This is a genomic window from Paenibacillus aquistagni (assembly GCF_900177815.1).
In the GTDB taxonomy this organism is placed as follows: domain Bacteria; phylum Bacillota; class Bacilli; order Paenibacillales; family Paenibacillaceae; genus Paenibacillus_B; species Paenibacillus_B aquistagni.
The window spans coordinates 518535-576205 of the sequence record NZ_FXAZ01000002.1 but is presented as its reverse complement, the minus strand read 5'-3'; the positions used below and the strand labels follow the sequence as shown (position 1 = coordinate 576205).

Genomic DNA, 57671 nt, shown 5'->3' with positions numbered 1-57671 from the left:
ATCAGGCTTGTCCCAGCCAACCCTGCCGGTGATAAAGATATGCTCTGTCGAGATAAGCTCCTCCAAAGCCAAGGCTTGAATTTTATTTTGCTGATGGGCTTCGGCCCCATTGGTAATGATGCCGACAAGACAGCCCTTCTCGTTAAGCTGCTGAATTGTTTCTTTTGCCCCTTCAAATAATGCGATATCATATTGTCGGCTCAAATAATCCTGCTGCAGTCGTTCTGCAACCTGCATGGTGATGGAAATGTCGAATTCCTTCAGCATACGGATGTATCGTTCTGTCCTCATGCGATGCTGCCCTTCCACATTATGCGCTGCAAAGGCGTCCTTTTGAATCGCGGCGAGGTGGTCGCTATAATAACGGAAGCGTTGATAAGCCGCTTCATAATTGAAAGTGTCAGGCAGATTCAGTTGGCTCTGCAGGGTGTTTCGTAGAGGGGTTAAGTGGTCATACAGCGTATCATCTAGGTCAAAAAACACGCCGGAAAGAGTGTTCATCCCCGCCATATCGCTCTCCTCATTTCTATGGGTCTGGATTGTATTTATCACTTTACAGCTATGACTGTGCTTTATTTACTAGGCAAAGAATAGCCGCTGTTATTAACGTTACTGTATGGGAACGTTATCAAGCAAGCGCCAGATGATGAGAGTTATCATGATATTATCCTTGCTGCAAAGATTTTCTTTAGTCATTTCCTGTGGGCATTCGCCACAAATCCTGCTTCTGAATCAGTCTATTCGTGACGGAGGCTTGCGAGAGTTTGGATAACGGGATCACGACCTGACATTACCTGTCGAGCGTTCACGAATAGACGACGAGCACGATGATGAATTCGACCCCATAACTAGACAGTCTTCTTCTTTTAGGTATGATACGATAACGATCACCACATTAGCGGTACTTGTCCATAACCGGAGGTGATCAAGGATGAAGCATGTTAACCAACCGGAACCCTATCCTGTCTCAAGGCCACGGTTTCGTTCGCCATTGTCTCGTCGCAAGACGATGCGGATGAATCGTAAACGGGTCAGAGGATTAATGATGCGCTGGATGCTTGCTGTTGCAATATGCAGTGTAGCGATGACCCAGGCCGTTCATTGGTCAACAGCAGAAGCGGAGTCTTCTAAGCAAACGTTTCAGAACCAAGATCGAATGAGACAATATGTTACGGAGCAGATGGCGAAGCGAGAGAGTATGTTTACTTTTCAATATGAAGGCAATACTGCCGCCTTGACGAAGCTGCTCGGAGAAGTGATGGATCAATCACTCCGTTCAGATCCCTTCATCCGATATAACGTCAGTCGCTATTCCTTCCATTGGAAGGGGACTGAGACAGCGGCTTTGATCACGGTATATGTGAACTACAGAGAAACGCTTGAACAGAGTCAATTCGTCCGCAATGAAGCAAAACGGATTGTTAAAGCCATCATCCACGATCAGCAATCAGACTATGAAAAGATTAAGCGTCTTCATGATTATGTTGTGACGCATGTATCCTATGACGAAAGCATGAAGCATTTGACGGCGTATGAGGCGCTTACTGTCAAACAGACGGTCTGCCAAGGTTATGCTCTTCTCTTGCAGGCCTTGTTGGAGGAGGCCGGCATTCCATCCATGATCGTGGAAGGCGAGGCTGGTGGCACGCTTCATGCATGGAATATGGTGAAGCTTGAAGGCAACTGGTATCATGTAGACGCCACGTGGGATGATCCTGTTCCAGACAAGAAGGATCAAGTGAGATACACGTATTTCTTGCTCTCCGATAAGGAGATGGCAGAGGATCACACCTGGGATGAACTGAAGGCCCCGATTGCCGATCATGTGTATCTTAGCACGCATCAATGAATGACACCTGCCTCTAAACGTGCTCTCTTATCTTTGAATGGCCTCTTTAGAGATTGTCTCACTAGAGTTAAGCGCTATATGAGCAAGTATTTATAGGCATACATTGATCTTAGGCATCTCCAGAGGGCTTTAAAGCGAAGTGAGAGCAAGGAGATGCTCTTGGTATGAACAGGCTGGCCAGAATCTTTTGGCTGGCTTTTTTGCGGTCATTTTATGAAATGATAGTCGGGGAAAAAAATTTCCTTTTTCTATGAAATAGGTGTTGTACTTTTGCCCCGCTTCAAGTACGATGGGGGTAATTGAAAGCTGCTATGCTCAAAGAAGTTGTGTAAGCGTTAACTTGAAGCTGCCTGCAGCCGAATTTAAAGGAGCCTGCGCTTCTTATAAGCATGCCTTGCATGCTTGTTGATTGTGAATGACAGGCTGCATGATAAGATGGAGGACTTCGGTTTAGAGAGGTTTAAAAGGCACTACTGTAAAGAAAGTTAGCGATAACATCTTTTTTAGAGAAACCTAATCCTATGCTAAGGAGTGTTGGCCATGACCACATCTACAACGTCCATTAAACCAACAGCAAGACAGCTTGAGTATCAAGACTGGGAGTTCGGTTTGTTTCTTCATTTCGGCTTGCGTACGTTTTATGAGGGATATCGTGATTTTGATGAGCGTGCGATGGATCCAGCAAACTTCAACCCCAAGAATCTAGACTGCGAGCAGTGGATTCGCACGGCCAAGGAAGCAGGGATGACATACGCGGTGCTCACAGCTAAGCATCATGACGGCTTCTCCAATTGGCCCACTCATTATTCCCGCTTCTCGGTCAGCGCTTCTTCCTGGAAAGATGGCCAAGGCGATGTCGTGCGTGAATTTACCGACGCTTGCCGCAAGTACGGGCTGAAGGCAGGACTGTACTATTCTCCATTTGATGGTTCAGCTGACTTCTATACGCAGGATGAAAAGGCTTATGATGATTATTTTGTGAATCAAATTACGGAACTACTAGGCAATTATGGCGATATCGATATCTTGTGGTTTGACGGCTGCGGGTCAGAGGGGCATGAATATGATTGGCCTCGCATTATTCGCGAGATTCGCAAGCTTCAGCCGAATATTTTGATTTTTAATATGGGAGATCCGAATTTCCGCTGGGTGGGCAATGAGGACGGCATCGCCCCAATTCCGTGCTGGAATGTGGTAGATTCCACGGACTTTTCGATACTGACGGATGAAAAGGATGAGCTGGGGGAAAACATGTGGCTGCCGGCAGAATGCGATGTCCAGCTTCGCGCAAATTGGTTCTACAGCGAGCAGGATGACGCGATCAAGAGTGTGGATCAGCTCATGGGCTTGTATTATTTGTCTGTTGGACGCGGCGCGAACCTTTTGCTTAATATTGGACCGGATCGCGAAGGGCTATTGCCAGCTGAGGATGCAGACCGCCTGTTGGCATTCGGTGAGGAGATCGCACGCCGCTTCGAATCACCGCTTGAGACCATATCTTCTTGCAAGATCGAAGAGGGGCGTTTCGTTCACAGCATGTCTACTGCCAAGCTGATAGATCACATCATCCTTGAAGAGGATCTGACGGATGGGGAAGCCGTACGCCGCTTCTCCATTACGGTTGTAACGGAGAAATCCCATCAGCGTGTGCGTCTCTATGAAGGCCTCAACATTGGGCATAAATCGATTATTCGTCTTCCTGCTGTAAAGGTGAGAGGCATTGAAATTGAATTTTTGGAGACAGAAGGGGAGCCGAAGCTGAGCAAAATGTCCCTGCACTATGCAGGCTAAGCACCTCACTAATCTTTAACTTGTTTGAAGTGGGAATGCATGATGATCATCCATGTCTACTGGACCTTATCAAGATCTGCAAAGAGCTGACGGCTTGTAAGCTGATGGAGAGAGGATGTTGACTTTGGAATTTGAACATAAGCTTTGGTACGCACAGCCGGCAGGGCGATGGGCGGAAGCTCTCCCTGTCGGCAACGGCCGCTTCGGAGGCATGGTGTTCGGAGGGGTGCAGGAGGAGCGTCTGCAATTAAATGAGGACTCTCTATGGTACGGCGGGAAGAAATCCCGTGAAAGCCAAGATGCGCTGTCTTCGCTTGCTGCGATTCGCGAGCTGCTGGCTGAAGGCAAGCCTGCAGAAGCAGAGCGGCTTGCGATGTTGACGATGACCTCCTCGCCCCAGCATTTTAATACCTATCAGCCGCTTGGAGATGTTATGATTCGTTGCCATGGGCTGTCAGGCGAGGCGCAGGGTTACATGCGAGAGCTGGATCTATCGACGGGTGTTCACGCTACCGTATTCCAGCATCATGATATCGGTTACCGGCGCGAATGCTTTGTCAGCGCTGTGGATCAAGTGATGGTGCTGCGCATGACGGCTTCACATCCCGCTTCAATCTGCGCGGATCTGACATGGAGCAGACGGCCTTTCGAAGAGAAGCTGGAAGCGATTCATGGCGATACGCTGATCATGAGCGGCCAGTGTGGGGCAGATGGCGTCCACTATGCGGCTGTGCTGCACGCCATAGTGGACGGCGGTCAGGTTCGCACAGCTGGCAGCTTCGTGTCCATCGACAAGGCGGATGCGGTCACGATTATGGTGGCAGCAGCTACAAGCTTTCGCTGCGCTGATCCTCGTGAAGCCTGCTTATACGCGATAAAGAAGGCCGCAGCTTCGTCCTATGAAGCGCTGCTCCATTCTCATGCGGAGGAGCATTATGAACGGTATCAGCAGGTCAGTCTTAAGCTGTCTGGCTTGAATCCTGGGCAAGCTAAGCGGGATTCTAGCCTAGCGGCGGAGGCGGACCTTCGTGTCAACGCAGCCGTTCCCGCTCCTACGGATGAGCGCCTGCGCCGACTGCGCGAGGGCAAGGAAGATCCCGGCTTGCTGGCGCTGTTCTTCCAGTATGGCCGATATCTGCTTATGGCAAGCTCTAGGCCGGGCTCCTTACCTGCGAATTTGCAGGGCATATGGAATGAGAGCTTCACACCGCCTTGGCAGTCGGACTATCACTTGAACATTAACCTGCAAATGAACTATTGGCCAGCAGAAGTATGCGGCTTGGCAGACTGCCATGAGCCGCTGTTCGATTATCTTGAGCGGCTGGTGGAGAATGGCCGCAAAACGGCAGCTTCGATGTATGGAGCTCGCGGCTTTGTCGCTCATCATGCTTCAGACCTGTGGGCCGACACGGCTGTGCAGGGCGTGTACGCCTCGGCAGTATTCTGGCCGACAGGAGGGGCTTGGCTTGCCCTTCATGCATGGGAGCATTACCGCTTTGGATTAGATAAGGCGTTCTTGCATGAGCGCGCGTATCCGATCATGAAGGAAGCAGCGCAGTTCTTCTTGGACTTCCTTGTGGAGGATGGCGAAGGAAGGCTTGTCACGACACCTTCTTTGTCGCCTGAGAATAAGTACCGCCTGCCAAACGGCAATAGCGGTGTGCTCGCGATCGGTCCGTCTATGGATTCGCAGATTCTATACGAGCTGTTTACGGGCTGTATGGAAGCGTGCGATGTGCTGCAGGTGGATAAGGCCTTCAAGGAGCAGGTTGAGGAAGCGAGGGAGAGGCTGCCGAAGCCTAAGATCGGGCGGTACGGCCAGATTATGGAGTGGGCTGTCGATTATGAGGAGCCGGAGCCGGGACATCGGCATATCTCCCATCTGTTTGCGCTTCATCCAGGCTCCCAGATTACGAAGCGGCGCACGCCGGAGCTTGCTGATGCAGCGAGAAAGACGCTGGAGCGCAGGCTCAGTCATGGCGGCGGACACACGGGCTGGAGCCGCGCATGGATCATCAACTTCTGGGCTAGGCTGGAAGAGGGAGAGCTTGCATACGAGAATATATTGGCTCTTTTGAAAAAGGCAGTTCATCCGAATCTGTTCGGCGATCATCCGCCGTTCCAAATTGATGCGAACTTTGGAGGTACGGCAGGCATTGCGGAGATGCTGCTGCAGTCCCACGAAGGCATGCTTCATTTGCTTCCAGCTCTGCCAAAGGCATGGCCATCTGGCGAGGTGAAGGGTCTTCGGGCTAGAGGCGGCTTCACCGTCGATATGGCTTGGGAAGAAGGACAATTAACCTCAGCCCTCATCCGATCAGATGCAGGACATCCTTGCGTTGTTCGCAGTGCTGTGCCATTGGAATGCGTTATAGAGAGAGCACAGCAGGAGAATGAAAACGTTGCTTCTACTTCACAAGAAGAGGTGCTGCGGTTAGTGGAGCACGCATCAGCGTCAGCAGATGATCAGTCGGGAGAGGGAGTTGAAGCGAAGTCGAAGGACAGCGCAGCTCATTTCTTGCTGAATATCGTTGCGAAGGCAGGGGAATGCATGCTCCTTCGTCCACTATCTCGTGTACATCGTTAGTGGAGCATGCCTTGCCTATCACTCACCTCTATACTTGGTACATGGCGCGCGTATTGAATCTACTTCTGTAAAATGATGAACAAAAAACCGCAAGTCTCTAGCATGATAGCATGGAGACTTGCGGTTTATTTTTATTTCAGGTTGTTACGACTCCTGATCATCATCACTTAGTCGAATTTGCACTCATCAAGCGGGATGACCTTTGTCCGGTGCTTGATCTTATAGCCGAGCCATACTGCGAGGAATATAGGCACGCCCAAGTACGGCATTAAGAAGTTCGCAAGCTGCGGCGCCTCTGCGTTAAGCTCCGGCAGCCATTGTCCAAGGACGACAATCAAGCAGAGCACAAAGGCAAAGATCGGCCCGAATGGGAACCAGCGCGCACGATAGGGCAGCTCCTCAATCTTATGGCCCTGCTTCACATAGGCTTTGCGGAAGCGATAATGGCTGATCGCGATGCCAAGCCAAGCAATGAAGCCGCACATGCCGGATGCATTCAGGAGCCAGAAGTATACGACGCCATCTCCGAAGAAGGATGCCAAGAAGGCGAGCATGCCGATGGCGCTTGTTAGGATAAGCGCGTTGATTGGCACGCCTCTCTTGCTGAGCTTAGCTAGGAAGCGCGGTGCTTTGCCTTCCTTCGCCAGCACCCACAGGATACGCGTGGAAGCGTACATGCCGGAGTTCCCCGCGGACAGCACAGAGCTAAGAATAACGGCATTCATAACTGAGGCGGCGAACGCAATGCCTGCTTTTTCAAAGACAAGGGTAAATGGACTGACACTAATATCCGTTACATCACCTTTCAATAGGTTCGGATCGGTGTATGGGATGAGCATCGCAATGACAAAGATGGCAAAGATGTAGAACAACAGGATGCGCCAGAAGATCTGGCGAATGGCCTTCGGCACGCTCTCGCGCGGATTGTCGCTCTCACCTGCGGCGACCCCGATCAGCTCCGTGCCTTGGAACGAGTAGCCGGCGGCCATGAATACACCAAGCAGGGCAAAGAAGCCGCTATGGAATGGCGCATCGCCAATCGTAAAGTTGTCAAATCCAATAAAGTCCGTATGCTCGCTGCCCCCAAGGATGCCGAAGATCATCATAACCCCGATCACCAAGAAGATGATGACGGTCGTGATCTTAATTAAGGCAAACCAATATTCCGACTCCCCATATCCTTTAACGGAGAGGTAATTCAAGAAGAAAATGATGCCTAGGAACAGCACGCTCCATATGAAGGAGTTGCTGTCTGGGTACCAGTACTTAATGATAAGCGTTGCAGCAACAAGCTCAGATGCGATTGTAATGGCCCAGTTGAACCAGAAGTTCCATCCAAGGGCAAAGCCTAGGGCAGGGTCCACAAATCGTGTGGCGTAGGTGCTAAAGGAACCCGATTCCGGCATATAGGTAGCCAGTTCTCCAAGGCTTGTCATTAAGAAATAAACCATAATGCCAACGGCTGCGTAAGCGAGCAGAGCCCCGCCAGGACCTGCTTGTGCAATCGCACCTCCACTGGCTAGAAAGAGACCTGTTCCGATGGAACCGCCTAGGGCGATCATCGTCAAGTGTCTCGTTTTGAGATTGCGTTGAAGCTGAGGTTGATTCTCTTGACTCATGATGTCCAGTTCACTCCTTAGTTGTATGAATCTAGTATGAGCTGGAAAGGGAAAGGTTAACAACAAAAAAACCGAACATGCAATAGCTGCGTGAACGGTTCTCTATGCCGTCCCCATCATACCCTCCCAAAAAAGATAGCGCATCATGCATAGGACGGGTAATCCTTGCATGACAGTGCTGCGCCTTTCGGCAACAGCCCCAACCCGTCTATCGGAAGCGATAGCGCGGACTTCGGCGGTCGTTCCTTTCTTGCCCCATCTTAGGCTCTTCCAGCCTCCGGAGCATTACTCTTAACGATCGCAACCTCTACCTCATCATGGAAATATGAATGAGGATTTATTTGCACTATATCGATGCCTAGCATCGTTGTCTTATTACCTCCCCTAGTATATAGAACAGGTGGAAGGGGTGCAATGTTCATTTTTTGACAAAAAAATGGTGAGGGCAGCATGCTGATCATTTTGTTCGCGAATATGCAGCAAGATGAAATTACAGCAAGATGGTATCCATTTATGCAGGAGATCAATAAGCTATCGTCGCCATTAATCCAATTGTTTGGTGGCAAGAAATGCAGATAAACAGACTCAAGATATAGAAGAATGGCAGAGTATTATCAGATATCAGAAATAAAAGATGGTAAAAATAGGTCTTATGGTTCATATTACCACGGAATAAAAAGGTTATATGATTCAAAATTCTCATGATCCTGCCGATAATGGAACTGTCTAATGAGACAAAAGACCCATTTTAATCAATGAGAAGAAGGAAGGAGCCGAACATGACATTACTACGCAATTGGAGAACGTGGCGTGATTCTTTAAACGTGAAAATGATCACATTATTATTGGTGATCATTATGCTGCCAGCGTGGGGAATCATTTCATTTTTTTCTCATATTGCCGCAACTCAGACCAAGGATCTCCTTCAAGACCGAGCACAGATGATGACGGACACCGTGAATCAACTGATGAATGAGACCTACAGCGAAGCTGCCTATATGCTGAACAGCCTCAGTAACAGCATAGAAGGCATGCAGGATCTAACACCGCTTCAAGAGCGCTTGAAGCACACCCGCTTCGATGCAGCAAACGTATTGGCAGCTTTTGCAGTTATCGATAGCAGGATTTATTATAGCGACGATGTGGACATAGATGTGGATGCCACTTCGAGGGAGTGGTACAAACAAGCTATGCTTGCTCCGACAGAAGTGGCGGTGTCCTTGCCGTACAAGGATTATGTTACGGACAGCATGGTCGTGACTTTCTCGATGAAGCTTCCCAACCATCATGGCGTGGTGGGACTTGATCTGGCTATGGACAAGATTATGGATACGATCAGCAAGCATCATGTTGGCGAAGATGGTTACATGAGCTTGATCGATAGCGCGAATACGGTGGTGTCGCACCCTGTACTGGAAGCAGGAACCTCTTTGGATGGACGCTTGTATGGGGAGCTATTCAATCATGAACGCGGTGATTTCTATACCACACATCAGAAGAAGGAATGGTTTGTCAGCTACAACAAAGGCAATCCAATGCATTTGTGTGTCATGGCTGTCATTCCTAAAGAGGAGATGACAGGGATTGCTTCTAGCATGTACAAGCAAGGGCTCATCTTCAGCTTCATCTTGCTGGCATGCATCGGAGTATGCGGCTGGATGTTCTCGAAGCATGTGATTGCACCTATCGTACAGGTTCAGCGTGTAAGCGAGAAGATCGCAATCGGAGACTTGACCAGTAAGCTGTCCATGAATGCTAAGCGTAGGGATGAGATTGCTCAGATGACAGCGCATATCAATACCATGGCGGAGCAGATGAGGCGCATGATGCTTCAGCTTCAGCATTCATCAGCCAGCCTTGCAGCTTCTTCACAGGAGCTCTCGGCGAATGCGGACGAGAATGCCGCTTCCATTCAACAGATGGCGGTTTCCGTAGGAGAAGTAAACACGCAAGCCCAAGCAACTGGACAGCGATTGACCGAAGTTCATCAACTGGCGGAAGAGGAGAGCGGAACCCTTCATGATGTAACCGGGTATGTACAGAAGACGACAGAGGAAGCTCATCGCATGCAGGAGTGGGCGGAGCAAGGCGAGAGATCGGTTATGCTCGTCAACGAACAAATGGAACAGATACGCATGCATACAGATGAGGCTGTTCAGGAAACGCTGCGCCTGAATCAAGAGATGTCCCGCGTGCGGGAGATGACGGCCTTTATTCAGCATCTGGCCAAGCAAACGCACGTGCTGTCCATGAACGCATCCATCGAAGCTGCACATGCTGGAGAGCATGGTAAAGGCTTTGCAGTTGTAGCGGAGGAGGTGCGCAAGCTGGCTCAAGAGACGCAAGCAGCAGCTGGAGACATTGCAAATGTCGTAGAGAAGATCGAGCATTGCTCCTCATCCGTGTCACAGGTGATGGTGAAGAGCAGTGAATCTGTAGCCAGTGGACAGAATCTAACGGAGCATACGGCAGATCAGCTGCAAGCCATCTTTGGCGCGATATCGCGCGTACATGAGCAGCTTGAAGAGATGCATACCAGCAGCCGGCGAATGCTTGAGAGAAATGAGCTTATGATGGGCGCCTTCGCTGCCTCTATTGCGGAATCTTCTCAGATTACGTCAGAGATGGAGACGCTGGCAGCCATAAGTGAACAACAGAGTGCTGGCATGCAGGAAATAGCTGCTTCTACGAATCATCTGGCATCTGTTGCTGAGGACTTACAGGCGATGACCGCTAACTACAAGCTTGATTAACCATGAGTGTCTCGCTTCAGTGCAGCTTATCGCATGTGTTCATACCCTTAATCGATGACAAGCATTAACTGCAACAGCATCAATATTATGTTGTTAGGAAGCGGTGGTTATAGATTAATAAGCAGCAACCGCAATATTATTGTAAAGGATGATTGTCCTGTTACGCTAAAAGAAACACAAAAAAGACTGTGCATGAAGGGAAGTCCTTATAGTCCCCTTTTGCGCACAGTCTTTTTCTTATATGCTTAAGCTGTTCAATCTAGCATAGATAGCTCCGTGCGGAGAATACTGTGCTATCGTTAATCCGCTTGGCGGGAACGGGCCATCTGCTGCCACACCGTTCCAGCGGCTTCCTCGCCTGATTGGATTCGTTCAAGCGCCATTCTTGCTTGCAGCGCAACTTCGAATTCCGGGTCCTGAAGAGCTGTCGTAAGCGCCGATATGGCACTTTCATCGCCAACTTCATAAATGAAGCGGGCTGCTCTCCAACGAACAAGCTTGTTCGTGTCGCGCAGTGCTTGGATCATCGGCTCGAGTGCAGCTGGCTCCCCGATATCAGACAGTGTATCGCCGGCTGTGCGGCGCACGCTGACAGAGGAATCCTTCAGTGCTTGAATGAGCAGCGGCAGCACTTCAGCCGTACCGATCGCGCCTAGATCGACAACAACTTGTCTGCGAATCTGGCTTTGCGGGTCTTGAAGCAGCTCCTGATAGAGCGGCAGCCTTGTTGAGTCTGGCGTGATTTGCTCTAATGCCGCATATCGCTTGCGCCAATCCGCCTCCTGAAGCATTGCCTTAAGCGTTGCTTCATCCCATATAACGCGCTCCTCCACAAACGGCTGGTCCTTGCTCTTAGCCGCAATAGCCTGCTCAACGAGCGAGCGAAGACGCTGATCATCATAGGTGGCCTCAAGCTCAGCTTCGACCTCGCGAGCGATGTCCTTCAGCTCCCCATAACGGATGCCGTAATCTCCTAGCTTGCGCTCCTTGATAAGGGTTGCGCTCGCGACTTCATGAACGGCAGTTGTGAAGCGCTCAGACAAGCTAATCCGTTCCTCCATGCCATCCGCCTGAACCCTTATTTGCATCGGAATGCCTCGGAAGTACTGCACATATACTCGAGCTTCGCCGAAGCTGTAAGTTGGAACGTCCTCATCTGAAGCCGCAGCATCCTTCGACCAGCCGAAGGCTTCCTGTACTTTAGATAGAATCTTGGCCCAATCAGCGTTAGGCTTGCGATCTAATGCAATGAAGTCAGCAGTATGGAAGATGCTCTTGACACCTTCGATATCAAGCAGCTGCTGAATCAGCGCAGGAGCATTCGATATATGTTCACGGGTATAGGTCCGTCTTACCCCATCAGGAAGCATCGTATCAAGGTGGAGCTTCATCGAATTCGGACTTGGTGTTGGTTCAATACGCAATAATTGCAAAGTTGGTCCCCCCTAATCATGCCGTTATCAGATATTCCCATTCTACCTCAATCCGTGATGGGACTCAATGAATACCCTCTATTCCTATCCTTCATGAAGGAGTAAGCGAAGTCAAGCTCCTATATAGGAGGGGAGGGACAGACTGCTTCATTTGACAGCGCTTCTCTCCCTGCAAGTGTACCCTATCTTTGATCGATATTCAGATGCATATGCAGATATCGGGGATGATGCTTAACGGGTACTGCTTCATCCAATATGATGCGATTAGGTGTAATAAAGTTCCAATCACTTGATCAAAATAAATCTATATGGCTTCGAGAGTCCGAATCCCTTTTTTCTGATAAATCCTGTGACCTCGAACAGAGCGTGCCGATAGGAACAAGTTGCATGCAAACATGTTTCGCTTGCCGTATTTTTGCCGTAAAAAGGTAATAGAGGGTGGAGGCCAGTTTCATAGGACTTTCATCTCTCTTTTCTGGCATAAAGTGAGCAAAGGAACGAGTGGCAAGTCAAGCTGATTCTCGATATACTGAGGGTACGTTTGCATATTCGTTTACGCGTTATATCAGCATGAAGGCTGAGTGGTGTGGAGCAGAGCGTCTCTTTGCTCATTTTCATGCTTGTTCAAGTTGTCATCTGGTCCATGAAATGCTTGAAGGAAGAGGTGCCGCAATACTATGCTACGACAAACTTTCCGCAATATGGATGATGTCTCTACGACCAAACCGTGGCAGCAATTCCGGCGCTGGCGCAAGGAACGTCACATACGTTTAAAGCAAAAGGATTATTCCTTTGTTGTACCTAGAGTGGAGCCAGACCTGAATCGCTTGGCTGCGAATCGCACCGAGACAACCTATACGTGGGTGGGGCACTCCACCTTTTTATTGCAGATGTGCGGATTAAATATTGTAACGGATCCGGTATGGGCAACATCGATGGCAATGGTGAAGCGACTCACCGAACCCGGTCTGCCTATTGATGCCATGCCGACGGTTGATGTTATTTTGATCTCCCATTCCCATTATGATCATCTGCACCTGAAGTCGTTACGAATGCTGTATCAGCCGAATACGCTCCTCATCGTGCCGAAGGGCCTGAAAAATAAAATGAAGCGCCTTGGCTTCAAAAAGACGATGGATATGGAGTGGTGGGAATCCAAGAAAATAGGAGATGTCCACCTGACGTTCGTTCCTGCACAGCATTGGACACGACGCACATTGACGGATACGAATCGCTCGCACTGGGGCGGTTACGTTCTAGAGAATGAAGCGGCTTATCAGAAGCGCCTGAAGCAGGAGGAGCAAGGCCAGCCTGCTGGGGTTAAGGAGCAGCAGAAGCATAAGCAGAAGCGCGAGTCGATGAAGATAAACATTCGTTCTGATGCCGCGAAGCGTGAGGGTGGAGCGAATTCATCGAGTACCGCTGCTAAATCTACCGAATTGAACGAATCGACGAAGCCCCAGGAAGCGCAGACGCTTTATTTTGCAGGAGACAGCGGCTATTTCCGAGGGTTTGAGCTTATTGGAGATCGTTTCAATATTGACGTGGCCTTTATTCCGATTGGTGCCTACGAGCCTGAGTGGTTTATGAGCGCACAGCATGTCAATCCTGAGCAGGCGATGCAGGCGTTTGTGGATGTGAAGGCACGTGTTATGGTGCCGATGCATTATGGGGCATTTAAGCTGGCGGATGATACGCCGAAGGAAGCGCTTGAGCGGTTGATCGCAGAGCAGAAGCGGCGGAAGATTCCGAATGAGCGGATTCGCTTCATTATGATCGGAGAGACGCTGGATATGACGAAGCTGCCTGATTGAGCTGGCATGTTTGGATTTTGCGCAGAATAATAGTAAAAAGACGCTTCGATTCCTCTTGTGTGAGGGATGGAAGCGTCTTTTTTATCATCATGATTGGTTTGTCAATCGATGCTTGAATGAAGCCAAGCTGCCAAGGCGTGGCCGTTTCATTTGAAATAATCGAGCCAAGCAACGGCTGCTATCTATAAGTCAGTCCCTATCGAGTTTCATTCGAAATAATTAGGAATGGTGTTGTGCTTACGCCTTATTAAAAATTTGCGGGACATGCGGCCATGGATGGCGTGCGATGATTGTGATGATTAATCATTTTGGCTTATGCCTTCTTCGGTCCCGCAGCATAGCATTGTAGGCTTTTGTACGCTGCTTGTTGGCTTGCTGATGCTGCTGTCTCGCCTTCTCGTCTTCACTGCGTTTCATATAGGCATACTCCCTCTGCAGCTTCAGATAGGAGCGATGCCTGCTGGCATCAAGCTCGCCATCGATAATGGCCTGAAGGATTGCACAGCCTGGCTCATGCTGGTGCGTGCAATCCTGGAAGCGGCAGGAGGCTGCCAGCCTCTCAATATCCTCGAAGGCATGGCTTAAGCCGTGGCCGTCATTCCCGCCAAGCGTGACAACGCCTACCTCGCGCATGCCGGGTGTATCCAGAAGCAGCGCTCCATTCGGCAGCAGGATCAGCTCCCGATGCGTAGTGGTATGTCGGCCCTTGCCATCTTCCCGGGTGGCCTGCGTCTCCATGCTGGCCGTACCCGTTAGCGCATTGGCAAGCGTAGACTTGCCGACGCCTGATGAGCCGACCAGCACACAGGTGATGCCAGGGGCAAGCAGTGCTTGAAGCGCACTCATGCCCTCGCCAGTATGGGCGGAGACGGGGTATACCTCACAGCCTGGCACCGCGCTCATCGCTTCGGCTGTGAAGGTGGCGAGTTCGGCTGGATCTGCCACCTGATCGGCCTTCGTCAGCACGATGACAGGAGTGGCGCCGCTATCGTATGCAAGCGCAGCGTAGCGTTCGAGCCTTCTTGGCTCGAAATCCTGCGTCATCGACGTGACGAGCAGGGCGACATCGGCATTCGCCGCTACGACTTGCGCATCGCGCCGATCGCCCGCTACCTTGCGCGCGAATAAGCTTCGCCTTGGCAGGACGCCGACGATGGTGGCGCGCCCTTCATCTGGCCTTGGCGCGATGGCGACCCAGTCGCCTACGCACGGCCAGTCGCTTGGCTCAAGCATCGCGGCTCTCGCTTGGCCCGAAGGCTCGGCGAGTGATTCGCCGCCTTCGCCCATGACCCGGTACAGGTGCTTGTGGGCAAAGGCCACTCGCCCCGGTACCAAGCTGTTCCCGAAGCGCCGTGCAACAGCTTCGGGCAAGGCATCTTTCCACGTGGTCCATGCTTCGGACCAGCGCTCATCCCAGCCTAGCGACTCCAAGCTAAAGCCTTGTGCGGCTGGGGGAGCAAGGATATTCTCTTGCTCGGCTTGAGGCATAACATTTATATCGACTTCGACTTTATCCTGTTTATCCAAATGGTAAACTTGAGGTTGATCATTATGGTTCATGTCTAATCGCTCCCTTGATCCGAGGATGATATAAGCTTTGACTGCCATCCTCTTTGTGGTATAGCCGTTCTGTAGCTGCGATAGGGAGCAGACATTCCGAACCCGCTTCATCAACATGCCTGGCAAAGTAAAACATGACCCTTTCTTCAGATCGCGAGCTGCAGGACAACAATGAACATGCCAAGCGGCAGGGTTCAGGCATTGCATATTGGAGATCGCTCATTCGAATGAAGAAGGGCTGCTGATCAAAGTTAGGCGCGGTGCGGCTGCTCCCAGCATGTATGTCCTGTGTTGATCATTACACATCACTCGCTTCCTCTTTATAGGTTGTCAAAAGCGCGAATGCTGCTTCGAAGCTCAATAAGCTTAAAGCTTATTGCCATAGCCTATGGAAAAGGGCAAACATCAGCTGTGCTTGAGCAGCGATTGCTGTATCAATATCCGCTCCTGTCCATGCATTCGAATGCTGAATGCCTAGCTGTGGACCATCGCAATATAAGCCTTGCACGATAAGCTTCGCATGTTGAGCATTGAATGCTGCTTTTCCAGCAATTGTGCGTATTTATCACGCTTTTGCCCTCATTATATCGAGCCCGCTTCGGCACTGTATATGGAAAAAACACTTATAATATGCATGCTCCAAATAACTATGCTATAATAATGCCTTGAAACTATTAACGTTAAAGGACGGGAATGCCATGATCAGTACAACAGGCGTCACGCTCCGCTATGGCAAGCGCGCGCTGTTCGAGGATGTAAATATCAAGTTCACTCCGGGCAACTGCTACGGTCTGATTGGCGCGAACGGAGCGGGCAAATCTACCTTCTTGAAGATTTTGTCAGGGGAGATTGAGCCAAACAATGGAGACGTGAGCATTACGCCTGGGGATCGCCTCTCGGTGTTGAAGCAGGATCATTATGCCTACGACGAACATAAAGTGCTGGATACCGTTATTATGGGTCACCAGCGCTTGTACGATATTATGAAAGAAAAAGATGCTCTCTATGCAAAAGCAGACTTCACAGAAGAAGACGGCATGCGCGCAGGTGAGCTTGAAGGGGAATTTGCTGAGCTGAACGGATGGGAAGCTGAAGCAGATGCAGGCGAGCTCTTGATCGGCCTTGGCATTCGTCGTGATATTCACGACAAGCTCATGTCAGAGCTCGATGGCAACGAGAAGGTTCGTGTCTTGCTGGCGCAAGCGTTGTTCGGAAGCCCGAACATCCTTCTGCTCGATGAGCCTACCAACCACTTGGACCTTGAGTCCATCAACTGGCTGGAGAACTTCTTGATGGATTATGAAGGTACTGTTATCGTGGTATCCCATGACCGTCACTTCTTGAACAAAGTATGTACGCATATTGCGGACATTGACTTCGGCAAGATTCAGCTCTATGCCGGCAACTATGATTTTTGGTATCAATCGAGCCAACTGGCTCAGCAAATGATGCGAGACCAGAACAAGAAGAAAGAAGAGAAGATCAAGGAGCTTCAAGCGTTTATTCAGCGCTTTAGCGCGAATGCATCGAAGTCCAAGCAAGCGACATCTCGTAAGAAGATGCTCGACAAGATTACGCTTGATGACATTCGTCCTTCGAACCGCAAATATCCATTCATCAACTTCAAGCCTGAGCGTGAAGCAGGCAAGCAGCTGCTTAGCATTGAAGGCTTGACGAAGACGGTGGATGGCGAGAAGCAATTCGAGAATCTTCATCTTGTCTTGAACAAAGGCGACAAAGTTGCGCTTGTAGGTCCTAACGGTGTTGCGAAGTCAACGCTGATGCAGATTGTGATGGGCGAGCTGGAGCCGGATGCAGGTTCCTACACTTGGGGTGTAACGACAACCCAGGCGTACTTCCCAAGAGACAACTCTGAATATTTCGATGGTGTCGACATGTCCCTTGTGGAATGGCTGCGTCAATATTCAAAAGACCCTGACGAGACGTTCCTTCGTGGATTCCTTGGCCGCATGCTGTTCTCCGGAGAGGAAGCCTTGAAGAAAGCAAGCGTATTGTCCGGGGGCGAAAAGGTTCGCTGCATGCTCTCCAAGATGATGATGACTGGCGCGAACGTGCTCTTGCTTGATGAGCCGACGAACCACTTGGACCTTGAGTCCATTACCGCGCTCAACAACGGCTTGATCGACTTTGACGGAACGATGATCTTTACATCGCATGACCATGAGTTCGTTCAAACGATTGCGAACCGTATTGTTGAGATCACGCCTAACGGCATCATTGATCGCATGATGACATTTGATGAATATTTGGATTCTGATGAAGTGAAGGCACTGCGCGCTGAGCTATACGCGTAAAAAAGCTTCTTCAGATGACAACGAACAAAGAAGCAATTCCTAGCGTAGCTGCTGGGGATTGCTTCTTTTTTGTTTTTTGTCGATGCGCCTAGCGTGGGCGATCATTAGGTGTGAAAGTCCGCTTCAGGCTTGGCAGAAGGGTTAGCCCGATGGCATGGGAATCCACCGCAAGGTGGACTTTGCAGGAAGCAAAGACACAACGCCAATCCAATAGCGGTGCTGCTGACCCATGACACTTTGCATGGCTTCGCTCCTTTCAGTGATCGCTGCTTAAGCGTTAATTCCCGCATCATGTTTCAGGCGTTTAAGCTGCAATAGATGGTGTCTGTAATGCATTTCTATGAGCAGGAACCACTCCTTGGCATTTAGTGCGCCGAATCCGGGATGAACAATCTTTTTGCTTGCTGTCTTTTTACACAGAGTGGCTTCGGTGCGTTTCATCCGCTCCACCACATCACCGAAACCTTCTATGAGCTGCTCCTTGCTCTCCGGCTGTTTTGGGGTATAATGCGGTGAAGCAGGGACTTGAATCCGAATAGGCGGAAAGCTTCCTTGTTCGAAGACTTTCCTGCCCATCTCTGTTTTTTCCTCCATAGCGTCAACGGCTGCTTCACCTCCAGCTAGACATTGATCGACATTATGCAAATGCATGAACTGCGCGGATTGAATCAGATGCATATACATTTGGCCAATCGACCATTCCTCATCGTTCGCTTTTCTTGTCAACTGTTCTTTATCGAAATTATCCAGTTCTGTTAAATACAATCCTACGAGTTCTTCAAATGCCTGCAATGCTTCCGCTGTATTTCTCATGAATCATACCACTCCTCATTATTGATCTTGAATAGAGTCCCAATATAACAAAACGCTGCTGACAACAGTGTGTCAGTAGCGTTTCAACATTTTTATGGCTTCTTCCCGAATACGAGCTCGAAAAGACTTCGGTTCCAGCACTTCTACATCTGCGCTCCAGCCGAGAATATAAGAGAGCAGTTCCTCCGGTTGACGGACAAGAAATTCAACGAGCAGTACGCCATTCTTCTCTTCAATCGATTCCATATAGAAATGGCAGGTCTCGGTAATGTTGTCCTTAATCTCGGGATTTGCTCTTATCAATACCCGTTCGGTACGGTCATCCGGCGGACGATAATGGTTCAGGTTGAATTCAGGCGGAATGAGAAAGTGATTCTCCAACACGGTAAGCTCCGTTATTCGTGACAATCGGAAATGCCGAATTTCCTGCCGCAAATCGCAAAAAGCAATTAACACCCAGTTGCTCTGAACCAACACTAATCCGTATGGCGCGATCTCCCGGATGCTTTTCCGATTGCCATCTGTTTCAGGCATTCGCTTCATATACGCGATACGCAATTTCCGACGTTCCATCATTGCCAGCCTCGTTAGGGCGACATTGTTCTTTTCCCTCCAACTGGATGCAGGCTCGCCGGTCTGCAGCAGCCGCATCGTTTCCTGAATGCGAGTCGACTCTTCGCGTACAGGCTCCGGCAGGATCGCTTCAATCTTGCGTCGAGCCGCCCTAGCCGTCTTTTCATAATCGCCATCCAACCGCTGTTCGATAAAGTCAGAGCCCATCAGCAAGGCGACGGCCTCATCAGCATTAAATCTGACCGGAGGAAGGAAATATCCTTCCATCAGGGAATAACCCTGACCGGGCGCTCCAAGGATGGGAACACCCATTTCACTTAGAGCTTGTATGTCTCGATAGATGGTGCGCACGCTAGTCTCAAATAAGGACGCTAAATCTTCTGCTTTCAATATCTTGTTACGCTGCAGCTCAAGCATGATGGCGAGCTGCCGATCCGTTTTGTTCATGATCTGTTCCCCCGTTGCTCGACATGTAGGTCCAGTCCCATTATTCTACCATAGCAAACGGCAAGATATCGTGGGAAAAGGCAGCTGTATACACCGCTTCCACCATAATCGCCCTAAGTTCATGTGAGCTATTCGTGACAATTTGTTGCCAAACGACAGAAATATCATTTAAACATTATAACGTTATATTGACGGTGTTCGAGCACGGTGCTACTATGATTTTAAACATTATAATGTTTGGGTGTAGTATCGGTACGTGTACAAGAGGATATCTTGGAAAGGTGATACGTCATGAAGGAACGAATAGTATTACGTGAAGTAAAGCGTGTAAATGAAGAAGTGATCGATATTGTTCTGGAGGACGGGGTGATCGTTGAGATTGCCGAGGCGGGAAAAGGGCAGGGCGCGCAGGTGCTTGATTATACAGGGACGTATGTCTCCAGCGGATGGATCGATCTGCATGTGCATGCTTTTCCTGAGTTTGATCCTTATGGGGATGAGATTGATGAGATTGGCGTGAAGCAGGGTGTGGCCACGATCGTGGATGCAGGCAGCTGCGGTGCTGATCGAATCGGTGATCTTGCGCTAAGCGGGCATCGAGCGGATACGAATGTGTATGCTTTCTTGAATATTTCGCGAATTGGACTTAAGCGCATTGACGAACTGTCCGATCTGTCTTGGATCGATAAAGATCAGGTGCTGAAGGCGGTCGAGCAGTATCAGGATTTTATTGTTGGGTTAAAAGCTCGAATCAGCCGCAGCGTGGTGCTGGATAGCGGTATTGAGCCTCTGCGAATGGCGCGTGAATTATCAGAGGAGACCAAGCTTCCGATCATGGTGCATATCGGATCAGCTCCGCCGCAGATTGAAGAGGTCATTCCTTATTTGCAAAAAGATGATGTGATCACCCACTATCTGAATGGCAAGGCCAACAACTTGTTTGACGAGCAGGGTGAGCCCTTGCAGGTGTTGAAGGATGCCGTAGCGCGCGGTGTGCACCTTGATGTTGGACATGGTACAGCAAGCTTCTCCTTCAAGGTAGCGGAAGCAGCGAAGCAGTATGATGTCCCGCTTCACACGATTAGCACGGACATTTACCGCGGCAATCGCTTGAACGGTCCCGTGTTCAGCATGGCAAACGTGCTGTCCAAGTTCCTCTATCTGGGATATCCCTTGGAGGAAGTAATCGACGCGGTAACGGCAAATGCAGCCTCATGGCTGAAGAAGCCGGAACTTGGACGCATTCAGGTCGGGGATCGCGCGAATCTGACGCTGTTCGATGTGGTGAAGGAACCGATTGAGCTGATCGACTCCGAAGGTGATGTTCGCGTGGGAGATCAACATATTGTAACCAAGGGAGTGTTTGTGAATGGGAAATTCCTTGAATGCTAAGTATGGCTTGAAGCGTGTCATTAATGCCAGTGGCCGCATGAGTATCCTTGGTGTATCGGCGCCAAGCGACACCGTGATGGACGCGATGAAGCATGGCGGTCAGAACTATGTGGAAATTGCAGATCTCGTTGACAAGGCTGGCAATTATATCGCAAACATTCTTGGTTCCGAAGCCGCTGTTATTGTAAACTCGGCTTCAAGCGGCATTGCATTGTCGGTAGCTGGCATCGTGACGCAAGGAAACCGCAGACTTAGCGAGCGCCTTCATCAAGAGCCGATTGCAAAGAATGAAATCATTATTCTAAAAGGCCATAACGTTCAATATGGAGCTCCAGTCGAAACCATGGTGTACTTGGGCGGAGGGAAGCTCGTAGAAGTGGGCTACGCAAACGAAGGCAAGGCCGCGCATATCGAAGATGCAATCTGTGAGCATACCGCGGCCATTCTATATGTCAAATCACATCATGCGGTTCAAAAAAATATGATTTCCGTGGAAGAGGCGTGGGAAGTCGCGCAGCGCAACCAGATTCCGCTTATCGTCGATGCGGCAGCAGAGGAGGATCTTCAGAAATATGTGAAGGTGTCCGATCTTGCCATCTACAGCGGATCAAAAGCCATTGAGGGTCCAACATCGGGGATCGTTGCGGGCAAGCGCCAATATATCGAATGGGTGAAGGTGCAGTTGTACGCCATTGGGCGTAGTATGAAGGTAGGCAAAGAGTCCTCATTCGGACTGCTGCAAGCCTTAGATGAGTATATGGTGAAGGTTGATCGCAGCGAGCAGGAGAAAGAAACCCTCCAAGCGCTGATGCCGCTTAATGAGGTTGAAGGCGTGAAGGTATCCATCGTACAAGATGAAGCTGGACGAGCGATCTTCCGCGCGCGCATTCAGATTGATTCGGCACAGGCAGGGACGACAGCCACAGAAGTTGTACATGGGCTGCAGCACGGAGATATCGCGATCTATACGCGCGATTATGGCATAAGACAAGGCTATTTTGACATCGACCCGCGTCCATTAATGGGTGATGATATTGAGGTTATCGCAGATCAAATTCGCAAACTTGTAGGAGGAGTCCAACATGTCTAAGATGGAACAGCGTTTATATAAAGGTCGTGCAGCACTGAATGTGCTTGCAAACAGCGTGGAAAATGCAAAGGAAATCTATGAAGCGGCAGAAGGTCATGTGGTCGTTGGAGTATTGTCGAAGGATTATCCAACGGTTCAAGCCGCTGTGAAGGCGATGAAGGAATATGGAGCGGAAATTGAGGATGCCGTGTCTATTGGCCTTGGCGCTGGCGACAATCGCCAAGCTGCTGTCGTAGCTGAGATTGCCAAGTATTACCCAGGTACGCATATCAATCAAGTGTTTCCTGCTGTAGGAGCGACCCGCGCTAATCTGGGAGAGCAGGACAGCTGGATCAACAGCTTGGTGTCTCCGACAGGTCAAGTGGGTTATGTGAATATCTCCACGGGTCCTATCAGTGCTGCTCAGCCTGAGAAGGCCATTGTTCCGATCAAGACCGCGATTGCGCTTGTTCGCGATATGGGCGGCAACGCGCTCAAGTATTTCCCAATGAATGGGCTGGAATGCGAGGACGAACTTCGCGCTGTAGCAAAGGCATGCAGCGAGGAAGGCTTTGCGCTTGAGCCTACAGGCGGCATTGATCTGGATAACTTCGAACCGATCCTGCGTATTGCGCTTGAAGCGAATGTACCGCAGGTCATCCCGCATGTATACTCTTCCATTATTGATAAAGCAACAGGCAAGACAAGGGTTGAGGATGTTCGCACCTTGCTTGCCGTTATGAAGAAGTGGGTCGATCATCATGCCTAAGAAAATTGCTGCTTTTGGCGAGGTCATGATGCGTCTGCAAGTGCCAGGCTATCAGCTCTTGAGCCAAGCAAGCAATTTGAACTATTCATTCTCCGGGACAGGCGTGAATGTAAGTGCGGCGCTGGCTCGCCTTGGCCACACAGGATACTTGATCTCGCGGCTGCCGGATAATCCGATCGGGGATGCGGCAGAAGCGCACTTGCGCAAGCTCGGCATTCTGCCGAACTTTCTGACCCGTGGCGGAAAGTATTTAGGCATGTATTTTCTCGAAAATGGCTTCGGGGCCCGCGCAAGCCGCGTTACCTACAGCAATCGTCAGGAGAGCAGCTTCAATACTGCACCAGAACAGACATACGATTATAAAGTGATCGCACAGCAGATCGATGTGGTGCACTTCTGCGGCATTACGCTTGCGATGAACGACCTTGTCCGTCAGCATATGAAGGCTCTAGCGAGAGCAGTCAAGGAAGCTGGCGGGACAGTCGTCTTCGATTGCAACTATCGCCCTGCGCATTGGGGGGATGGCGGCTATGCGAAGGCGAAGCCGCATTATGTCGAGATGCTGCAGCTTGCGGATATCGTCATGATGAACGAGAAGGATGCGATGTTGATTCTGGGGATGGACACCAATAAGACCGAGCGCTCCGAGCAGCTGCAGGACTTGATTCCGCAGGTGGCGGCAGCGTATGATATCTCGGTCATCGCTGGTACGCATCGTTCCATTAACGGCGATAATACTCACTCGCTTCGAGGCTATGTATACAAAGATAAAGCCTTTTGCTACTCTGAACTGCTTACGTTCGCCGTCTATGATAGAATAGGGGCTGGAGATGCTTATACCTGCGGCATTATGCATGGTGAATTCCAAGGCTTCTCCCCGCAGCAAACGGTAGCGTTTGCCGCAGCATCCGGCATGCTTGCCCATACCATCGTTGGCGACACGCCGATGTCCTCAGAAAGAGATATTCTGCGAGCGATGGTGGATGCAGTAGGAGATGTAGAAAGGTAGGCTTAACAGGTGAAATTGTCACGGAACCAAAGACCTTTGTATGTGCAGATCATGAATATTATCAAGGAGCGCATCCTGCATGGGGTGTACCCGCTTGGGTCAAATATTCCTTCAGAGCCGCAGCTTGAGGAAGAGTTCAATGTAAGCAAGATTACGGTTCGCAATGCGATCATTGAGCTCGTACAAGAGGGGTATCTGGAGAAGAGCAGCGGCAAGGGTACGAAGGTTATCCGCAATACGTCTGTATCCAAGCTGTCGAAGTGGAAGCGATTCACGGAAGTGCTGGTCGAGGAAGGACATCAGATTCGCAAGCGTCTCATTCAGGCTCACATCATGACGAACGATGGAGGTTCTCGCGTACATCAGTTGTTCGGAGAACACTGTCTATGCATTGAACGCATGTATGATCTAGATGGCCAGCCATACATTCACTACACGCATTATTTTACGAATCGCCTTGCCTCGCTTGATCTAAGCAATCTAGACTCGCAATCGCTGTACGAGCGCTTGGAGGAGCACAGCATCTCTCTTGGCAAATACCGTGATGAATTCGCGGTGGCGCCTGCGCCGCGAGCGGTTCAGGAAGCGCTCCTTGTTGAGGACGGCGCCTTGCTGCTCAAGCGATCCCGCTTCTCTTATGACGAATCGGGAGAGCTTATTGAATACAGCGAAGGCTATTATAATACAGCCATGCACAGCTATGTGGTCAATTACGACATCTAGCAGCGGCATATCGGAGGCAGGGCTTGAGTTGTAAGTTGCATGGGCTCATTTCTAAGCCCTGCTGGCTGAGAATGCCACTCAAGAAACAAGTTGACGCTGCAGCTGTTGATGTGAGGCCATTTTGGCTTTGCTCATATGGCAGATTGGTGTTAGAATCAGAGTGCCAGGGGATATATGGTTCAATAGATGCAATAAATATAGATAGGAACGGGCTGACAAGAGAATATAGGCCCAACAAAGAATGCACTCATCCATCGATGGGTGCATTTTTATATGCATGCAGTTGTTTGTTTGGAGATGCTTGGATAGAGAGGATACCCTCATGTTCGGGGCGATATTCGTATTGGTTTCAGGTTGGCAAAGGTTACTTCACTTCTACCGCCGCACCTTGATTAGATCTTAAGTTCATATGCGAGGGAAAAGATAAAGTAGGCTGGCAGCTAGAATTGCTGCATGCCTGTCCTTCTGCTCATATGGATGGGTAGAGTGAATAGGACAGGCGCTGGCCATAAACAATGGGATTTAAGTCATTAGCATTATTGGTCCTGACGCGGCTTAGGAAACGCGAATTGAAACGCATGAAGCAGCTTCTCAAATGCACGCTTGCGGATTTGTCCGTAGGTCACTGCACTGATCGGGGGATCGAAGCTGAAGCTGTATACCTTGGTATCGGTCATGCGAGCTGACTTCATATACCGTTCGCGAATCAACAGCTGTTCATCCACCTCAAGCTCATTCACAATGGATTCAATGAGGGCACAGAACTGCAGGCACTCATTGGCTTTATCCGTATTGTAAACCGCAACTTGTGCGGTCGGATCACCAACCCGATTCGTTGCACCGTTCTCCCTTGCCTCGTAATTCGGGGTGATCCTTGCCTCTCTTACGGCGAACTTCATCACCTTGCACATTCTATACTTGGAGAAGACTTCCTCGATCTGAGCCTTCACCGCTTTGGAATTTAACTTGTTCATATCAGGTGTCTTCAAAAAGTCCATCGACATTGCTGCATGTCCTCCTTCATTTCCATCTGAACTATGGAACACCGTGGCAGGTAAATTCATTATACCACAAAATAGGAACAAATGTTCTCATATTTAGAATAATCGTAAAATTCTCACATGCCGTTTAAGCGGCATCGAAAGATAATGGTATTTTCGTCAAGAAATCAATAGGCGAGTTCCAAGAGGGATAACTAGATGCAGAACGCATGGCAGCAGGGAAGTTCACAAATTTGACGCCACGATGCGTCACTTGAGTTTTATAATAGAACAACTATAATCTAGCTATATTCAAGCGAATGAATGGATATCGAAGCAAGAAGAAACGCATAGGAGGAGAGCCAAATGAATGCAATGGAGCAGCAAAGGAACGCAGTCGCAGATGCTGCGGAAGCGTTTGCCAAGCAGAAACTTGAGCATGATCTGAGCGGACATGACTGGTGGCATGTGCAGCGGGTAAGCAAGATGGCTGAGCGCTTGGCCATGGAGGAAGGCGCGGATGTTGTGCTGTGCAGAATCGCTGCTCTGCTGCATGATGTAGCGGATGAGAAGCTGAACGAATCGAAGGAAGCCGGCCTTGCCAAGGTCAGCGCATGGCTTCAAGAGCAGCCGCTTGCTGCAAAGGAACAACAGCATATAATGGAGATTATCTCGACGATGTCCTATGCAGCAGGCAAGAACCCGCCGATGCGTTCATTGGAAGGTCAAGTGGTTCAGGATGCAGATCGACTTGATGCCATTGGCGCTATTGCGATTGCACGTACCTTCTTATACGCTGGCTGGAAGGGGCACTTGATCCATGATCCTGCGATGCCGATACGAGAATCAATGACACTGGAGCAGTATCGGGAGGAGAAGAGCACAGCCATCAACCATTTCTATGAGAAGCTCCTGAAGCTAAAGGATAAGCTGAATACGAATGCTGCGAAGCGCATAGGAGAGGAACGCCATCGGTATATGGAACGTTATCTGGAGCAGTTTATGCATGAGTGGGAAGGAGAACGGTAGGACGATCCTTAATCACAAGGGTAGTACGATCTATTAAAAATTGAAGTGGAGAAAACGGAGATGCGAATTCCGATTTTTATTTAGAATGCGTAAATGGTGCCTCTCTTTTCGCCTTTTTGATACATTTCGTGAAAATACGACTATTTTTTCATAGACTTGTGATTCTCTGTTCATATAATTGGTGATAGTATAGAGATCATGCATAGGTCAATCTTACTATCCAATCGACGAACAGGGAGAACGCAGTAACGATGAAAAAGGTACTCTATGGCATGGTCATTTTGACCTTGGTCTTATTGGACGTGCTTTTAATAACGATGATTATTGAAGTGAAGAAGGGAGAGGTGCTGACCGAGCAGCAAGTGACGGTGATCGAAAAACCGGCTTCCTCTTCTTCTCCAGAAGCTTCTAAAGGGAATACAACGAAGGACGGCGGTACGCAGCATGACAGCACATCCACATCGCCAGTGGATCAGAAGGGACAAGATGAGAGCCGGACTTCTGATAAGAATGCGGGCTCAGATGCCAAGCCTCCGTCCTCTTTGACTTCTTCGAATGCACGACAGACAGGCACTGGATCGATGAAGGGTGTCGTCACCTGGCAGTACAACGATGATGTTGGCACGAAGCCGGATGTTGGGGCTCGGGTGGCGTTGATCAAGTGGAAGCCTAAGCAGAAATATGATGATAAGATATTTGGACTGACTTTGGCTTCAACCGACTCACTAGAGAAGCAAGGCATCTATTCAGCCAAGGCGGACGGCTACGGCAATTATATTCTAGATAACATTCCTGAAGGAACGTATCTATGCATCATACGATCCGAGAAGACGATGAGCGATCTTACGATGGAGGATGAGACCAAGAACGCTATTGACGAGCTGTTTGCGGCGGAGACGAGCGAGAATCTGAAGCGGCATTTAATGACGAAGAAGCATGTTCTAGAGATTGTGGAGATCACCGAAGGCGAAGCGTTTACCTATAGCCATGACTTCGGATATACGTATTTCTAATAGGCGATGTCCCGTATTGCAATACGGTGCGCTAATTCTAATAGGTGAGAAAAATTGTGCAGAGCCCCTCATGGTGAGATTGAGGGGCTGTTAGTGTTGGGCTGAAGCCACGACGAGGTTCAAATATTGGCACAGCTGATAGAGCGCGTGGACCCCGCGGAACTGGGCTTGGCTTCGCTCATTCAGATGCTTCAGGGAAATCTGCGCAGCCTGCTTCACTTGATCAACATGCTGATGATCGAACTCGCTCAGCACCTCTTTGATCACCTCCAATGACCATACCGACAGGCGCAAAGTGCGAATAAGAAGGATCTGCCGCACATGAACGGCGTTAAACTTGCGGTATTGATTATTCTCCTCGCGATTAAGGCTGAGCAAGCCTTGCTTTTCCCAGTAACGAATAGCCGAGGCCGGGACGCCCGTCTCGTGCGAGACTTCGCCAATGGTCATCCAGGTGCGCGCGCGATGAGAAGGCAAATGCTCCAACGCTTGATTCTCCAGCATCGAGAGCGTTCGGTCCGTCATGAGCTTGTCCTGATGCAGTTCTGCTTGCACCGCATGAATCCGCCATAGAACGGCGTCGACCTCTCCGCGATGAATATATGGCATGACTTCAGCTGTAAACTTCATGCCAAAGCCCTGTGACATCCACCAGATGCATTCAAAATAATAAACATGCTCTTCGGTATATATACGATACCCGTTTGCTCCCCGCTCAATAGGGGGGACGAGTCCGTGTGCCTCATAGTTCCTCAGCGTCTCTGTACTGATGCCAAGCCGAGCTGCAATATCAATCGGGCGAATTTTATTCATGACTCCCTCCTGAAAAAGATTGTGTATAAACATTATGATCCTATTGAAGGTTTAGTCAATAGAATGCTTGTAAACAAAGGGTAATAAAGGATAAACCTTAAGACTTGCATGAATGTAGTATGATAGGGTTCTAATTCGATAAAGTTGCGAACATGGTCTATGAGGGATGACCGCTTCACTCCAGCCACTGCTTCATATCGTGACACTCTACGCACATTTCTCGCTTTAGACTTCCGCAACACCATTTTAAGGAGGGATAGCCTTGTTTGAGAGCATTAGGATCAAAGGAGCAAGAGAGCATAACCTGAAGAATATTACGCTTGAGATTCCCAAACACAAGCTGGTTGTGCTGACCGGCCCATCTGGCTCAGGAAAATCCACATTAGCCATGGAGACCTTGCAGAAGGAGTGCCAGCGGCAGTACATGGAGTCGATGGGGATGATTACCGACTCATTCACGAAGCCAAAGGTGGACTCTATTACCGGTCTTTCTCCGTCGATCAGTGTGGGCCAGCATGTTACCAATCGCAATCCGCGCTCCACAGTAGGAACGCTCACGGATATTCATTCCTTCTTAAGATATGTGTACTCGCGAATCGGGAAGCGTCCTTGTCCAACTTGTGGTGAGATGGTGGAGCAGGCGGCAGAGATAGGCGTTGATCAGGGGATGAATGAGGAGGAAGAACGGGAAGGAACGGTATCCTGTCCTTCATGCCGCACTTCACTCTCGAAGCTTACAATGCGTCACTTTTCCTTCAATACGCCTGAAGGGGCCTGTGCGCACTGTGCGGGATTGGGTGAAGTGGCAAGCTTGAATGCAGAAGCTGTGTTTGACCAAGACAAGAGCTTTCGTGAAGGCGGCGTTGTATTCTTGAACGAAGGCCTGATCGAGTATTATGGGAATGTGCTGGCAGCAGCGGGAACGTATTATGGCTTCGAATTTGATCTCGATCTTCCGCTTGAAAAGTATACGGTTGCAGCGAGAGATATGCTGTACTACGGCGCAGAAAGTGAGGAATTCTCCCGTCACTATCCAGATGTTCAGCCTCCAAAGACCGTCTCCAAGGGGAAGTTCGAGGGCATCCTTACGGGCATGTGGCGAAGATTCAAGGAGAAGGATGGGGATGCGGCAGGCGCTTCCTACGGTCATTCGGGCACTTTTTTTACCCAGCAAACCTGTAAGACGTGTCAAGGCAAGCGGCTGAACGAGGAAAGCCGGTCCGTTCAGGTGTATGGAGCCTCTATTGCAAACTTGTCCAGTTGGTCGCTCTCGGATGTTCATGAGTGGATGACGAAGCTTGCAAGCCAGCTGAATGAGCAGGAACGCATGCTGCTGCAGCCGGTCATGGAGGATCTGCCGAGCCGCATCGAGCGCATCGTGAATGTCGGACTGAGCTATCTGAGCTTGGACCGGCAGACGATTACCTTATCCGGAGGCGAAGCCCAGCGCTTAAGACTTGCGACACTGCTCGGCTCTGGGTTAACGGGTGTGCTGTACGTATTGGACGAGCCGTCGAGGGGCCTCCATCCAAAGGATACCGAGGGACTTATTCTTGTGCTGAAGCAGCTTCGGGACCTAGGCAATACGGTACTCGTAATTGAGCATGATCCAGAAATGATGCGTGCTGCTGATCATATCATCGATATGGGCCCTGAGGCGGGAAGCCGGGGCGGCATGATTGTTGGCGAAGGTACCCTGGAGGAGTTGAAGGCTACTCCAGCATCCGTCACTGGAGCTTATCTGAGAGAGGAAGAACAGTCGGTTCCTCCACGCAAGCGAAGGAAAGGGAATGGTCAAGCGCTAACCATTCACAATGCACATCTTCGTAATCTGCGGAATATCGATGTCAGCTTCCCCTTGGGCGCGCTGTCCTCGGTTACTGGGGTATCGGGCTCCGGCAAATCGACGCTGATGTTCGATCTGCTGGCTGAAGGCGGCATCGAGCACGCGAAGCGTCCGGGGTGTGATCGAATCGAAGGCTTGGAGCATATTGAAGAGCTGATCTTGGCTGACCAATCTCCGATTGGACGCATGCAGCGCTCGAATGTGGCGACATACACCGATGTATTCACTCAGCTGCGCAACCTCTTTGCAGGTCAGCCGGAAGCCAAGAAGCAGAAGCTTACCTCGAAGCATTTCTCCTTCAACACGGCTGGCGGGCGCTGCGAGAACTGTCAGGGGCTTGGCGTCGTTACTCTCGATATGAACTTCCTCCCGGACATGGAGGTCACCTGTACGGTATGCCATGGACGCCGCTTCAAAGAGGAGGTCTTGGCGGTTACGTATCAGGGCTATTCGATCTCTGATCTCTTGGACCTGTCCATTGAGGAAAGCCTGGAAGTCTTCGCTTCGGAAAAAAAGATGGCCAGCATGATCGAGCTGCTGTGCGAGGTTGGCCTTGGCTATCTGAACTGGGGACAGTCGGTTCGAACGCTCTCAGGCGGTGAAGGCCAGCGTCTTAAGCTTGCGAAGGAGCTCAGCAAGCGGACGAAGAAGCATACGCTGTATTTGCTGGATGAGCCTTCAACCGGACTCCATCCGAAGGATGCCGCACGCTTGCTTGTGCTGCTGCAGAAGCTGGTGGATGCGGACAATACCGTTATTCTTGTCGAGCACAATATGGATCTGGTTCGCGAGTCCGACTGGGTTGTGGATCTGGGGCCAGAAGGCGGCGAAGCGGGCGGACAGCTGATAGCGATGGGGACGCCTGAGCAGGTGGCAGAACGTCAGGAGTCGCATACGGGTCGGTTCTTGAAGGCTGCGCTAAGCTAATGAAGGAGGAGCAGCTAAAGGCAATACGCCATATAAATAGAAAGGGGACAGTCCGATGACTGTCCCTCTTTCTTTTTTAACAAAACGTTCTCTTATGTTTCTTAGGTCTTTTTATTTACATTTTTCCGTAGAGCTCTCTATGTTTCGATCTGGCACAGAATCTATAAGTATATCGCCAAAGAAATGTCTTAATAAGGGCAGCAGATTAACAGGCTGACAGGTTTATCTGAATCACTGTTGTTCACCGATCAACTGCGTGTGATGGGCAATGAACGCTTGAATCTTGCTTTTGTACGTCTCATAATCGACCTTAATAGCGGCGCCATGGTTGGCATTAGCCGGGAAATACTCCTCATAGCGAGCGTTGTTGCGGTTGCTTTGCTTGCTGTTGATAAGAGTCTCGGTCGTTTCCTTAAAGGGCACTAGCGCATCCGACTGTCCATGAATAAACAACACAGGCAGTGCCGTTGTGTTCATCGCTTGGACAGCTGATACGGAAGCCAGCACATCACGGTCATTCTCGGCAAGCTCATACCGCTCATTAAAGACATGGAGGAAGCGATCAAACAAATAGTTGATATCTTGTTCATCAATGGGAACATTGAGATTCAGTCCAGCTAGGTTGCGCTTGAACTTGTAGGCTCCGTTTTGTCCTTCCAGCTTCGATAGAATGGTGCCTTTGAGATGGCGAAAAGGGATGTTGAGATCCGCATAGCCGCAGTCCTCAATCAAGAGCTTCACATTCGCAGGCACAGCTTCGCCTGCTACCATCATCATCGTAGCGGCCCCCATCGATCCGCCATGCAGATAAATCTCAGAGTCCGGTCCGATCTTCTCGATGACCTGCTCAATCCAGCCTTGCTTATTTGTATAATCATCCTTCTCCTGCAGTCCAAACGAGATGTAATTCCCTTCGCTCTTGCCATGCGCTCTGGCATCTGGCAGAAGAACATTATAGCCAAGGTCGTAATACATCTTGCCCCAAGCGCCATATTTGTCCCCGCTAAGACCAAATCCATGCGCGATGATTACCGTTTTGTTCGTTTCCGTTGTATTTTTTAAAAAGTAGGCGTTTAAAGTAATCGGGTGGGTCATCGCTTTAGCAGAGGACCCTTTGCCTATATAGTAGGTTTCGGAGGTGCGCTGCGTCCAGCGTTCGACTCGTCCTTCTGTGATCTGCTGCTCGAACCAAGCTTGATTATGGTTGAAAATGCGGTAATCCTTGCCATCCTCTGGTGTTGCAAAGCCGGTCTCCGCTTTTGGCAGCAGTTTGCGCTTAAAATCGTTGCCCTCCTTGGACAGGACAATCGTATTAATTTTATTGGACATGACATAAAGACCGTATTTTTTAAATCCAAACACGATGGTGACAAATAACAATCCGACGAAGATCACGATGATGAAGAACTTTTTCAAGACAGCATCCTTCCAATCTTTATCTGTTCTCTCCAGAATCTAGCTTTCTCTATCCTATCTAGATTATAAAGTAGACCGTTCACTCTATCAAATCATCCCGCTGAAGAGGCAATGATTTCAAGAAATACTAGAATTCCAATTTATGGCCTTTAATAAGGAACATTTTTAGCGCGGATTCGTATGAGCTGATGCTTCACGAAGCAGGAATTGCGGTTGAGCGTGAAGAACGGTACTGGCTTGATGTGGTTCACTTAATCTGGGCGAGCCCGTGATGAAATAGGCCCTCGTATTTGGGAATACCTATATACGAAGAATGTTGTACCAATCGTGTTGTCATGTGAAAGGCTTCATTTTTCATTTGGCATGGAGATGAGTATAATGACTTCTATACATTTCGTGAAAGGACATCAAGGGATTCATGTCTAAACAAAAGTGGGTTATCGGTCTTGTTGTGCTGTTGAGTGTATTCGGCCTTGCTTTGTATCCCTTCCTTTCATCATCCTTGGCGGTTAGTCGATTGGTTGATGAGATGGGAGCGCGAACAAACCCCGAAGATAAGCAGAGCGAATCGATGAAGAATGTGGTGCTTATCGCGCAGGAGCTGGATAATCCGTTCTGGAGAATGATTGAAGAGGGAGCGAAGCAAAGGGCTGCTCTATCGAATATGGAGATTCAATATGTTGGACCGATCCGCATCAATGCGGAGGAGCAGCTGAAGCTGCTGGAAAAGGCGATTGCTTCCAAGCCGGATGCGATTCTTGCGCAGGGCATGAATGATCCGACATACAATGAGCTTGTCAGCAAGGCAATGGATCAGGGAATACCTGTAGTAACGGTGGATTCCGACGCGCCGAGCAGCCGCCGTCTGGCTTATGTCGGAACGGATAATCTTGAGGCAGGCAAGCGAATGGGAGAACTCGTGCTCAGTCATGCTGAGCTTGAAGGGAAGATTGGTGTCATCATTGGCAGTGAACAGGCTTATAACCAGAAGCTCAGGCTGGAGGGCTTTGAGTCGGTTATGGCGGAGCATCCGAATTATGAGGTCGTGGACGTGCGCTCATCGAATATCTCGCGAATAGAAGCGGCGAGACAGGCGCAGGAGATGCTGCGCACGCATCCAGATCTAACGGCGATGATCGGGTTCAGTGCTTGGGATGCCGTTGGTGTGGTGGAAGCGCTGCAGAGCGAGCATCGTGAGGTCCGTGTATTTGGTTTTGATGATGTTGAGGCAACGAAGCGAGCGATTGCGGAGGGCAAGATTGCTGCTTCGCTTGTGCAGCAGCCTCGCGAGATCGGCGCCACAGCGGTCGCAGTGCTTCAACAAATTTTTGAAGACAAGCCGTTTCCTGCAACAGCATTTACGAGTACGCAGGTCATCCTGCCATGATGAAGCTGCGCACCAAACTCATCATTTTTATTCCGCTGCTGCTCATCTTGAGCAACAGTGTGTCCTTTTTTATATTCCAGAGCGGGAAGACGGTTCAGCAGAGCTACAATGTCATGCTTGATCGGATATTGCTGTATAAGGAAATTGCGGCTCAGATCGACATCAATCTGCGTGCTCTGAATTATGATTTGTTGGACCAAAGCGATGCTTCACATGAAGCTTACCTGCATGAACGGTCAACGATGAAGCAGCTGAGGGCGTCTTTGGCGGCTCAGCCAAGCAGTCCCGCTGCTGAGGGATTTGTACGCAATTATCGGCATCTGCTCGACACCTTCGCAGAGCAGGAAGCTGCAGTACTTGCGGCAAGAACAGAACCGAATACGCTGAAGTATGTGCCGCTCGTGGAGGAGCTTGAAGCGACAGCAGGCTTCATTCGAGATGAAGGGCATCAGCTGATTGATGCGGAGCTCCGTTATTATCAGCCGTTCTATCGGCAAATCTTTGTCCATACGGAAGCGATGTACCGCACAGGAGCGATCATTTTCGTGGTGAACACGCTGATCAGCGTGGTGGTCGCCTATTGGATCTCGCTTGGCATATCGAAGCCGATCCAAGCGCTCATACGGACGGCCCGCTCCATCTCACAGGGGAATTTGCAGACGAAGACGCCAGCCTTTCCCAGCCATCATGAGTTCTCTGCATTGTCAGAAGCCTTTTCGCGCATGCAGACGGATCTTCAGCATCTGATGGAGCGGGACAAGGCAAGTCTGGAGAAGGATCGCCAGTTGAAGGAATTGGAGCTGCGCGCTCTGCAGAATCAGATGAATCCGCATTTTCTGTTTAATTCCTTGAATGTGCTCTCCAAGCTTGCTCTGCTTGAAGGCGCAGAACGAACGAGCGATCTGACGGTGTCGATGTCCAATCTGCTGCGGTACAACCTCCGCAAGCTGGATCAGCCGGTTCGGTTAAGAGACGAAGTCGAGCAGGCTAAGGAATATTTTACCCTCCAGCAGGCGAGATTTCGCGATCGCATCCAATTTGTGATGCATATCGATGAAGCAGCGCTAGATGTGCTTGTGCCGGTGCTTACGCTGCAGCCGATATTGGAAAATGTCTTTGTGCATGGCATCGAAGGAATGGAAGCAGGGGCGATGGTGACGCTGTCCATTGAACGGCTGGAGCAGGTTGTCCTCATCACGATAGAGGATAACGGAGGCGGAATGAGCGAAGAGACGCGCCAAGCGCTACTTCGAACGGATGCTGGTGCGCCTCAAGCGCGACAAGGCGGGCAGTCTACAGGTCTTGGCACATACAATGTGTTCCGAAGGCTGGAGCTTTTTTATGAGGAGCAGCATCTTGTAGATATTCATAGCGAGCTTGGGGTTGGAACGAAGGTCATGATTCGAATACCGCTTAATGGAAAGGAGGAGCTGCATGTACCGATTGCTGATCGCGGATGATGAGGCTTTGGAAAGGGAGGGGCTTGAGTGGATCATTACGAGAATGATGCCTGAGACCTTCCACATTATTCATGCAAGCAACGGACGCGAGGCGATCCAGAAGGCTGACGAGCATCGGCCGCACATCGTGATGATGGATGTCCAGATGCCGGGCATTCAGGGGTTGGATGCCTTAAAGGAGATTAAAGCGCATAATCCTACCGTGAAAATGGTGCTTGTCACTGCTTATGAGTACTTTGATTATGCTCAGCAAGCCCTATCCTTAGGCGTAAAAGAATATCTGGTTAAGCCCGCTAAGCGCGAGCGCATCGTAACGGTGCTTCAGCGTCTATTGGATGAGATCAAGGAAGAGCGGGCGAGCCGCGGCGAACAGCTTGCGATTCGAGAAAAATATTTGCAGCTGCTTCCACTAGCTGAAACGGAGCTGGCCTTGGCCTTTATGTCAGATCGCACTCATGGGCGCGAGGTTGAGGCACAACGACTGGCAGAGCTGTTGGAGCTGTCATGGCAGCAAGGGCTTGCGCTTGTCATTGCTTTGAAGCAAGCGGACGCTTCGAATTCGCCGCAGGCAGCAGAGGATCGAAGGAAGCCGATTGCTGATACTGTAAGAGGGCTGCTTAGTGAGCAGATCAAAGATCGATACAGATGGATCGCAAGCCCGCTGCTGCATGAGCATATCGTGATCTTTCTATTTGCAAGAGAAGGAATGGAAGAGGATGTTCTGCTGCAGGAACTTCGTGAGCTTGGGACAGCGCTCCTGAAGCCATTGGAGCAGCGTTGCGCCATTCAAGCATCGATTGGAATAGGGTCTATTCAAACGCAGCTTAAGGGCATGCGCCGATCCTATGACGAGGCTGTCTTCGCATCCACTTATCCGAGTAGTTGGGGCCGCCTTTGTGTGTTCAAGGATTTGCAGCATCCTGCACAGGAGGAATACAAGCAGCAGGCGGAGCGGGTGAGCGATAAGGCTGCTTCCGAACGATCTTATGTCGAGCTTGCAATCAAGCGCATACGCGAGGAACGTGAGCAGCACACCTACAATGTGGTGGAGCGCGCGGCTGCCTATATTCAAGAACGCTATCAGGAGGAACTGTCTCTTGAAGAGGTGGCGGAGCAGGTACATCTTAACCCGCATTATTTCAGCAAAGTATTCAAGCAGCAGACTGGCGAGACCTTCATTGATTATGTCACAAGGCTTCGAATTGATAAAGCGAAGGCGCTTATTCTGGAAGGGCAGTTCAGCCTTAAGGAAGTCTGCTATATGATCGGATACAAGGACCCGAATTATTTTAGCCGAGTGTTCAAAAAGGTTACAGGCGTCACGCCAACAGAATACCGCACTCGCTGAATATCGTCCATGTCTATAACCTTAGGCATGGACTTTTTTGTGCTTAATAACAAGATTATGCTAGTTTGCGGGCAATGTTTGGAAACGCATTCGCATGGGAACGATATTATGCTGATGATGCGCAAGGAAGTGAAGGATACCGCTGTCATGCAAGGGCAAGTTGAGTGCTATAATGAGACTCGTCTTCATGATAACACTCACAAAGGAGTGCAAATAAATGGATAAACAACATGGCGAACACAATCAGATAAATATGAAATATGTTACGCTTGTGTCGATTGTAGCAGCACTTGGCGGCTTATTGTTCGGATTTGATACTGCTGTGGTTTCTGGTGCAATCGGTTTCATGAAAGAAAAATTCGGCTTGAATGAGTTTCAGGTGGGCTGGGCTGTATCAAGCTTGATCGTAGGCTGTATTCTGGGAGCTGCGCTCACAGGCATCATAGCGGATAAGTTCGGTCGCAAAAAGGTGCTGATTGCTGCGGCGCTGCTGTTCATTATCGGTACGCTTGGCTCGGCTATTCCTTCAACCTTCTCAGGGTACATTATTGCCCGAATGATTGGCGGTCTTGGAATTGGCATTACGTCCACGCTGTGTCCGCTGTATAATGCGGAGATTGCGCCTGCGAAATATCGCGGCCGATTGGTTGCGTTGAACCAGCTGGCTGTTGTAACCGGTATCTTCGTCGTTTACTTCGTAAACATGGGCATCGCCGGCATGGGGGATCATGCTTGGGGTGTTGATAATGCGTGGCGCTGGATGTTTGGCGTAGGTGTCATCCCTGGTGTCCTCTTCTTGGTGCTGCTCTTCTTCGTTCCTGAGAGCCCGAGATGGCTGATTACCCAAGGTCGTCCTGCAGATTCACTGCCCATCTTAGTTAAGATTCATGGCGAGGAGCTGGCGCGTCAAGAGGTGCTTGATATTAAAGAGTCCTTCAAGGAGAAGCAGGGCTCGCTGCGCGATCTGTTCAAGCCGGGCTTGCGCCTTGCTCTAATCGTCGGCGTGATGCTGGCGGTGCTCCAGCAGGTGACAGGCATTAATGCGGTGATGTATTATGCACCTGAGATCTTTAAGCAGGCGGGCGCAGGCACGAACGGAGCGCTTGTACAGACCATTATGGTTGGCTTTATTAACTTTATTTTTACGATTCTCGCTCTATGGCTGATTGACCGTGTGGGACGCAAGGCGCTGCTGCTGATCGGCTCTTCCTTGATGGCGGTGTGTCTGCTCGTTATCGGGTTTGCCTTCCAAACTGGGCATACCTCTGGACTGTTGATCTTGATCAGTATTCTCGTCTATGTAGCAGCCTTTGCTATTTCACTTGGACCTGTGGTCTGGGTCATTATGTCCGAGATCTTCCCAAATCATATTCGTGGAAAAGCTACCGCGATTGCTTCTATGATGCTGTGGCTGGCAGACTACGTGGTGTCGCAATCCTTCCCGCCGCTGCTGTCTTCCGCGGGACCTGCGATTACATTCTGGATCTTCGGCGTGCTTGCCCTGTTCACGTTCTTGTTCACATGGCGTGTCGTTCCCGAAACGAAGGGCAAGTCGCTGGAGCAGATCGAAGAGATATGGTCTGCGAAGCAGGCTTAAGGCGATTGTTGCGATAATTGAATTGGACAGCATACATTTACAGGACATTTTCACAAAATGGAATTCGCCGGATTCAAATCAACCACCCCACTTTGTACAAGAGATAAACAGAATCTCCAAGGCCAGATATTGTCTGGCCAAGGGGGCACTGGGAAATCGTACTTTGTTGGGGTGGTTTTTACGATGTAGAGACAAGTATTCTAATCACGAACTCATGGATGTGTCACAAAAGAGAAGCGGACCTCGTCTTATGGTTGTAATCAAATGAATGACATAAAAATCATGAGGTGATTAGAATGGAACTGCGACTAAATTGGAGACAGGTGAATCCACAAGCCTTTCAAGCGATGCTGGAGCTGGATAAAAAGGTCAGCGGCGAATTCACAGATAAGGTGCTGCTGGAGTACATCAAGATCCGCGCTTCTCAATTGAATGGCTGTGCTTTCTGCCTGGATATGCACACGGCGGACCTATTGAGGATGGGGGACTATACCCAGCATATTATTCAGCTAAGTGTATGGAGGGAGTCGCCCCTTTTCACAGCGAAGGAAAAGGCCGTGCTGGAGCTAACCGAGCATGTCACGAAGGTGGCTGATGCAGGCGTGCCGGATGAAGTCTATGCTAGCGTTAGAGCGCACTTCGATGAGAAGGAGTATGTGGACCTGATCATGGCGATTCTCACGATCAATGGCTGGAATCGGATCGCCGTTGCATCGGGCATGTATCCGGGCTGCTTTGATAAGGAATAAAATCGAACAAGGATATGGCTGTCGAGGAGATTCTCGGCAGCTTTTTAATGTCTTTTTCCAAGCAATGAAATGAAACGATTCATGAAGCGCTAGGGCTGCGGCTAGGATGGATTAACCACTTGAACAAGGTTATTGGTGATGAAGGCGGATCATCATGGAGATGATCCGATCTCACTTCCATAGCTGCAGCTATTTTATTCATCTATGTTCTGCAATGCACGCAAGAAGCTATGGCTGAAGTTCAATTGACAGAAGATCCTTGGACACCACGAACGTCGCGGTGAACTCCTCATTCATAAGGTCCATTACCTCAATGCTCCATGCATCCCCTTCAGTAATAGTCCCTACCGCGGGGTACTTGATCGCCTTATTCTCTTTCATCCATGCAAATAAAGTCTGCAGCATCGCTGTTTCCTCTGGCGAGCTCTTGATCTCGACAAGTCGAGCTGGAGCACGAAGCGGAAAAGGGCTGTTCAGCTCATGTGTTTGGTAGTAAACCTCTACCTTCGTGCCAACCTCAAGGCTTGTCACCCCGCTTTTGATGAGTGCCGTCGAGCGTTTATCAAAAGCGATGCCTAGGACCAGCGTCGTTTTATTCTCTTTGTCCTTATGATAGACATAACCGATGAAGTCAGGCTCCTTGCTGCTGCAGCCGCTGATCAGGCATAGGACAGCCAAGCATGATAGCAGCAGAATGCTGGCTTTCGTCAACCTCATTTTCTTTCTCCCTCTTTCCGACACTTTTTTCCGGCTGGATATAATTGAACTCCTCTTATTAGGGTAACAAGCAATAAGGCCGCTCTGTTGCAGGGGAAGTGGCCGACAAGCTCACTTGATTATAAAAAAATCGCTAAAAAACTTGCAAGAAACTTAAAAATAAAAGTGAAAACACTATAAACCAAACATATGTTCGTCGTTTTATACTGATAACGTGGACATCGTGAGTACAGAGAACCAACCTTAAGAGCTTGTTGAGATCGTATCGAGAGGCGATCCCGATCCATCCACATGACGAAAGATCATAGCTCTTCCAATTCCAGCCCTCAGCTGATTGCGGCTTGGCAGAACCCTTGTTGTCGACGGCACAGTGACAGCGCAAGGAAGTGTCTTGTCAGCACATGATGAGGAGTCTAAAGGGGAGGTGGAACTCTCTTGCTCAACAATTCGCTACCAGATCTCGGGCAGGGAGCTGTAGCAGAAGGAAAGGAGATGAAGCAATCTTTGATTGGCCAAGGCATTATTAGTGGGATCGTAGCGAGTCTTCAAGCGAAGCTCGTGGGGGTTCCCATTTACACCGAGAAGGTGGAACAGGATGCAGTCAAGCCATACCTGATGGTGAAGCTGCAATCGGTCTCTCATGATCAGCGCATGAATGGCCGCTTCGCACGTGGATACACTTTCGATATCGAGCTTCACAGCGACACGTATGCACAAGCCTATGAATGGCTTGAGCAGATGCTGGAAGTGCTGGTTGAGATCGAGGCAGAAGATGGGCCGCTCCGCGGTACAGACGTAAAGGCCGAGATGAAGGAAGGCGTGCTGCATGTTGGAGTGAGCTATGTCGTTCAGCTTATGAAGCAAACGGCCAAGCCGCCAATCATGCAGCAGCTTGAGCAGCGCGAGCTCATCGCGCAGGGAGGGTAGTTATGCAGGAGATCAACATGATGAACGAGCCAGTCGTTCATACCACTCGTGATCAAGCTGAGAAAGCACAAAAGCAGTCTCCTCAATTCACGAAGGAACAGTTCTTGCGCTCCGCACGCTACAGCGGTGCCGAGAAGGACGTGCTAAGCGTCATTCTGCAAGAAGATGAGACATATCGTCTCGAGCAAATTGAAGAACAATTCACACAATTTATTATGAGGGAGGTCCAATAATGGCAGGAGGAACATGGACAGTTCAGAATAAGGTACGCCCAGGCGTATATATTAATTTTCAATCAGAAGGCGGTGCGGTAGGCAGCGTCAGTGAACGAGGAATCGTCACTTTCCCAATGGTGGCAGACTGGGGAACGGCTCGCGAAGTGATCGCAGTTGATTCCGAAACGAAATTGGAGCAGGTGCTCGGCTATCCGCTCAGCCATCCACGCATGCTGCTTGTACGAGAAGCATTGAAGCGTGCGCAGCAGGTGCTGTTGTATCGTGTGAACGAGGGAACGAAGGCTAAGGTAACTGCTGAGGCCTTTACCGCTACTGCGAAGCATGGCGGTGTACGAGGCAACGATATTAAGATCGTGATTCAGCCGAATATCGATGATGCGAATCAATTCGACGTTCAAACGATCGTAGATGGCCGTATCAAGGATACGCAAACGGTCAATGACGGCACAGCGCTTAAGGCCAACGATTGGGTAACTTATGAAGCGACGACATTGACGGCTACAGCAGGACTCATTCTTGCTGGCGGCGACAACGGCACTACTACCAATGGCGACTACAGCGATTATCTGACCATGATTGAGCGCTATGAGTTCCATACGCTTGCTCTGCCAAGCGAAGATGAGAGCTTGAAGGGACTCGTGAGCGCATTCGTGAAGCGGCTGCGCGATCAGGAAGGCAAAAAGGTGCAGGTCGTGGTGGCAAACGCGGCTGCAGCCGATCATGAGGGTATCATTAACGTGAAAAACGGAGTTGTTCTCGCAGACGGCACGCGTATTGAAGCTGCACAAGCCACGGTATGGGTAGCTGCTGCTACAGCAGGTGCCGGCGTGAATGAAGCGTTGACGTATCAAGCCTACGATGACGCGGTAGATGCTACGGTCCGTTATACGAACAGTGAGGTTGAAGCTGCGCTTAAGAAAGGCGAGTTCGTCTTTGTTCACAACAAAGGCCGTGCGCTCGTCGAGCAGGATATCAACTCGCTTATCACCTTTACACCGGAGAAGACGAAAGCATTCTCTAAAAACCGTGTCGTGCGCGTGCTGGACAGCATTGCGAATGATCTGAAGCAGATCTTTGATTCGAGCTATATCGGCAAAGTGAACAACAATCAGGATGGACGCAATTTGTTCAAGTCCGAGATCATTCAATACTTGAATCAGCTGCAGGGCATCTCTGCTATCCAAGAGTTTGACCCGCAGCAGGATGTAACTGTCCTAGCAGGTAATGACTCAGATGCCGTATACTGTGAGCTGAATGTGAAGCCGGTGGATGCAGTAGAGAAAATTTATATGAAAGTGTCGATTCGATAAGGAGGGGTATACATGGCATATTTGAAGGCAAGAGATACGATTAGCGGTCAAGAGGGCCGTGCATATTTGCAAATGAATGGTCAGCAAGAGGAAATGTTCTATATCAAAACGCTGGAAGCTTCTATTGAGAAGAGCAAGGCAGAGGTGAAAACGCTCGGCAAACGCGGTACACAGCATAAATCTACAGGCTGGTCGGGTACAGGCAGCATGACGATCTATTATGTTACTACGAAGTTCCGCAAGCTGATGATGGAATATATCAAAAACGGCGTAGATACGTACTTTGACATCATGGTGGTTAATGAAGATCCTTCCTCTACCATTGGCAGACAGTCAGTCGTATTGCATGGTGTGAATTTGGACTCTGTTATCATGGCTAAGCTTGATACCGAAAGTGAAGCGATGGAAGAGGAAACGAACTTCACGTTCGAAGACATTTCGATTCTAGAAGACTTTGTTAATCCAGTATTGGGAGGTTAAGCATCATGAGTGATTTGAGTTTGTTTTTTGCAGACGCAGCAGCAGCGGAGTTGACCGATGAAGTGGTGATTTCGACTCGATTCAAAGACAAGGACGGTCAGCCGGTAAAATGGAAGCTTCGTGCAATTACAGAAGAGATCAACGCAGAGATTAAAAAGGCGTGCACGAAGAAGGACAAGAAGGGCCGCGTTGAATTCGACAACAACGAATATTTGACGAAGGTTGCAGTTGAGGGAACGGTATTTCCTAACCTGAAGGACGCGAAGCTTCAGCAGTCCTATGGCGTGCTTGGAGCAGACTCTTTGCTCAAGAAGATGCTGCTAGCGGGCGAATTCTCCTTGCTTGCAGAGAAGGTCAGCGACCTTAGCGGCTTCAACCTGTCTCTTCAGGAGCAAGTGGAAGAAGCAAAAAACTAATCGAGGGGGGCGACGCAGAGGCGAACTACGCCTACTACGCCCTCCACAAGCTCCGCATTATGCCGTGGGAGTTTGCAGAGCTGAACCATCGGCAGAAGGCTTTTCTCATCGCAGCGATCGATGTGAGATTGAAAGCCGAGAAGGAGCAGGAAGACAAGATGAAGCGATCAAGCAAACGCAAATAGCAAGCTTGATTGTGTGAAAGTAAATAAGTGATGGAATGATAGAGGCACTTCTTCAAGGAGTGCCTTTGTTGTTCTGTTCATGATAGAAAGTGGGTGAATGAATGTCTGAAATGTCCATTGTCCCATACACCGGAAATGATTCACTTCAAATTATTGATCCTAGGCCAATCCAGAGATCTTTGCAATTAGTTGAAAAAATGAACCAATCAACAGCTCATATGCGATTGCTTTTCATGGGGGTAGTCAATATTTTTCCCACTATTAACAATCACATTATTGATATGAGTAACAGTCAAGATAAAGTGAATGAGAAGGTGGAGGAAGGTGAAAAAAAGGCTAGCGGATTTGGGACAGCTTTGAAATTAGCTCAAGCAGGCATGAAACAATTAGTAGCCGCATCTGGTACCGTTGCAGGCATGATGGCACAGGCTGAAACGTTGCAAGAAATGAATACAAGGTTATCTTTATTCAATGATGGAACGCAAACGAATGCAGAGCTTCAAAAAAAGGTATTTGATGTAGCGCAGCGTACGGGTCAGTCGTATGGCGATACTGTTGGAATCATGAACAAGATCGGTGTGGGTGCAAATAAATTGTTCGGCAGCAATGACGCACAGCTTCAATTTATTGAAAGCTTCAACCAAGCACTGAGTCTAAGTGGTTCAAATGCAAGTCAATCAGAGGCCGCTGTTAGCCAGCTTGCTTCTGCATTCTCGGGTGGAACGATGAAAGGGGATGGGTTGACTGCTTTAGCAGAAAATGCACCAATGGCATTAAAGACCCTCTCTGATGGCTTGGGTGTTAGTCAAGCAAAGCTAATGGAGATGGCTGATCAAGGACAGCTGACTGCGGATCAAATCGTTCAAGCGTTTGCCAATCAGAAAGGGTCTCTTAATAGTGCGTTTAATGAGATGCCTGCAACTTTTAGCGGGAGCATGACCCAGCTTCAAAACATCTGGGGACAGTGGCTCTTAGGTCTTAATCAGGCTGACGGTCCTTTCCAAGCGATTATTCAACGAATGCAGGAACTGATCATGTGGCTGCAGTCACCGGCGGGCATTGATTTTATGAATCAGTTAGCTTCAATGGCGGGTTTCCTTATCAATGTTTTTCTTGGTGTGGCTGATGTTGTAGGCGGAGTAGCCAGAGTCATTGCTGAGAACTTCAACATTATCCTCCCGATCTTAGGAGCTGTTATCGCGGGATTTGTGATCTATAAAGCGGTCATTATGGCAACAACCATGGCTACTGAGATGATGACTGCAGCAAAAACCGTTTGGAATGCCGTAACCAAAGGAGTGACAGCGGCCCAAACTGTGCTGAATGCTGTTATGGCAGCCAACCCCATTCTACTAATTGTAATGCTGGTCGTTGCTTTAATTGGAGTATTTGTTCTGCTGTGGAATACTAATGATGCATTTGCAGCAGCAATGATGAGAGCTTGGAATGCTGTGCTCAACTTCTTTGATCAAGCATGGATCTTTATTATGAAGGGCTTTTATGGTTTGCTTAATTTCTTTGATACGATCAAGCTTGGTATTGCACTGTTATTTGAGGCCATTATTAATGATGGTATCAATATGATTAACGATTTTATTAATTTGCTTAAAAATATCCCTGGCGTCGCAATAGAAGTGATCCCTCAATATGTGGGGAAATCTGCTGAAATTGCGGCTGAAAATGCTCAGAAACAGCAGGAGCGAAATGCTAAAATCGGGGAAATGGAGCAAAAGGCAGAAGCCAATAGAGTTGATCGTGAAGCAAAAGTAGATAAGATGCTCAATGATCGAGCAGCAGCTAAGGCGAAAGAAGAAGCAGACAAAAAGCTCGCAGACATGAATAAGCTGGGTCCTGGAGGCCAGCAGGGAGACCTTTGGAATAAGTGGGAAAAGGGGTCTTCCCCTATAAAACCTACTGGAACCGGAGGAGGCATCGGCCTTGGAGCTGGTATTGGCGGAGCAGCTGCCTCAGCTACGGCTGTAGCTGAAGGGGGAAATCTAAACAATATCAACAAGATTGGTGAAATTAACAAGGTCAACGAGACGGTCAATATTTCAAGTGATGACTTGAAGACGATGCGAGAACTGGCTGAGATGAAGAGTATCCAGAACTTTGTTACGTTAACGCCTCAAGTATCATTAACCACGGGCGATATTAATAGCGGTTATGACTTTAAGACGGTCGTGCAGCGATTAGCGAACACGCTAGAAGAAGAGATGGTCGGTGCAGCAGAGGGGGTATTTGTATGATTATGAAAGGTGGTTACATTCCAGCAGCTGCGGCTTACAAGCAACCGAGAAAGCATGAGCTTGCCAAGCTTCTTAAGGAATTTAGAATGTGGCTGTCCTACAACAACCAGGAGGAAGTGCTTCTATTTCCCGTAAATCCTTCTCAAATTGAAATCACCGGAGGAAATGATACCTCCACATATGAGATTTCGAAGCTAGGCCAGATTGCAACCATTAAATCACCTAAGCTACGAACCTTTTCATTTGAGAGTGAATTTCCTAAACAATCGATTCATTATCAGGTCTGGGAGGAAATCTTAGCTCCCCAGTATTGTATCGAAAGAATCGAAAAATGGATGACAAAGAAACGCCCGCTGCGCTTTACGATGGTAGGTGATATGTTCAACCTCAACTTTCCAGTAACTATCAAAAATTTCACCTATAGTCAAGAAGCAGGGCATGACTGCGTCTATTTCAAGCTGGATTTGGAAGAGTACCGGTTCTATGCGGCTAGGAGGGTCATACCGAATGCTAATCGTCAACCTGGAAAATAAGGACGGCATTATCTGGGATATTACGGAGATTGTCAGCAGCTTAACATGGAAGACGGAGCGAAGCGGCAAGGCTGGGGTAGCCAAGTTTGATCTTACCCTGACAGGAATCTATCAGAGCAAGGATTTCAAGCTGGAGGAGGGCGCTGCTATACGCTGCACTTGGAAGACTTCCCCGGTATTCTATGGCTATCTATTCAGCATCAGCAAGAAGATGGATGGCTCTGTCTCCATCACGGCCTACGATCAGCTTCGTTATTTTGATATGACGGATACCTATATTATTGAAAAGAAAATTACTGCAGCTGCACTTCTAAAGAAGATCGCCAATGATTATGGGTTGAAGACAGGCATGATTGCAGATACAAAGTATCCACTGCCTGATGCTATTCATGATAAAAAGAAGCTGTACGATATTATCTGCACAGCTTTGGATCAGACCTATATGGCGAAGTATGGCATGTTTATTATGTATGATGATTTTGGCTCCATTGCGCTCAAAAATATTCGCCAAATGGCCTTGTTAAGTGTTATCGGGGATAAGAGTCTGTTAACGGATTTCTCTTATGAGAGCTCCATAGATAAAGAGACTTACAACATCGTTCAATTTATTCAAGAGAACAAGGAAAAGGGGACTCGCAGGGTATTCACGAGAACCGATCCCGACAACATTCGCAAGTGGGGGAACCTCAAATATTACAAATCCATTGATGAAAAGCTGAATGATGGCCAGATTAAGGACATTCTGGACGCAACCTTTGAGTTGTACAATCGGAAAACGGAAACGTTAAAGCTGGATTCATTAGGGGACCTCAATATTCGCGCAGGCTGCTTTATATGGCTTGAAATTGAAGATCTTCAATTAAGCCAATACATGCTTGTAGAGAGCTGTGAGCATAAGTTTGCAGGAGATGAGCACACGATGAGCTTAACGATGAGGGTGGTGAGAAATGATGCTGTCAACAGCAATTAAGAAGATCGCATTAAATACAACGAATGCATCTGCGCCAGTGAGTATTATATATGGGGTTGTGCTTCAATCACAGCCTTTGCAAATTCAAGTCGATCAACGCTTCACGCTGAGTGAGGCGTTTTTAATTGTACCCGAAAGCTTGATGAGGAAGGAGCTTGACCTGACGACTGGTGAAGTGACTTGGGGAAGTGCTTCTTCGGGTTCCAGCGGCTCCAGTGATTCGAACGAAGGAACGGGCAAGAAAGCAATTTTGCAAGAAGGTCTTCAATCAGGGGATCAGGTCATTCTGCTGCGTGTGCAGGGCGGACAGAGCTATCTGGTGCTCGATAAGGTGGTGAGCGTTTGATTCCACAAGGCGCAAGGCTGCTGCCTGACATGGAGCAAGAACTTCGTCCGATGGCCTCTTACACCTATGCGCTGGACCTGGAGCGCAACCGGTTTATTGGCATGACGGACGGTACAGCGGCTTTGAAGCAGGCGATATACAAGATTCTGTCGACAGAAAAGGAATACTACTCGATTTATAGCGATGAATATGGAATCCATGCGAGAAGTTTGATCGGACAAGATCCCATTCTCGTGCGAGCAGAGCTGGAGTATCGGATAAAGGAGGCGCTGCTCATGGATGACCGCATCCTTGATGTGCAGCATTATGATTTGAGCTATGACGAGGATCATTCAACGCTGTCTTTTACCGTCGTCAGCACTTTAGGAGATATAGACATTCAGGAGGTGATGTAACCGATGACGATGACCTATGATACGCTGCTGCAGCGAATGCTGAGCCGTGTTCCGAATACGATTGACAAGCGGGAAGGCAGTATTATTTATGATGCGCTTGCGCCTGCTGCCATGGAGATGGCTGGGCTTTATGAAGAGCTGGAGGAGCAGATGAAGCTGTCCTTTGTAACGACGACCTCGGGCGAGTACCTGTCCCTTCGATGCGCAGAATATGGAGTCAATCGAGAGCCGGCGACAGCTGCAAAGCGAAAAGGCTATTTTTACGGGGATAAAAAGGTGCCAGTGGATGTTCCCATTGGCAGCCGATTCGCCATCGATGAGCTGAACTATGTGGTTCGGGAAAAGCTGACAGTTGGAGAATATATGCTCGAATGCGAAACAACAGGCGAGATCGGCAACAAGCTGTTTGGTGCCATGCTGCCTATTCAATATGTGGACAAGCTAGTCCGCGCCGAGCTAGGCGAGGTATTGGTTGGCGGTGAGGATGAAGAAGATGATGAAGAGCTTCGTGCACGTTATTATGCAGCGGTGAATGAGCAGAGCTTCGGCGGAAACATAGCAGATTATAAAAAGAAGCTTCGAGCGCAAAACGGTGTTGGGGGAGTGAAGGTATTTCCAACCTGGCAAGGTGGAGGCACGGTCAAATGTACCGTGATCGGTTCAGATTATAAGCGTCCATCAGATGTACTGATTCAAGAGCTGCAAAATGAAATTGATCCAACCCAACAAGGAACGGGTATTGGACTGGCGCCTATTGGACACACAGTTACGATCGCCAGCGTGCAAGATGGCTATTTTTACGTTGAAGTCATCCTAACCTTGGAAGAAGGCATTACCGGTCCTCAGATTCAACCGGATGTGGAAGCAGCTGTTGAGAGCTATTTTAATGAGCTTCGCAAGTCATGGGAACGTGAAAGTGAGATCGTCGTTCGCATTGCTCAGATCGACGCCCGCATTCTTGGTGTTTCGGGAGTAAAGGATATATTGGATACACAGATGATTTACAACGGACAGTCTGGTATTCGAAGCAATGTAACGCTCGGAAGTGAAGATATTCCGATCCTCACGAAAGTAGGGGTGATCGTATGAATCGTCTCTTGAAGCATTTGCCTGAGTTCTATGAGGATATCGAAGATTTCAAGGAACTAACAGATACGGAACAGGTGGAACTGGAGCTGCTGGATAAGCAGCTCCTTCGTCTGCTCGATAATCAATTTATTAAGGCAGCAGACGCCGACACCATTAAGCGTCATGAGGATATCCTTGGCATTCGTGCCGATCCTGCTTTGGAAACCTTGGAATTCCGGCGCATGCGCGTTATCAATCGTTATTCGACAAAACCTCCGTTTACTGTGCGTTATTTGCAAAACCGGCTGGATTATCTGATCGGCGAGGGCCGTACGGCCGTGAATGTTGACCCTTCGGAGTTCCTGTTAAGGGTGACAACTAATATCAAGGACGCTCCGGTCTTTCGTGAAGTAGACTATACCATTCAGACGATTAAGCCCGCCAACATGGTGTATCAGCAGGATACATCGATTCAAAGTGACATTGAGCTGAAAGAATCGATAACGATGCGTGAGCTCGATCGGCAAGCTCGTTTGTCTACATCATGGCATGTAGGCAAGACACCGTTCGCGGTAGCGGGAGAAGAGGTGATCTTGAAATGATACCAACCGCATTTTTAAGCGACATTGCTGCTTATACGAAAGGACGCATTACTAAGGTGGTGCTTAATGGCAGCTATGTCATTTCGACATTTGAGCATGTTGATCTGGCAGACAATTTACTGTCGATCCAGTATCTTATCCCGAAGGGCGCTGTCGAGACCGTGTCCTTGATCGAGCTGCAGGATAAGGACGGACACGTGGTCAGCAGCAACGAGGTGCATGTGCCGATTAAGGCGGACACGATGCTCCTTCAAACCATTCAAGTAAAGGAGGCGCTGAATAAATGAGTTACTCAGGAAAAACAAATTGGCAGTTTGATGAAGTTGTGAAGGAAGCGGACTTGAATCGTATTGAGCAGGGACTTTTGGATGCTCATGCTGGAGTAGAGACGGCTAAATCCGAGGCGAAAGCTTATACCGATGAGAAGGTAGATGGGATTACGCCAGGGGCTATTGGGGCGGTGAAAAAGTCAGATTTTGATGCGCATACTGCCGATGCAGGGTTGCATGTAACGGCTGCTAAGCAAGCAGCTTGGGATGCGAAGGAGACTCCTGCAGGGGCGCAGGCGAAGGCTGATGTGGCATTAGCTGCCGCTAAGGCTGATGCAACGAGTAAGGCAACTCAAGCAGAAACAAATGCCAAAAATTTTACAAATAGCCTGCCTTGGCAAAGAGTGCGAGTTACTGATGACTTGGGGTTTGCAATCAACATAAGCAACGGTAATCTAAATGATGATAGACCAACTGGCTGGTATATGGGCAGCGTTATGGCAAATGCACCGTCAAGTGAGTGGTATTATGTTGAGATCATAAGACACAATAACTTATGGATGACTCAGACAGCTTTCAATTTTAATAATAACTACTCTTATACTCGTAGAAAGATGAATGGGACGTGGGGAGGGTGGACAAATAATCTAGATTCGGGTCAGGTTCGCATAATGAATGGTCAACTTGAATTCTTTAATGGGAGTGTGTGGAAAGCAGTGGGGGGGAAAATGTCTACTTTTAAAGGGAGTAACTCCATAAGAAAATTCAACAATGATTACGTAAGTATTTTTAATGTCCAAGGCTCGGGAGTATTTAATTGGTTATATTATGACTATCCAAATGGAGGAAATGTTGAGTCCAGAAACACATCTATAGTTGTAACATTAGATGGGCAATATTCTGTTGGGATGTACAGTGTATGGAGCAGTAATAATTATCTGGGTATTACAGGTGGAAGTGACTATAATAACAGATTGCATGGACTTCCATTCTCTAATTCTTTAGATATATCCTATAGATTTAGCCGAGATGATGAATATCTTTATGGAACAGTATACTATTCCTATTCACTTCATATATAGATGGGAGTTGAACAATCAATGAAGAAAACGTATAAAGAGGAGAACGGTTTTCTATTTTTATGTGAGAGTATAGGTGGAAATGAACTGAAGACACTAATTAGTAATGAAAAGCTAAATGTATGGACTGATAAAAATGAGATTCAAGCAGATGGGAAAGACAAAGCTTTAATCAATGTAGAGGTACTCAGATATGATGATTTGAAGCTAACTGATTATCAAGGAAGCTTAACAATTCAAATTATAGGAACTGATATTAATCATCAGGTCTCTTTAAAAAAGGGCAGTATCACATTTCCGTTCATTTCATCTCGATCAGGTAATTATAAGATAATAATAAGTTTAGATAATCAGACTTTTGAAGAAATTAGTATAGTGGCGGTGAATTAATATGGATGATAGATTTGTTTTGAAAATTACAGATCAGACTAAGTTTTCTAAAGATAAACAAGAACTAAGCCATCCCATAGGTGATATAAATGATGGGAAAGGTTATTGGAGAAGACTGAAGGGTAGTTTGGCAAAAATTAGAGAATCATCAAAGAAAATGTGAAAGATTAATCTTTACAGCTTTCGTGAGAACCAGTATAAATTAATGTGATTCTAGGCTGAAGTCATTTGATCTGTGAAATTGCACTAAAAATATAAATTTATTCCAATTACAATTCTTATCAAATAATAAGCCTTCGAAATTTCGAGGGCTATTTTTTTCACTCGTTTAAACGATGAGATGACTTTTTCCAATCTGTATGAGGGATAAGGATGGACACGTGGTCAGCAGCAACGAGGTGCATGTGCCGATTAAGGCGGACACGATGTTCCTGGCAAACCATTCAAGTAAAGGAGGCGTTGAATAAATGAATTACACAGGAAAAACGAATTGGCAGTTTGATGAAGTTGTGAAGGAAGCCGACTTGAATCGTATTGAGCAGGGACTTTTGGATGCTCATGCTGGAGTAGAGACGGCTAAATCCGAGGCGAAAGCTTATACGGATGAGAAGGTAGCTGGAGTTACGCCAGGGGCTATTGGGGCGGTGAAAAAGTCGGATTTTGATGCGCATACTGCCGATGCAGGGTTGCATGTGACTGCCGCTAAGCAAGCAGCTTGGGATGCGAAGGAGACTCCTGCGGGGGCGCAGGCGAAGGCTAATCAGGCGGAGGGGAATGCCAAAAATGCGAGTTTACCACGAAGTGGTGGAGTGATAACAGGTCCTGTAGAGTCCCATGCAGGTGGTAACAACATAGCTCTTAAAGGTGGAAGTGCTGACCATTCTTATCTTTCTTTTTTTGCAAGAACTGCTTCTCCCTCGACAAGAAGTGGGTATATTGGTTATCCAAATGCAGGTATAAAAGATTTGCATATAAAAAATGAAATTGCAGGCGGAAGTGTTGACATTACGGCATCAAAAGTGGTCACAGTAGGTGGTTCAGCTATTGTACGAAATAACAAGGGGATAAATACAACTATTATCATTTCAACAGCAGCACCTTCTGGGGGAACGGATGGAGACATATGGATTCAAATATAGGAGGTGAAATAAATGCCTTTTGAAATTAAAGATGGTGGATTATGGAAGAATCCTAAAAAAATTTATAGCAGAGATTCAGGGGCTTGGAAGCCAGTTAAGGTGTTATATGCTAAAGATAAGACTACTTGGAAAATGGTATCAAATTATCTTCAACCACTGAAGCCTATAAAAATGTATGCGAGTTTAGGTTCATCAATCGGGAATGGAGGGAGATACTATTATGAGTTCTCTCATACAGATTTTGTGAGAATGTATGCACAAGGACCGAATGCATCAGCTTCCATGCGAACATCGATCCCTATTGATCTAACTGGTCGAACAAACTTAACGGTAAAAATCTCAACACGTCAAAATAATTCTTCAACTTTTGGATATTGTAGAATTACTCTAACAAGAGAAAAGAATGCATATGCAAATAATTTGGGGTTATTATCATATGATTATAGCAATGTAGATGTCGAGAGTGATTTGATAACTTTTGATGTAACGGGGATAAATGAACCTGTTTATATCAATGTTTTTAGTTGTAATACCCCAAATGCATCAAATTCAATTACTAGGCATGTTGATTTAATAGAAGTGACAGTTGATAATGTTATTATTTATTCAGGAGCAGGAACTGATAACTTTATTATGCCCTTACGTAAAGGGTACTCTGCTGGAGGAAACATAACATTAAATTCTGATAACTTGAAGCTTGAAATTTATTCCTCTTATTCTCAAATAGCTGTTGTTTCAGTCCATCCAATGAAAGTTAGTAGTAGTACACAACAAGTCGAATGGAGCGGGACTGGTGGAGGAATTTGGTCATATGGTTCACTTATTTCAAATATAGACCCTGACGGTAAATTTTCAACGTATACTGAAAGGACTAGTAATAGTGGAGGCTGGGATCGAAAGTTTAATAGTCTTCAAACCTACTCAGTTTCTCAACCAGAATTTATTCGACTGCACTGTTACAGTGATTCTTCTGCAAGTTACAATTTTAGTGTCAATCTATATACACTTGGCACGACTAAAAAAAATTTCTGGAAACCATCAGATATTGATTGTTTTATTTAGTTTCTTAGAATTGAAAATCTGGATATACAAGAAATTAAAGATTTAACATGAAAGCCCTCGAATCTATCGAGGGCTATTTTATTTCCTCTAGGAGGTGAAGCGATGAAAGAGAATTGGATCAGCTTGGGGGTGTCGGTCATCGGGACGATCGGGAGCATGTTTTTGGGCGGATGGGATATTTCCTTGCGCATCCTAGTATTTTGCATGATCGCGGACTACGTAACAGGAGTTCTGGGAGCGATCCGAACGAGGACGCTGAACAGTGAGATTATGTTCTGGGGCGGTATTCGCAAGGCGATTATCTTTGTGGTGATTGCTCTAGCAGTCATGCTGGATGAGTACGTGGGAGATCACTCGCCAATTTTCCGCACGATGGCGATTTATTTCTATGTTGGACGGGAAGGGATCAGCATCGTAGAGAATCTTGGGGTGCTGAACGTCCCACTGCCTTCCTTTGTCAAAAAGATCTTAGAACAACTGCAAGAGAAAGGAGATGGCTCCAATGGCAATTATCCAAATGGGCAATAAGTACACCAACAGCAGCAGTCGAGACGGATATGTGCCGTGTGCCATTGTGAATCACATTTCGTCAGGCTCGATGAGCAGTATGGATAGCTGGTTTACGAGCGCCAGCAATAATGTGTCCTCGGCGCACTTTGGTGTCGCGAAGGATGGCCGCATTCATCAATATGTAGACATTCGGAGAATGGCGTGGGCCAATGGCTTAACGGCAACAGGAACAACGAAGGCGCCTGCCAAGGTTGTTCGAGATCGTCCAGGGATCAATCCCAACAAATATACGATTTCTATTGAACATGAGGGAATGGATGGAGACCTGACAGAGCCTCAATTTGCCTCAAGCATATGGCTGCATCGCTATATACAACAGGAAGTGGAGCGAATCTGGGGGAAGAAGCTGCTATTAGACTCCGTTCATGTGATTGGGCATTGCGATATTGACCCCATTCGCAAGGCGAATTGTCCGGGACCGAAGTTCCCGTGGGCACGGTTGCGATCAGCATTGGCTACAGAAGAGGGGCAAGCAGACATGGACAAGGTACAAGTATTCGTCAATGGACAGCCGCAAAAAGAAGGATTGCTTATTAACGGCGTCACGTATGTTCCAGCAAGAGCCGTGAGCGAAGCTTTGCAGGCGAAAGTCGAATGGGATCATGTGAAGAAAGTGGTACGAATCTCGAAATAATGATCGGCCTGATCTTTGTGTCGTGACGAAGAAAGCGGAGTAAAGCTCTCTCTTTTTTTGCTCAAAAACAGAACATATGTTCTATGAGACTTTATCAAAATCCTTTAAAAAAATGATAAAGAATCTATCAAAAACCTATAAACCAAACATGTGTTCGGTAATCTAAAATGATAGTGTGGACATCGTGAACAGATCAAACGATTGGGTGGTCATCATGAAGAGCTGATCGATTACTATGGATATCTCATTCCTATGGAAGCGATCAGCGAAGGAGGTGAGGAGGGTGATTGTGTATCGGGAACTGGTTCAGCAATGGCTTGTACCGCTGGGAGCCGCGATGAAGCTGCCCGTGCTGGCTGTAGACGAGGTGCAGGGCGACACGCCAATCACGCATCTTGCTTATGACGTGGTCGAGCCTTACAACGATTGCACGCCGCAGGAGCGGGAGAAGAACGACAAGCTGTATAAGCTGGTCGACATGGAGTGGAGGCTGTTCATCCGCGGAGCATCGCGCATGAGCCGGGTGGAGCAATGCCGTGAAGTGATTGGTTGGTTGAGCACAGTTGGTGTCGACGCTTTGGATGAGATACCTGCCGCACTGGTACGCATCCATGCTCCGCGCTGGGAGATGCAGGGCGGCAAAGAAGAATTAATCGTTCAGGTTCGACTGCGCATGCAGGACCAATTTATCAGAAAGCTGCCGCTTAACGAGACCATTGATGATGTGAAGTGGCAGCCGCAAGAGAACGCGTAGGCCAAAGTTCTTTAGATCAGGCCTACAACGCTATATAGGTTGAACGAAAACGATCATTTGCTCAACTCGTATAGAGGAATTTCAGCCATACATTTTTAGGAACAGGAACATTAAAAAGGAGTGACAGTACAATGACGCTACAAGATGTACAAGTAACGATTGATTTGCAGAAGCCGACGGGGCGCGTATCCTTCGCGATGCCGCTGATCCTGGGCAAGACAACAGCAGGCAGTGATTATAAGGAATATGGTGATCTGGAGTCCGTTAAAAAGGATTTTGGCGCGGATACGCCGGAAACGAAAATGGCAGAAGCAATCTTCGCTCAGGGCGATCACGCGCCTGCACGAATTGCGATGGTGGCTAGTGGTGAAAACGGCGATTCTGTAGAGACTCTTCGCCAGGTCATGGATCGCGGCTGGTATTATCTATTGGCTGCAGATGCTGCGCCAGCAACGGTGGATGCTCTCGCTGCAGCTATTGAACAGGATGACTATCGTGTGTTTGTCACACGTGTGGCGGATAAAGCACGGCTTCAAGCTCTTCATGCCAAAGCTTATACCCGCACCGTAGCTTTTTACCATAGCGATGACACCCTGTATCCAGATGCAGCCTTGGTCGGCAGCACAGGCTCCTACGATGTTGGCAGCGTGACTTGGAAATTCAAGACGTGCGCCGATATTACCGCGATGCCAGTCTCCGCTACCGAGCTGATGGAGATTCACGACAACGGCGGCATCACATATGTGAACAAGCAGGGTGAGGCTCGTACTTCTGAAGGTAAGACACTTTCCGGTGAATATATTGATGTAATCATGTCCCGCGACTATGTTCGCGCTCGCATGGAAGCGGAGATTCAGCATCTGCTGAACCAATCGGACAAGGTTCCTTACACGAATGCAGGGATTGCTCAGATTGAAAGCACGGTTGTAAACGTCCTTCAAGAAGCGTTCCGTCAGGGCATTATTGCAGAGGACGACAGCGGTGAGCCGTTGTTCGGCACCTCTTTCCTGCTTCGCAATGAGGTCGAGCCAGCCGACCGTGCAAGCCGTCATTACAAGGGCGGATCATTCTGGTTTGAGATCGCGGGGGCTGTGCACACGGTGCGCGTGAAGGGCGTTATTCGCTTTTAATAGCAGGCCAGATAGTACGTTTCATATAAGATAAATCGAAATCGATACGATAAGGATGGTGCAAGCAAATGAGTATTGGCATTTATGATGCAAAGCAAGTGTCCGTTATTGTCAACGGCGAATATTTGACGGGATTTGGAGAGAACACCTTTGTTGCCTGTGAAAAGGATGAAGAGCACACCGTTACACACGTAGGTGCTCGCGGTGAGGTAGCGATCGCGCATAAGAACAACCCTCTTGGCACAATCAAGCTCACGCTGATGTCCACTTCCCCGCAGCTAAGCTTGCTGCACAAATTAGCGCGCGAGAAGAGCATGTTCAGCATTTGGGTCGTCTCTCACAACTCCCCTCGTGAGCGTATTGGCGGTACACAGGCGGTGATTAAGAAGCTCCCTGCGGCCAACTATGGCGCAGAGCTTGAGGATCGCGAGTTCGAGATTCAGGTGCTGGATTACACACACGCCGTATAAATCAATCCACAAAGCAAAGATCATCTAGGAGGAATGGAAATGAGCAAGCAGAAGACGGTTACGATTGAACAAGAGGAATATGTGATTCAGCATCCGGGGGCTCGTGCGCTGATGCGCCTGTATGATACCGCTCTCAAAAGCGATGGAGGCTGGAAACTGGAGGATTCAATGGACTTTTTCCTGCAGTATGTCATTGTTTCCCCGCGCTTGGACTGGGATGCGCTTTCGGAACACACAGAAGTGCTGACGCCGCTATGGATGGAGTGTGCGCGCTTTCTCGGCATGATTGACACGCCCTTGGGATCCGAGTCATCCGACGTATAGTTCATCCATTTCTCAGAATCCGCTCCGGCAGTTGCTCTGGCAGGTTGTGCTGGAGAGCCGGGGCGGTATTTCTTATGAGACGGCCTGCGGCATGAGCATTGAAGAGCTGTGCGAGGCTGCTGCCGCCATGGATTGGCTGTACGGGAAAGGAGGGAAGTAAATGGATGATACCTCGGTACGAATAAAGCAAGAACTGCGCTCGATGAATGAACGGTTGAAGAAGCTGGACCCGGTGCTGTCGATCACGAAGGACTCCGTTCAGGATCTGACCTCACAGCTAGCGAAGACAAGTCAACAACTTAGCTCCAGTCTAAAATCGGCATTAGGCGGTTCGC

At 48.6% G+C, this 57671-nt stretch carries 55 protein-coding genes, 1 pseudogene and 1 riboswitch (2 of these 57 cut by a window edge); of the genes and pseudogenes, 46 read left to right on the top strand and 10 right to left on the bottom strand.

Going from position 1 to position 57671, the window contains the following annotated elements:
* A protein-coding gene (locus B9Y93_RS11300) for an HAD family hydrolase (RefSeq protein WP_085494502.1) crosses the window boundary here: on the bottom strand, positions 1–510 show its 5' portion. The gene continues 231 nt to the left of window position 1, outside the view; the window shows 510 of its 741 coding nt (coding positions 1–510); it begins with the start codon at positions 508–510; the stop codon falls past the left edge of the window.
* 421 nt (positions 511–931) lie between these two features.
* On the opposite strand from B9Y93_RS11300, the gene B9Y93_RS11295 reads away from it, so the two are divergent.
* The 3 genes from B9Y93_RS11295 (at position 932) to B9Y93_RS11285 (ending at position 6227) form a co-directional block, all read left to right on the top strand.
* Positions 932–1849 carry a transglutaminase domain-containing protein gene (locus tag B9Y93_RS11295; protein ID WP_085494501.1) on the top strand — a complete coding sequence of 306 codons (918 nt, stop codon included), beginning with the start codon at positions 932–934 and terminating at the stop codon, positions 1847–1849.
* Positions 1850–2389: 540 nt separating this feature from the next.
* Positions 2390–3640 carry an alpha-L-fucosidase gene (locus B9Y93_RS11290; protein ID WP_085494500.1) on the top strand — a complete coding sequence of 417 codons (1251 nt, stop codon included), beginning with the start codon at positions 2390–2392 and terminating at the stop codon, positions 3638–3640.
* Positions 3641–3764: 124 nt separating this feature from the next.
* Positions 3765–6227 (top strand): glycoside hydrolase family 95 protein, encoded by a 2463-nt coding sequence (locus B9Y93_RS11285; RefSeq protein ID WP_244903373.1) that lies wholly within the window; start codon positions 3765–3767, stop codon positions 6225–6227.
* Positions 6228–6394: 167 nt separating this feature from the next.
* On the opposite strand, the gene B9Y93_RS11280 is transcribed toward B9Y93_RS11285, so the two are convergent.
* On the bottom strand, positions 6395–7846 hold the full coding sequence (locus tag B9Y93_RS11280; RefSeq protein WP_085494498.1) for an amino acid permease: 1452 nt from the start codon (positions 7844–7846) through the stop codon (positions 6395–6397).
* Positions 7847–7974: 128 nt separating this feature from the next.
* A riboswitch (Lysine riboswitch) is annotated at positions 7975–8164 on the bottom strand.
* Between the two features lie 461 nt (positions 8165–8625).
* On the opposite strand from B9Y93_RS11280, the gene B9Y93_RS11275 reads away from it, so the two are divergent.
* Positions 8626–10599, top strand: a complete 1974-nt coding sequence (locus B9Y93_RS11275; RefSeq protein ID WP_176228902.1) for a methyl-accepting chemotaxis protein — start codon at positions 8626–8628, stop codon at positions 10597–10599.
* A 299-nt stretch (positions 10600–10898) separates the two neighbouring features.
* Here B9Y93_RS11275 and B9Y93_RS11270 read toward each other — a convergent pair whose 3' ends face one another.
* The gene (locus B9Y93_RS11270) at positions 10899–12032 is read right to left on the bottom strand and encodes a virulence factor (RefSeq protein ID WP_085494496.1); all 1134 of its coding nucleotides are present in this window, start codon (positions 12030–12032) and stop codon (positions 10899–10901) included.
* 677 nt (positions 12033–12709) lie between these two features.
* Between B9Y93_RS11270 and B9Y93_RS11265 the strand changes: the two genes are divergently transcribed.
* Complete coding sequence (locus B9Y93_RS11265; RefSeq protein WP_085494495.1) at positions 12710–13846, top strand: MBL fold metallo-hydrolase; 1137 nt, start codon at positions 12710–12712, stop codon at positions 13844–13846.
* A gap of 303 nt (positions 13847–14149) precedes the next feature.
* Here B9Y93_RS11265 and rsgA read toward each other — a convergent pair whose 3' ends face one another.
* Complete coding sequence (rsgA, locus tag B9Y93_RS11260; RefSeq protein WP_244903372.1) at positions 14150–15406, bottom strand: ribosome small subunit-dependent GTPase A; 1257 nt, start codon at positions 15404–15406, stop codon at positions 14150–14152.
* A gap of 698 nt (positions 15407–16104) precedes the next feature.
* Between rsgA and B9Y93_RS11255 the strand changes: the two genes are divergently transcribed.
* Positions 16105–17721, top strand: a complete 1617-nt coding sequence (locus B9Y93_RS11255) for an ABC-F family ATP-binding cassette domain-containing protein (RefSeq protein ID WP_085494494.1) — start codon at positions 16105–16107, stop codon at positions 17719–17721.
* 270 nt (positions 17722–17991) lie between these two features.
* On the opposite strand, the gene B9Y93_RS11250 is transcribed toward B9Y93_RS11255, so the two are convergent.
* Together B9Y93_RS11250 and B9Y93_RS11245 are read right to left on the bottom strand one after the other, a co-directional pair.
* A complete protein-coding gene (locus B9Y93_RS11250; RefSeq protein ID WP_085494493.1) occupies positions 17992–18534 on the bottom strand; it encodes a DinB family protein in 543 nt (180 codons plus the stop codon).
* 72 nt (positions 18535–18606) lie between these two features.
* Positions 18607–19554, bottom strand: coding sequence for a helix-turn-helix transcriptional regulator (locus B9Y93_RS11245; protein WP_085494492.1), 948 nt, complete (start codon positions 19552–19554; stop codon positions 18607–18609).
* 291 nt (positions 19555–19845) lie between these two features.
* On the opposite strand from B9Y93_RS11245, the gene B9Y93_RS11240 reads away from it, so the two are divergent.
* From B9Y93_RS11240 to B9Y93_RS11220, 5 genes are read left to right on the top strand one after another with little or no spacing between them, the layout of a single operon-like run.
* On the top strand, positions 19846–20946 hold the full coding sequence (locus tag B9Y93_RS11240; RefSeq protein WP_085494491.1) for an amidohydrolase/deacetylase family metallohydrolase: 1101 nt from the start codon (positions 19846–19848) through the stop codon (positions 20944–20946).
* On the top strand, positions 20924–22036 hold the full coding sequence (locus tag B9Y93_RS11235) for a DgaE family pyridoxal phosphate-dependent ammonia lyase (RefSeq protein ID WP_085494490.1): 1113 nt from the start codon (positions 20924–20926) through the stop codon (positions 22034–22036). Before B9Y93_RS11240 ends, B9Y93_RS11235 begins: the two co-directional genes overlap by 23 nt.
* Complete coding sequence (gene dagF, locus B9Y93_RS11230; RefSeq protein ID WP_085494489.1) at positions 22029–22784, top strand: 2-dehydro-3-deoxy-phosphogluconate aldolase; 756 nt, start codon at positions 22029–22031, stop codon at positions 22782–22784. Before B9Y93_RS11235 ends, dagF begins: the two co-directional genes overlap by 8 nt.
* Positions 22777–23793, top strand: coding sequence for a sugar kinase (locus B9Y93_RS11225; protein WP_085494488.1), 1017 nt, complete (start codon positions 22777–22779; stop codon positions 23791–23793). Before dagF ends, B9Y93_RS11225 begins: the two co-directional genes overlap by 8 nt.
* A gap of 9 nt (positions 23794–23802) precedes the next feature.
* Complete coding sequence (locus B9Y93_RS11220; protein ID WP_085494487.1) at positions 23803–24516, top strand: GntR family transcriptional regulator; 714 nt, start codon at positions 23803–23805, stop codon at positions 24514–24516.
* A 536-nt stretch (positions 24517–25052) separates the two neighbouring features.
* Here B9Y93_RS11220 and B9Y93_RS11215 read toward each other — a convergent pair.
* Positions 25053–25520 (bottom strand): ArpU family phage packaging/lysis transcriptional regulator, encoded by a 468-nt coding sequence (locus B9Y93_RS11215; protein WP_085494486.1) that lies wholly within the window; start codon positions 25518–25520, stop codon positions 25053–25055.
* Between the two features lie 342 nt (positions 25521–25862).
* On the opposite strand from B9Y93_RS11215, the gene B9Y93_RS11210 reads away from it, so the two are divergent.
* Complete coding sequence (locus tag B9Y93_RS11210) at positions 25863–26525, top strand: HD domain-containing protein (protein WP_085494485.1); 663 nt, start codon at positions 25863–25865, stop codon at positions 26523–26525.
* Positions 26526–26776: 251 nt separating this feature from the next.
* Positions 26777–27538: a hypothetical protein gene (locus B9Y93_RS11205; protein WP_085494484.1), complete on the top strand. Its 762-nt coding sequence runs from the start codon at positions 26777–26779 to the stop codon at positions 27536–27538.
* Between the two features lie 90 nt (positions 27539–27628).
* Here B9Y93_RS11205 and B9Y93_RS11200 read toward each other — a convergent pair whose 3' ends face one another.
* Positions 27629–28351, bottom strand: coding sequence for a MerR family transcriptional regulator (locus tag B9Y93_RS11200; RefSeq protein WP_085494483.1), 723 nt, complete (start codon positions 28349–28351; stop codon positions 27629–27631).
* Positions 28352–28613: 262 nt separating this feature from the next.
* Here B9Y93_RS11200 and uvrA point away from each other — a divergent pair, with 262 nt between their 5' ends.
* Positions 28614–31124 carry an excinuclease ABC subunit UvrA gene (uvrA, locus tag B9Y93_RS11195; protein ID WP_085494482.1) on the top strand — a complete coding sequence of 837 codons (2511 nt, stop codon included), beginning with the start codon at positions 28614–28616 and terminating at the stop codon, positions 31122–31124.
* A gap of 231 nt (positions 31125–31355) precedes the next feature.
* Here the strand turns inward: uvrA and B9Y93_RS11190 are convergent, their stop codons facing one another.
* Entirely contained in the window at positions 31356–32540 is a 1185-nt protein-coding gene (locus B9Y93_RS11190) for an alpha/beta hydrolase (RefSeq protein ID WP_085494481.1), read from the bottom strand.
* Positions 32541–32958: 418 nt separating this feature from the next.
* Between B9Y93_RS11190 and B9Y93_RS11185 the strand changes: the two genes are divergently transcribed.
* From B9Y93_RS11185 to B9Y93_RS11165, 5 genes are all read left to right on the top strand, one after another.
* Entirely contained in the window at positions 32959–33927 is a 969-nt protein-coding gene (locus tag B9Y93_RS11185; RefSeq protein WP_085494480.1) for a sugar-binding protein, read from the top strand.
* A complete protein-coding gene (locus B9Y93_RS11180; protein ID WP_244903371.1) occupies positions 33924–35387 on the top strand; it encodes a sensor histidine kinase in 1464 nt (487 codons plus the stop codon). Before B9Y93_RS11185 ends, B9Y93_RS11180 begins: the two co-directional genes overlap by 4 nt.
* Positions 35362–36735, top strand: a complete 1374-nt coding sequence (locus B9Y93_RS11175) for a response regulator transcription factor (protein ID WP_085494479.1) — start codon at positions 35362–35364, stop codon at positions 36733–36735. The genes B9Y93_RS11180 and B9Y93_RS11175 overlap by 26 nt, the downstream gene beginning before the upstream one ends.
* Before the next feature lie 217 nt (positions 36736–36952).
* Complete coding sequence (locus B9Y93_RS11170) at positions 36953–38332, top strand: sugar porter family MFS transporter (RefSeq protein ID WP_085494478.1); 1380 nt, start codon at positions 36953–36955, stop codon at positions 38330–38332.
* A gap of 296 nt (positions 38333–38628) precedes the next feature.
* Positions 38629–39081, top strand: coding sequence for a carboxymuconolactone decarboxylase family protein (locus B9Y93_RS11165; RefSeq protein ID WP_085494477.1), 453 nt, complete (start codon positions 38629–38631; stop codon positions 39079–39081).
* Positions 39082–39309: 228 nt separating this feature from the next.
* On the opposite strand, the gene B9Y93_RS11160 is transcribed toward B9Y93_RS11165, so the two are convergent.
* On the bottom strand, positions 39310–39798 hold the full coding sequence (locus B9Y93_RS11160) for a hypothetical protein (protein WP_085494476.1): 489 nt from the start codon (positions 39796–39798) through the stop codon (positions 39310–39312).
* A gap of 435 nt (positions 39799–40233) precedes the next feature.
* On the opposite strand from B9Y93_RS11160, the gene B9Y93_RS11155 reads away from it, so the two are divergent.
* The 27 genes and pseudogenes from B9Y93_RS11155 to B9Y93_RS11040 form a co-directional block, all read left to right on the top strand.
* The gene (locus tag B9Y93_RS11155; protein WP_085494475.1) at positions 40234–40725 is read left to right on the top strand and encodes a phage tail terminator family protein; all 492 of its coding nucleotides are present in this window, start codon (positions 40234–40236) and stop codon (positions 40723–40725) included.
* Positions 40726–40727: 2 nt separating this feature from the next.
* A complete protein-coding gene (locus B9Y93_RS11150) occupies positions 40728–40958 on the top strand; it encodes a hypothetical protein (RefSeq protein WP_085494474.1) in 231 nt (76 codons plus the stop codon).
* Entirely contained in the window at positions 40958–42271 is a 1314-nt protein-coding gene (locus B9Y93_RS11145) for a phage tail sheath family protein (protein ID WP_085494473.1), read from the top strand. The genes B9Y93_RS11150 and B9Y93_RS11145 overlap by 1 nt, the downstream gene beginning before the upstream one ends.
* A 12-nt stretch (positions 42272–42283) precedes the next feature.
* A complete protein-coding gene (locus B9Y93_RS11140; RefSeq protein ID WP_085494472.1) occupies positions 42284–42751 on the top strand; it encodes a phage tail tube protein in 468 nt (155 codons plus the stop codon).
* Positions 42752–42756: 5 nt separating this feature from the next.
* Positions 42757–43167 (top strand): phage tail assembly chaperone, encoded by a 411-nt coding sequence (locus B9Y93_RS11135; RefSeq protein WP_085494471.1) that lies wholly within the window; start codon positions 42757–42759, stop codon positions 43165–43167.
* Positions 43168–43226: 59 nt separating this feature from the next.
* Entirely contained in the window at positions 43227–43352 is a 126-nt protein-coding gene (locus B9Y93_RS25050) for a hypothetical protein (RefSeq protein WP_280522889.1), read from the top strand.
* Positions 43353–43453: 101 nt separating this feature from the next.
* Positions 43454–45601, top strand: a complete 2148-nt coding sequence (locus B9Y93_RS11130; protein ID WP_085494470.1) for a tape measure protein — start codon at positions 43454–43456, stop codon at positions 45599–45601.
* Positions 45598–46134 carry a hypothetical protein gene (locus B9Y93_RS11125; protein ID WP_085494469.1) on the top strand — a complete coding sequence of 179 codons (537 nt, stop codon included), beginning with the start codon at positions 45598–45600 and terminating at the stop codon, positions 46132–46134. The genes B9Y93_RS11130 and B9Y93_RS11125 overlap by 4 nt, the downstream gene beginning before the upstream one ends.
* Complete coding sequence (locus B9Y93_RS11120) at positions 46109–47104, top strand: XkdQ/YqbQ family protein (RefSeq protein WP_085494468.1); 996 nt, start codon at positions 46109–46111, stop codon at positions 47102–47104. The genes B9Y93_RS11125 and B9Y93_RS11120 overlap by 26 nt, the downstream gene beginning before the upstream one ends.
* On the top strand, positions 47082–47450 hold the full coding sequence (locus B9Y93_RS11115; RefSeq protein WP_085494467.1) for a DUF2577 domain-containing protein: 369 nt from the start codon (positions 47082–47084) through the stop codon (positions 47448–47450). Before B9Y93_RS11120 ends, B9Y93_RS11115 begins: the two co-directional genes overlap by 23 nt.
* Entirely contained in the window at positions 47447–47845 is a 399-nt protein-coding gene (locus tag B9Y93_RS11110; protein WP_085494466.1) for a DUF2634 domain-containing protein, read from the top strand. Before B9Y93_RS11115 ends, B9Y93_RS11110 begins: the two co-directional genes overlap by 4 nt.
* A 3-nt stretch (positions 47846–47848) precedes the next feature.
* Positions 47849–48610 (top strand): annotated as a pseudogene (locus tag B9Y93_RS11105) (baseplate J/gp47 family protein); the annotation flags it as partial.
* A gap of 93 nt (positions 48611–48703) precedes the next feature.
* Positions 48704–48934 (top strand): hypothetical protein, encoded by a 231-nt coding sequence (locus tag B9Y93_RS25290; protein ID WP_483406820.1) that lies wholly within the window; start codon positions 48704–48706, stop codon positions 48932–48934.
* Entirely contained in the window at positions 48931–49515 is a 585-nt protein-coding gene (locus B9Y93_RS11100) for a putative phage tail protein (RefSeq protein WP_085494464.1), read from the top strand. Before B9Y93_RS25290 ends, B9Y93_RS11100 begins: the two co-directional genes overlap by 4 nt.
* Positions 49512–49802 (top strand): ketopantoate hydroxymethyltransferase, encoded by a 291-nt coding sequence (locus B9Y93_RS11095; RefSeq protein WP_085494463.1) that lies wholly within the window; start codon positions 49512–49514, stop codon positions 49800–49802. The genes B9Y93_RS11100 and B9Y93_RS11095 overlap by 4 nt, the downstream gene beginning before the upstream one ends.
* The gene (locus B9Y93_RS11090; protein WP_085494462.1) at positions 49799–50866 is read left to right on the top strand and encodes a pyocin knob domain-containing protein; all 1068 of its coding nucleotides are present in this window, start codon (positions 49799–49801) and stop codon (positions 50864–50866) included. The genes B9Y93_RS11095 and B9Y93_RS11090 overlap by 4 nt, the downstream gene beginning before the upstream one ends.
* 18 nt (positions 50867–50884) lie before the next feature.
* Positions 50885–51253, top strand: coding sequence for a hypothetical protein (locus B9Y93_RS11085; RefSeq protein ID WP_085494461.1), 369 nt, complete (start codon positions 50885–50887; stop codon positions 51251–51253).
* Between the two features lie 467 nt (positions 51254–51720).
* Positions 51721–52392, top strand: coding sequence for a hypothetical protein (locus B9Y93_RS11080; protein ID WP_085494460.1), 672 nt, complete (start codon positions 51721–51723; stop codon positions 52390–52392).
* A 12-nt stretch (positions 52393–52404) separates the two neighbouring features.
* Positions 52405–53454: a hypothetical protein gene (locus tag B9Y93_RS11075; protein WP_085494459.1), complete on the top strand. Its 1050-nt coding sequence runs from the start codon at positions 52405–52407 to the stop codon at positions 53452–53454.
* A 102-nt stretch (positions 53455–53556) separates the two neighbouring features.
* Positions 53557–53982, top strand: coding sequence for a phage holin family protein (locus B9Y93_RS11070; RefSeq protein WP_085494458.1), 426 nt, complete (start codon positions 53557–53559; stop codon positions 53980–53982).
* Positions 53957–54658 (top strand): N-acetylmuramoyl-L-alanine amidase, encoded by a 702-nt coding sequence (locus B9Y93_RS11065; RefSeq protein WP_085494457.1) that lies wholly within the window; start codon positions 53957–53959, stop codon positions 54656–54658. The genes B9Y93_RS11070 and B9Y93_RS11065 overlap by 26 nt, the downstream gene beginning before the upstream one ends.
* 283 nt (positions 54659–54941) lie before the next feature.
* Positions 54942–55412, top strand: a complete 471-nt coding sequence (locus B9Y93_RS11060) for a hypothetical protein (RefSeq protein ID WP_085494456.1) — start codon at positions 54942–54944, stop codon at positions 55410–55412.
* A 131-nt stretch (positions 55413–55543) separates the two neighbouring features.
* A complete protein-coding gene (locus B9Y93_RS11055; protein WP_085494455.1) occupies positions 55544–56542 on the top strand; it encodes a DUF3383 family protein in 999 nt (332 codons plus the stop codon).
* A 68-nt stretch (positions 56543–56610) separates the two neighbouring features.
* A complete protein-coding gene (locus B9Y93_RS11050) occupies positions 56611–57012 on the top strand; it encodes a phage structural protein (RefSeq protein ID WP_085494454.1) in 402 nt (133 codons plus the stop codon).
* 39 nt (positions 57013–57051) lie between these two features.
* A complete protein-coding gene (locus B9Y93_RS11045; protein WP_085494453.1) occupies positions 57052–57336 on the top strand; it encodes a hypothetical protein in 285 nt (94 codons plus the stop codon).
* A gap of 31 nt (positions 57337–57367) precedes the next feature.
* Positions 57368–57496, top strand: a complete 129-nt coding sequence (locus B9Y93_RS25045) for a hypothetical protein (RefSeq protein WP_258960945.1) — start codon at positions 57368–57370, stop codon at positions 57494–57496.
* A protein-coding gene (locus B9Y93_RS11040) for a hypothetical protein (RefSeq protein WP_085494452.1) crosses the window boundary here: on the top strand, positions 57497–57671 show its 5' portion. It continues 1790 nt past the right edge of the window; only the first 175 of its 1965 coding nucleotides appear in the window; it begins with the start codon at positions 57497–57499; the stop codon falls past the right edge of the window.

Coding starts and splice junctions, on each gene's coding strand:
- B9Y93_RS11295 (WP_085494501.1), top strand. CDS start 932: ATGAAGCATGTTAACCAACCGGAACCCTATCCTGTCTCAAGGCCACGG.
- B9Y93_RS11290 (WP_085494500.1), top strand. CDS start 2,390: ATGACCACATCTACAACGTCCATTAAACCAACAGCAAGACAGCTTGAG.
- B9Y93_RS11280 (WP_085494498.1), bottom strand. CDS start 7,846: ATGAGTCAAGAGAATCAACCTCAGCTTCAACGCAATCTCAAAACGAGA.
- B9Y93_RS11275 (WP_176228902.1), top strand. CDS start 8,626: ATGACATTACTACGCAATTGGAGAACGTGGCGTGATTCTTTAAACGTG.
- B9Y93_RS11265 (WP_085494495.1), top strand. CDS start 12,710: ATGCTACGACAAACTTTCCGCAATATGGATGATGTCTCTACGACCAAA.
- rsgA (WP_244903372.1), bottom strand. CDS start 15,406: ATGAACCATAATGATCAACCTCAAGTTTACCATTTGGATAAACAGGAT.
- B9Y93_RS11255 (WP_085494494.1), top strand. CDS start 16,105: ATGATCAGTACAACAGGCGTCACGCTCCGCTATGGCAAGCGCGCGCTG.
- B9Y93_RS11250 (WP_085494493.1), bottom strand. CDS start 18,534: ATGAGAAATACAGCGGAAGCATTGCAGGCATTTGAAGAACTCGTAGGA.
- B9Y93_RS11245 (WP_085494492.1), bottom strand. CDS start 19,554: ATGAACAAAACGGATCGGCAGCTCGCCATCATGCTTGAGCTGCAGCGT.
- B9Y93_RS11240 (WP_085494491.1), top strand. CDS start 19,846: ATGAAGGAACGAATAGTATTACGTGAAGTAAAGCGTGTAAATGAAGAA.
- B9Y93_RS11235 (WP_085494490.1), top strand. CDS start 20,924: ATGGGAAATTCCTTGAATGCTAAGTATGGCTTGAAGCGTGTCATTAAT.
- dagF (WP_085494489.1), top strand. CDS start 22,029: ATGTCTAAGATGGAACAGCGTTTATATAAAGGTCGTGCAGCACTGAAT.
- B9Y93_RS11225 (WP_085494488.1), top strand. CDS start 22,777: ATGCCTAAGAAAATTGCTGCTTTTGGCGAGGTCATGATGCGTCTGCAA.
- B9Y93_RS11215 (WP_085494486.1), bottom strand. CDS start 25,520: ATGTCGATGGACTTTTTGAAGACACCTGATATGAACAAGTTAAATTCC.
- B9Y93_RS11210 (WP_085494485.1), top strand. CDS start 25,863: ATGAATGCAATGGAGCAGCAAAGGAACGCAGTCGCAGATGCTGCGGAA.
- B9Y93_RS11205 (WP_085494484.1), top strand. CDS start 26,777: ATGAAAAAGGTACTCTATGGCATGGTCATTTTGACCTTGGTCTTATTG.
- B9Y93_RS11200 (WP_085494483.1), bottom strand. CDS start 28,351: ATGAATAAAATTCGCCCGATTGATATTGCAGCTCGGCTTGGCATCAGT.
- B9Y93_RS11185 (WP_085494480.1), top strand. CDS start 32,959: ATGTCTAAACAAAAGTGGGTTATCGGTCTTGTTGTGCTGTTGAGTGTA.
- B9Y93_RS11180 (WP_244903371.1), top strand. CDS start 33,924: ATGATGAAGCTGCGCACCAAACTCATCATTTTTATTCCGCTGCTGCTC.
- B9Y93_RS11175 (WP_085494479.1), top strand. CDS start 35,362: ATGTACCGATTGCTGATCGCGGATGATGAGGCTTTGGAAAGGGAGGGG.
- B9Y93_RS11170 (WP_085494478.1), top strand. CDS start 36,953: ATGGATAAACAACATGGCGAACACAATCAGATAAATATGAAATATGTT.
- B9Y93_RS11165 (WP_085494477.1), top strand. CDS start 38,629: ATGGAACTGCGACTAAATTGGAGACAGGTGAATCCACAAGCCTTTCAA.
- B9Y93_RS11160 (WP_085494476.1), bottom strand. CDS start 39,798: ATGAGGTTGACGAAAGCCAGCATTCTGCTGCTATCATGCTTGGCTGTC.
- B9Y93_RS11150 (WP_085494474.1), top strand. CDS start 40,728: ATGCAGGAGATCAACATGATGAACGAGCCAGTCGTTCATACCACTCGT.
- B9Y93_RS11145 (WP_085494473.1), top strand. CDS start 40,958: ATGGCAGGAGGAACATGGACAGTTCAGAATAAGGTACGCCCAGGCGTA.
- B9Y93_RS11140 (WP_085494472.1), top strand. CDS start 42,284: ATGGCATATTTGAAGGCAAGAGATACGATTAGCGGTCAAGAGGGCCGT.
- B9Y93_RS11135 (WP_085494471.1), top strand. CDS start 42,757: ATGAGTGATTTGAGTTTGTTTTTTGCAGACGCAGCAGCAGCGGAGTTG.
- B9Y93_RS25050 (WP_280522889.1), top strand. CDS start 43,227: ATGCCGTGGGAGTTTGCAGAGCTGAACCATCGGCAGAAGGCTTTTCTC.
- B9Y93_RS11130 (WP_085494470.1), top strand. CDS start 43,454: ATGTCTGAAATGTCCATTGTCCCATACACCGGAAATGATTCACTTCAA.
- B9Y93_RS11125 (WP_085494469.1), top strand. CDS start 45,598: ATGATTATGAAAGGTGGTTACATTCCAGCAGCTGCGGCTTACAAGCAA.
- B9Y93_RS11120 (WP_085494468.1), top strand. CDS start 46,109: ATGCTAATCGTCAACCTGGAAAATAAGGACGGCATTATCTGGGATATT.
- B9Y93_RS11115 (WP_085494467.1), top strand. CDS start 47,082: ATGATGCTGTCAACAGCAATTAAGAAGATCGCATTAAATACAACGAAT.
- B9Y93_RS11100 (WP_085494464.1), top strand. CDS start 48,931: ATGAATCGTCTCTTGAAGCATTTGCCTGAGTTCTATGAGGATATCGAA.
- B9Y93_RS11095 (WP_085494463.1), top strand. CDS start 49,512: ATGATACCAACCGCATTTTTAAGCGACATTGCTGCTTATACGAAAGGA.
- B9Y93_RS11090 (WP_085494462.1), top strand. CDS start 49,799: ATGAGTTACTCAGGAAAAACAAATTGGCAGTTTGATGAAGTTGTGAAG.
- B9Y93_RS11085 (WP_085494461.1), top strand. CDS start 50,885: ATGAAGAAAACGTATAAAGAGGAGAACGGTTTTCTATTTTTATGTGAG.
- B9Y93_RS11080 (WP_085494460.1), top strand. CDS start 51,721: ATGAATTACACAGGAAAAACGAATTGGCAGTTTGATGAAGTTGTGAAG.
- B9Y93_RS11075 (WP_085494459.1), top strand. CDS start 52,405: ATGCCTTTTGAAATTAAAGATGGTGGATTATGGAAGAATCCTAAAAAA.
- B9Y93_RS11070 (WP_085494458.1), top strand. CDS start 53,557: ATGAAAGAGAATTGGATCAGCTTGGGGGTGTCGGTCATCGGGACGATC.
- B9Y93_RS11065 (WP_085494457.1), top strand. CDS start 53,957: ATGGCAATTATCCAAATGGGCAATAAGTACACCAACAGCAGCAGTCGA.
- B9Y93_RS11055 (WP_085494455.1), top strand. CDS start 55,544: ATGACGCTACAAGATGTACAAGTAACGATTGATTTGCAGAAGCCGACG.
- B9Y93_RS11050 (WP_085494454.1), top strand. CDS start 56,611: ATGAGTATTGGCATTTATGATGCAAAGCAAGTGTCCGTTATTGTCAAC.
- B9Y93_RS11045 (WP_085494453.1), top strand. CDS start 57,052: ATGAGCAAGCAGAAGACGGTTACGATTGAACAAGAGGAATATGTGATT.